This window comes from Dyadobacter sp. BE31 (assembly GCF_031457695.1).
Taxonomy (GTDB): Bacteria; Bacteroidota; Bacteroidia; order Cytophagales; family Spirosomataceae; genus Dyadobacter.
The window spans coordinates 1,268,771-1,326,441 of record NZ_JAVDXA010000002.1 but is presented as its reverse complement, the minus strand read 5'-3'; the positions used below and the strand labels follow the sequence as shown (position 1 = coordinate 1,326,441).

Genomic DNA, 57,671 nt, shown 5'->3' with positions numbered 1-57,671 from the left:
CCGACTACGAAGAGGCGCTCAACCAGCTCGCCACCGTAGCCATGCAACTCCGCGCCTACCCACAGGCAATCCCGGCATTGAAAACGCTTTTGAGAAAGAAGCCGAAATCGAAAGAGATCAACAATATGCTGGGTTATGCCTATGAAAAAAGCGGCGAGCTCGATGTGGCAAAAACCTATTACGAAACGGCATTGACCATCGCGCCGGGTGACCAGGATGCGCGCTACGGCATGTACCGTATCCGGAAAATCGAGTCGGAAGGGCTGTACCCCTCCTACTATCCTGAGGAAAATACCACCCCGGGCTACAAATTACTCGATACAGCGCGGGTTAAAATTAATATTATCCAACCCCGTGGTACTACAAATATCCGCGTGGACTCATCACGCAAAGCTAAAATTGAATAGCTTTGTGTTTTGCGGCCTGCCGCATTGCCATTGAACCATAGTCACAGAATTATTTTTTTGAATGAAAGACGAGTCTCAAGTAAAAATTACCCTGCCCGATGGTAGCGAACGTTTTTACCCAAAAGGGGTAACCGCTCTCGAAATCGCGCTCAGTATCAGTGAAGGGCTTGCACGGAATGTGATAGCCGCCAAAGTCAACAATGAAGTCTGGGACCCTACGCGCCAGATCACGGAGGACTCCCTGGTAAAACTGCTGACGTGGAACGACGAGGATGGTAAAGCTACATTCTGGCATTCTTCGGCCCACTTGCTGGCCGAGGCATTGGAAGCACTCTATCCGGGCATTAAATTCGGTACGGGGCCTTCGATCGAAAAGGGCTTTTACTATGATGTGGACTTGGGCGGACAGACCATTTCGCAGGAAGATTTCCCGAAAATCGAGGCGAAAATGCTGGAACTCGCGCGCCAGAAAAACGAATATATCCGCAAGCCGATCAGCAAGGCAGAAGCCATCGACTATTTTACTAAAAAGGGCGATGAATACAAGCTGGAACTGATCGACGGGCTGGAAGACGGCTCCATTACTTTGTACGAGCAAGGCGGTTTCACCGACCTTTGCCGCGGGCCGCATATCCCGAATACCGGTTTCATCAAAGCCGCCAAACTCACCAACATTGCGGGCGCGTACTGGCGTAACAAGCAGGAAAACAAAATGTTGACCCGCATTTACGGCATTACCTTTCCAAAACAAAAGGAGCTGGAAGAATATGTAACCCTGATGGAGGAAGCTAAAAAGCGTGACCACCGCCGGTTGGGTAAGGAGTTGGAGCTTTTTGCATTCTCGGAAAAGGTAGGACAAGGTTTGCCATTGTGGTTGCCGAAAGGTGCTATGCTTCGCGAGCGCTTGCAGGCGTTCCTGAGCAAAGCGCAGGCGCGCGCGGGTTACACGCCTGTGGTGACCCCCAACATCGGTAGCAAAGAACTGTACGTTACCTCAGGGCACTGGGAAAAGTATGGTAAGGATTCGTTCCAGCCTATTAAAACCCCTAACCCGGGTGAAGAGTATCTGCTGAAACCGATGAACTGCCCGCACCACTGCGAGATATACAAAACCTCTCCCCGCTCCTACAAAGACCTGCCATTACGGTTCTCGGAGTTTGGGACAGTTTACCGGTACGAGCAAAGTGGTGAGCTGCACGGCCTGACCCGCGTACGTGGGTTTACGCAGGACGACGCCCACATTTTCTGCCGTCCCGATCAGGTGAAGGAAGAGTTCATCCGCGTGATCGACCTTGTACTATATGTATTCAAATCACTCGGTTTTGAAGATTACAGTGCACAGGTATCGCTTCGTGATCCTAACGACAAGGTGAAGTACATCGGGAAAGACGAGGATTGGGAAAAAGCGGAGAACGCCATTGTTGAAGCTGCCGCCGAACGCGGCCTGAAAACCGTAACGGAACTCGGCGAAGCCGCATTCTACGGTCCGAAGCTCGACTTTATGGTTCGTGACGCATTGGGCCGTAAATGGCAGTTGGGTACAATTCAGGTTGATTACCAGATGCCGAAGCGCTTCGGCCTGGAATACACCGGTTCCGATAACCAGAAGCACCAGCCGGTGATGATCCACCGCGCGCCTTTCGGTTCCATGGAGCGTTTTATTGCGATCCTGATCGAAAACACCGCGGGCCAGTTTCCGTTGTGGCTGTCGCCGGATCAGATTGCCATTCTGCCGATCTCCGAAAAGTTCGCTGATTATGCAGAAGATGTGTTCTTCCAGTTGCAGGATCACGATATCCGTGGCTTTGTGGACCACCGTGATGAAAAAATCGGTCGCAAGATCCGTGATGCGGAAGTTACCAAAGTACCTTTCATGCTCATTGTCGGTGAAAAGGAAGCAGCCGAAGGGAAACTCTCGGTACGCCGCAAAGGCGAGGGTGATCTGGGAAGTATGACGATCGAAGAGTTCGCAGCCTTTTTCAAAAAGGAAGCCGCTATTGCTTGATGTTTTTGTAAGATTTTAGTATTATTCCAGCAATAAGGCACTATTTTTGTGGAGCTAGTGTTAATTTTTTCGATTTCCACCAAAAACAAAAAAACACCAATACAAATTATATGGCATTACGACCCCCTAGTGGACGGATGAGGATTCCCGAAGAACCTTACAAAATTAACGAACGAATTACAGCAAAAGAAGTACGATTGGTCGGCGAAAACATTGAACCGGGCATCGTAGATATCAATACAGCCCGAGCGATGGCAAAGGCACAAGGGCTTGATCTGGTTGAGATTGCGCCAACGGCAGTTCCGCCGGTCTGCAAAGTAGTTGACTACTCGAAGTTCAAATACGAGCAGAAAAAGAAACAAAAGGAGATCAAGGCGAAAGCACAGAAAGTGGTTATCAAGGAAATCCGTTTCGGCCCGAACACGGACGACCACGACTTCGATTTCAAATTGAAACATGCGACCAACTTCCTGAAAGAGGGTTCAAAAGTAAAAGCATACGTGCATTTCGTAGGACGTACGATCGTTTTCAAAGAGCGCGGTGTGAACCTTTTGAAGAAATTTTCCGAAGCTTTGGCGGATTACGGCAAGCTGGAAATGGAACCTAAGCTGGAAGGAAAACGGATGACGATCATCCTCGCTCCTGCGCCTGCGAAAGGCAAATAATAAGCTGATTCATCGAGCATATTATATAGAAAATCGTGTTTTCGGCTCCGCGCCGGGAACACGATTTTATTTTTATGTAAAATTTCGCTAATTTCGCGCGCTGTTTTATATTTTATCAACTATTAGTTTTTTGAATCATGCCTAAAATGAAAACCAACTCTGGGGCTAAAAAGCGTTTCGCGCTAACTGGCACCGGAAAAATCAAACGCAAGCACGCTTTCCACAGCCACATCCTGACCAAAAAATCAAACAAGCGCAAGCGTGGTTTGGTGAAGACTGGTCTGATCGATGAGTCTAACGAGAAGCAAGTATTGGCAATGCTTCGGAAATAATCCGTAAAAAGCCAATTCAGAAATTAAATTCTGGTTTTTTGTTCAACCCGATAGAAGGCATTAAAGTCTCAGCAGAGCGCCGATTATCAAAAACAGTTAAATTATGCCACGTTCAGTAAATCACGTAGCGTCACGTGCAAGACGTAAAAAAGTTTTAAAACTCGCGAAAGGCTATTTCGGCCGTCGCAAAAATGTATGGACCGTTGCCAAGAACGCCGTTGAACGCGGTTTGGCTTACGCATACGAAGGCCGTAAACAGAAGAAACGTAACTTCCGCGCATTGTGGATCCAGCGTATCAACGCAGGAACCCGTCAGCACGGATTGTCTTATTCTGCTTTCATCGGCAAACTTAATGCAAAAGGCATCGAGCTGAACAGGAAAGTTCTGGCGGATCTCGCGATGAACCACCCTGACGCATTCAAAGCGATCGTTGATCAAGTAAAATAAAACAGCATCCCGCCTCTCCGGCGGGATTTTTTTTGCATAAAATTTGGATATTGCAGGCGACAAAAGATCATCGTACCTCAAAACCAAATAGAAATGCTGGAACAACTCTTCGACCTCGTACAACAAAATTCCCAACAATCGGTGGTAGACAACCCTGATGTGCCCAACGAGCACAATCAGGAAGTAATCAACACGCTCACCAGCTCGATCACCGGTGGTTTGCAGGAACAAGTACAAAGCGGCAACATCAGCGGATTGCTCGGCCTCCTCGGCGGCGAAAGCGGCACCTCCGGAGCCTCTCTTCTCAACAACCCGATCGTGGCATCGATCGCTACCAACGCCATTGGCGCGATCGTTCAAAAATTCGGGCTGAACAGCCAGGTGGCTGGTAACATTGTAAACTCGGTATTGCCGGGTGTACTGGGTGCAGTAATCGGCCAATTTAATGGTGGCGGTGCCCAGGGAGGCGGAGGCGTTCAAGGGGGAGGGTTCGACCTTGGGTCACTCATTCAAATGGGCGGCAGCCTTTTCGGCGGCGGCAACGATCAGCAGCAAGGCAAGCCGGCTTCGGGCGGTATCGATCTCGGCGGAATGCTGGGCGGCCTCTTCGGCGGAAAGTAATTGTAAAGATTCATTGCCTGATAAAACAAGGGCTTTAAAACGATAGTACATTTGCACAAAATGATGTACTATCGTAAAAGCCCTTTTTCTTTTTTATAACTCACCTTAACCATGGACTCAAGAAGAGAATTTATCCGGAAAGCCACCATGCTCACAGGAGCAGCCGGATTGTTCAGCACCCTACCCGCTTCGATTCAGAAAGCGCTGGCCATTAACCCGCCCAAGGGCACAACCTGGAAGGACGCCGAGCACGTGGTCATATTAATGCAGGAGAACCGCTCGTTCGACCATTCCTACGGAACGCTTCGCGGTGTGCGTGGTTTTAATGATCCGCGGGCCATTACATTGCCGAACAACAACCTGGTCTGGCTGCAAACCAATGCATTCGGCGAAACGTATGTGCCTTTCCGCCTGAATATCAAAGAATCCAAAGCGACCTGGATGGGTTCGCTTCCCCACTCCTGGCCGAACCAGGTGGACGCGCGCAACGAGGGCAAATATGATAAATGGCTCATTGCCAAGCAGCCCGGCAATAAGGATTATGCCAAAATGCCCCTGACGCAAGGCTTCTACAATCGCGAGGATATTCCTTTCTACTATGCGATGGCGGATGCATTCACGGTTTGCGATCAGAATTACTGCTCTTCGCTGACCGGTACCACGCCTAACCGGCTTTACCTCTGGACCGGTACCGTACGCGAGAACACCGATCCCGATAAACATTACGCGAACATTCGCAACGAGAACGTGACCGACGATCGTGAAGCGACGTGGACCACATTCCCGGAACGCCTCGAAGACAACGGTATTTCTTGGAGAATTTATCAGAACGAGCTGAGTATCAATACAGGTTTCAGCGGTGAAGAAGACGCATGGCTTGCCAATTTCACCGACAACCCGATTGAGTGGTTCAGCCAGTATAACATCCGTTATCACACGGGTTATCAGCGCTACCTGAAAGAACGTCAGCAAATGCTCCCCGGCGAGATTGAAGCGGCGCAGACGAAACTGGGATCGCTCTCGGGCAAAGAAGCGGCCGATCTTGAAAAAGTACTGAAAGAAAAGCGCGCGTTACTGAAACTTGCGAACGAAGAATTGATTCGTTGGAGTCCTGAAAAGTTCGAGAAACTCTCGCAGCGCCAGAAAAATATTCATAATAAGGCATTCACAATCAACAAGAATGACCCTGATTACCGGAAGATCACCACGGTAAAATACCAGGACGGCGATATCGAAAACGAGGCCAAAGCGCCGATGGGAGACGTGCTCCATCAGTTCCGTTCGGATGTAAAAACCGGTTCATTGCCAACCGTCTCATGGCTGGTTGCGCCTGAGAACTTTTCCGACCACCCCGGCGCGCCCTGGTATGGCGCATGGTATGTGTCCGAAGTGATCGATATCCTGACGGCTGATCCGGAGGTTTGGAAAAAGACCATTTTTATTCTCTGCTACGACGAAAACGACGGCTATTTCGACCACGTGCCGCCGTATGTTGTGCCGAATCCATATCAAGAAGACACCGGTGCCGTTTCCGCAGGAATCGATTGCAAGACGGAATTTGTGACGATGGAGCAGGATATGCAGAAGAAAAAGAAAGAAGAATGCCGCGAAAGCCCGATCGGGCTGGGTTACCGGGTGCCGTTGATCGTCGCTTCGCCATGGAACCGCGGCGGTAATGTGTGCTCCGAAGTGTTCGACCACACCTCCATTCTGCAATTCCTCGAAAAATTTGTGAGCCTTAAATCCGGCAAGCAAGTAAAGGAAACGAATATTACTGAATGGCGACGGACCATTTGCGGTGACCTTACTTCCACTTTCACGCCGTACGACGGCCAGGAAATAAAGCTTCCAACGTTCGTCGAAAGAGAGGAATTCATGGGGAGCATTTTCAATGCCAAGTTCAAAAAACTACCGAACGGTTATAAGGCACTGTCCAAAAGCGAGATCGACGAGGTAAATAACAACCCGCTTACCTCTCCTATATTGCCCAACCAGGAAAAAGGAACGCGCCCGGCCTGCGCCATCCCGTATGAGTTATATGCCGACGGTGCATTCAACTCTGCCAAAAATGCATTTGAAATTAAGCTGGAAGCCAGAAATGGCATATTTCACGACAAATCTGCCGGTTCGCCATTTATCGTATACGCCCCGGGAAAATACAAAAATGAAAATGTCAAAGTCTGGAATTACGCGGTGAAAGCCGGCGACGCCCTTACCGGCTCGTTCCAACTCGCCAATTTCGAAAATCAGCATTATCATTTACGGGTGTACGGCCCGAACGGCTTCTTTCGTGAATACGCCGGCAACAAGGAAAACAGCTTTTTGAAGGTGGAATGCGCCTATCAACTCGACCGCAGCAAAAAACCGACCGGCCATATCGAATTGAAAATCAGCAACCTCCATCCGGGTCAAAAGGCAGTGCTGAAAGTTACCGATAATGCATATGGTGCTGCTGTTCAAACCATTACACTTGAAAAAGCTTCCGTAGGCGCAAAATCACGCAAAAGCATTGTCCTGAACCTTGCCAAGAGCTTCAACTGGTACGATTTCACCGTTGCGATCGAAGGTGTCGAAAATGCATTCTCACGGTTTGCAGGGCACGTCGAAACCGGTGCCGCCAGCCAGAGCGACCCTTATATGGGCCAGACGCTCAGCTAATAGTTATTCCATCGTCAGGCCATTTTTTTGGCCTGACACTTTGTCATTTCGGTTTTATAAGAAAGTTGCTGGTACGGGGTTTTTAATAAAACTCCCAGTGACCGGCTGAAAAGGAGCCCAAGGGTTCCCCGGCAGGTCAGAGGTCCAGAATCAAATCATACTTAACTTATAAAATAGAACAATGGGAAAAATTATTGGCATAGACTTAGGAACAACGAACTCCTGCGTGGCTGTCATGGAGGGTAACGAGCCGGTTGTAATAGCCAACAGCGAAGGTGCCCGCACTACCCCTTCCGTAGTTGCTTTCATGGATAATGGTGAACGCAAAATCGGAGCACCGGCCAAACGTCAGGCGATTACCAATCCCAAGCATACTATTAGCTCCATCAAGCGTTTCATGGGTAAAAAATACGATGACACAACATCTGAAATGAAGACTGTTGCGTACAGCGTAGAAAAAGGCCCTAACAATACTCCGCGCATTCCTATCGGTGACCGCCTTTACACACCACAGGAAGTTTCTGCATTCATTCTTCAAAAAATGAGACAAACTGCGGAAGACTATCTGGGTCAGGAAGTTACCGAAGCGGTGATCACCGTTCCTGCATACTTTAACGATGCAGAACGCCAGGCTACAAAAGAAGCTGGTCAGATCGCCGGTCTGGATGTAAAACGTATCATCAACGAACCTACTGCTGCTGCTTTGGCTTACGGCCTTGACAAACAGCACAAGGATATGAAAATTGCCGTGTTCGACTTGGGTGGTGGTACTTTCGACGTATCTATCCTCGAATTGGGCGACGGTGTATTCGAAGTAAAATCTACCGACGGTGATACCCACCTGGGTGGTGATGACTTCGACCAGGTGATTATCAACTGGTTGGCCGACGAGTTCGTGAAAGACGAGGGCGTTGACCTGAGAAAAGATCCTATGGCATTGCAGCGTTTGAAAGAAGCTGCTGAAAAAGCAAAAGTTGAATTGTCGAGCTCGGCTCAGACTGAAATCAACCTGCCGTACATCTTCCCTGTTGATGGTATTCCAAAGCACTTGGTTCGCACTTTGACTCGTGCAAAATTCGAACAATTGGCTGATTCTCTGTTCCAACGCATGATGGAACCTTGCAAGAGAGCGATGAAAAACGCAGGATATTCAAACAGCGACATCGACGAAGTAATCCTCGTAGGTGGTTCGACCCGTATCCCTCGCGTACAGGAAGAAGTAGAGAAATTCTTCGGCAAAAAGCCTTCGAAAAACGTTAACCCTGACGAGGCTGTGGCCGTTGGTGCCGCAATCCAGGGTGGTGTATTGACTGGTGAAGTGAAAGACGTACTTCTTTTGGACGTTATTCCTTTGTCACTCGGTATCGAAACATTGGGTGGTGTGTTCACCAAGCTGATCGAAGCGAACACAACTATTCCTTCGAAGAAAACTGAAACGTTCTCGACTGCCGCTGATAATCAGCCATCTGTGGAAATCCACGTATTGCAGGGCGAGCGTCCGCAGGCAGCCAACAACCGTACACTCGGTCGTTTCCACCTGTCTGATATCCCACCAGCACAACGCGGTGTACCTCAAATCGAAGTAACTTTCGATGTAGATGCGAACGGTATCCTTCACGTTTCTGCGAAAGATAAAGGAACCGGCAAAGAGCAGAAGATTCGTATCGAAGCTTCCAGCGGTTTGACCGACGCCGAAATCACCAGAATGCGTGAAGAAGCGAAAGCTAACGAAGCCGCCGACAAAGCGGAACGTGAAAAAATCGAAAAAATCAACGGAGCTGACAGCCTGATCTTCTCAACTGAGAAACAGTTGAAAGAATATGGTGACAAACTTTCTGACAGCAACAAATCGAGCATCGAAGCTGCGCTGGCAGAATTGAAAACCGCTCACCAGTCTCAGGACCTTACAGCGATCGACGCTGCATCTGAGAAACTGAATGCCGCATGGCAAGCTTCCGCTCAGGAAATGTACGCGCAGGGTGGCGAAGGTCAGCCAGGTGCAGGTGGCCCAACCGGAAACCCAGGTGCCGGTGCCGCCAACAACGGTTCGACTGACGACGTGACGGACGTCAATTTCGAAGAAGTAAAATAAGAATGAGATTAGAAAAAGTCCCCGTCCGTTAAACAGATGGGGATTTTTTTTACACGCTGTGTTACATTTTGGGGTGACAATGCGTATATAATAATAGAAAATCAACGCAAAAACGAGTGGCATTGATTTTTTCAAACCAAAACAAATCTTCATCAATCAATCAAACCACTAAAAAAATTCAGACTCCTATGGACGCAAGAATCGCATTGCCAGAATTGATGTACCTTTCTCCCACTACCCGCGAAAAAGCGGTGGCCGTCGCCCAGGAACTATTAAGATCTACCAACATCTCCCCTCGCGAGGCTGTTTCCAAAGCAATTCTGATTGCGAAAAACTGGGCGGTTAAAAACGTGAACCGCCGCGTTTGGAAAAAACTGAAAGCTGTCGAAAAAGAAATGATATGATCGAACTGAAATTCAAAGATCAGGTCGTCATCGTTACAGGGTCCAGCTCCGGGATCGGTAGAGCTTGTGCGTTGCATTTCGGTAATAACGGTGCGCATGTGGTGGTGAATTACAGCTCCAACGCCGCCGCGGGTCAGGAAGTGGTCGACGAAATCCGGGCCAACGGAGGAAGCGCGGTTCTGGTAAAAGCCGATGTGAGCAAGGAGGACGAAGTGAAGTTCTTGTTTGCGGAAACTGTCAACCAATTTGGGCGCGTAGATGTGCTGGTCAGCAATGCAGGCTTGCAAAAAGATGCACCATTCCTGGAAATGACTTTGGAGCAGTGGCAGAAGGTAATTGACGTCAACCTGACAGGCCAATTCCTCACCTGCCGCGAAGCTGCCAAACAGTTTATCGCTCAGCAACAGCCGGTTACCGAAACAAACCATAGCGAACTGGCGATCGGAAAAATCGTATTGATGAGCTCCGTACATGATGTGATCCCTTGGGCGGGACATGTCAACTACGCTGCTTCGAAGGGCGGGGTAATGATGTTCATGAAATCAATATCGCAGGAGCTTGCGCCATACAAAATTCGCGTGAACTCGGTAAGCCCTGGCGCAATCAAAACCCCTATTAATCAAGAGGTGTGGTCGGATCCCGATAAATACCAAAGCCTGCTCCACCTGATTCCTTACAAAAGAATAGGTACCGCACAGGATGTGGCCAAAGCAGTTGCCTGGCTCGCATCCGATGACTCGGATTACGTGAATGGCGAAACGTTGTATATCGATGGCGGGATGACGCTATATCCCGAGTTTGCCGACAATGGATAAAGGGCTTTAAGCTATAAGCCATAGGCTATCAGCTATACGGAAACGGCTGCATATGAAGTGATTACATATTCACTTTATATGCAGCCGTTTTTCGCTTACAGCTTACAGCCTATTGCTTACAGCCTCTTCCCTACTGCTCCACAAACTCCCCGCGCTCCACCGACCAGTCGTTTCCGAAGAAGCCGGACATCTTCACTTCCTTAATTCCGTTCTTCAACATATCGGCCGAGAATATCATTACATCCGGGAAGCCGCTGCCGCCGCTGAAATACTGATTAGCGTTAGCTGCCTGAAAACCTGCCTTACCGGTTCCTGAAATGACGGTAACAGACGCGGTCTTGCTATCGGATCTTGGATAAATGAAGTATGCCGCAAGATCGTTGCCCGCAAATTGCTTCCCACCTACATCGATCTTACCGCTTGTTACGGTCACCGGACAGTTTTTCAGTATTTTATCCCATGCCAGGTTGGTATTTTTGTTACCGTAAAGAATCACACCTCTGTCCTTAAATTGCTGTGGATCAAAGTCTTTATCCGCAACAATGTCCACCGCACCATTACCGCGGTAGTACCACGACTCCGCGTCGAATGTCGCTTTCTCAAATGCCCAGGCCCTCTCTTCCGCATTACCGCCCGTCGCGTACACATATACCATCCGGTTTCTGAATGCATCCTTCAAGGTGCCGCTCCGCTCCGGGTTCTTCTCAGTAGGTGCTGGCGCGGCTGCTTCTTTCCATCCCCCGTCATTTTTCAGGTAAATGGTTTCATTTCCTTTCACGACATACTCAACCGGCGCTTTTCCATCCAGCACAATCTTCAATTTAGAACCGGGCATGAATGCGCCAAGATCCAGTGAAAGCAAAGCCACATTCTCGGTAGTACCTTCAATCTGCGAATCCTTTTTGCTGCTAGTAAGTTTTATATGACTGTACTTCAATGCATTAATCTGCTGAACTACACCGGCCCAGCGCATGCGCGAAGAAATACCCGGGTTAGCAGTTTTGAAGTCGATAGAAGTTACAGTGGTGTCCTTCGGAATGGAATGCCAGCTAAAAAAGTTAAAGATCGGCGGCCAGTCTACGCTGATATCGCCATACCAGTGCTCGCCTCCGATGTGTTCATAATAGCTGAAATCGCGATGGAATTTTCCGAGAATGTCACGCATTTGGCGCGCATACGTAACGGGCACAGTACGGTCCGCATCCCCGTGCGCGATGTACACGCCCAGGCTTTTATAGTTTGAAGTCAATGCTAAAACATTACTTGGATTGCTGGCTCTCAGCAACATAGCCTCAATCGGCGACCCAGCGCTATCGGGAATCACTCCATCGTGCGAACCATAAGCCGCCAGAGTCGGGTAACCTGCCGACGGAGCAATCGCGGCCCATTTTTCGGGATACGTCGCACCCAGAAACCAGGTACCATGCCCACCCATCGAGTGACCGGTGAGATATATACGAGAAGGGTCCGGGTTGAATTGTTTCTTTGCGATACCCAGCACCTCCAATGCATCCATCCTTCCCCAATCTTCCCAGTTGAATCCGCGGGGGCGGCGGTTGGTGGGTGCTACGAGCACTCCCCAATCTTTGGGTTTATATGCACGAGCCTGGCTAATCGCCTGAACCTCCGCGCCATGCACAGAGAAAAACAATGCGGGACGGCTATCCGACCCACTTTTGATTTGCGGAGAAACGGCGTAGTATTGTACGCTACCATCCAGCTCACTCACGAAGGTGCGGCTATATTGCTTACCCGCCTCTACCGACTGGATCGCAATTTTCGACTGGTCTGTAACTTTGCCGTTTTGCAGCAAGCTGAGCGAAACTTCATTCTTGCCAACACCCGTTACCCCGCTACCGTCGATTAGTACACCCACTTTTCGTAGTGTCATAGCCGGTACCGACGGTAGTTTGGTCACAATGTGTTTTCCGGCTACGGTCGTCTTCACTTCCAGACCGGCCAATGCCTTTTTAGTCATATTCGAAATGACGACGCCCATCCAAAGTGAATCATTTTTGAAGCCAGGAACCACATCGGAAATTGTAAGATCCTCTGTATTAATGGAAACTGCTTTGCCTGGAAAAGTAAGGTTGGCAGTAATCCCGCCGAAGCGACCGAAGCGGGCTACCCGCGCGTAGATCTCATTCTTGCCTTTTTTCAGAAGAACCGGCAAATGCATCCAACCGTAGCGGTACATGTCGCCTCCGCGCGGCACGCCGTTCAGGAAAATCATATCCTGACCAGTAATGGTGAGAATCGCAGTTTGTTCCTTTTTGGATTCGTAGGTCAGATACACATAACCGTTAGAAAACGAGTCGCCTCGAAAACGGTGTGTCGAGTCGGCCTGCACTTTCTTCCATTTCACCTCCCCCGCTTTGGAATCGGTTAATAAAATACTTCCTTCTTGCGGTTTGAGCGTACCTTTGTAAAGTTGGTAGGCCAGTTGATCGGTGTACAACGCTTCCCGTCCATATTGATGGCATGGCCCGACGGCCAGCCCTTCCTCAAAATGGTAAACCGATTGTGCTTGGTTTTGGGAGAAAACAAATAGTAATGAGAGTGTCGCAAAAATCCTTTTCATGAAAAGAGGTTTAGTAATCAGAGAAAACTAAACTTAATAAAAAATATTAATAACAATACCCCCTATTTTTAATTAACTAAAAATTTAATAAAAATACGGCCAAAACTGGCGCAAATAGCCCTTTTTACGGCATCTTACTACCAAAATTCAAAAAATGAAACGTAACTTTCGGTGTACAATTTCACAACTATGACCTCAAAATTTTCACAATCGACAATTCGATTCATCGCTCAACGTCAATGGCTTATCTGGTTTTGGAGTTTCCTAATCTTAGTTGCGTGCACATGGCCGGGCAAGGATCTGCCTGCTGCACCCGTCTTAGGTTTTGATAAAATTGTCCACTCGGGACTCTTTACGGTATGGGCGATTCTCGCGCTGACTATTTACCCTGAAAAAAGCCGCTTGGTGATAGGATTGGGAATGGCTTACGGGCTGGGGCTGGAATTTTACCAGCAGCTTCTGCCATTCGACCGCACTTTTGACTGGTGGGATGCCGTGGCAGATGCTGCTGGTGTCTTAATCGGTTATATTTTCACAAAACTGGTGCTCAAAAACTAGCGCCAACGTTTGTACTGATTGATCAAACCGTTTGTCGAACTGTCGTGGTTGGTAACCGGCCAGTCGTTTTGTAGCTCGGGGTAAATTTTGTTGGCCAACTGTTTGCCCAGCTCAACACCCCATTGGTCGAAGCTATAAATGTTCCAGATGATACCTTGTACAAAAATCTTGTGCTCGTACATCGCGATCAGACTTCCCAATACTTTCGGGGTGATCTTCTTCACAAGGATCGAGTTGGTAGGACGGTTACCCGAGAAAACTTTGAACGGTGCGATCTGCTCGATCTCCGCATCGCTCTTTCCGGCAGCTTTCAGTTCAGCGCGCACTTCCTCGTCGGTCTTGCCGTTCATTAATGCTTCTGTTTGCGCGAAGAAGTTGGATAGCAACATTTTGTGGTGCTCGCCCAGTGGGTTGTGGCTGACAGCCGGTGCAATGAAATCGCAAGGGATCAGCTTGGTACCCTGGTGGATCAGCTGATAAAACGCGTGCTGCCCGTTTGTACCTGGTTCGCCCCAGATCACCGGACCAGTTTGGTAACCTACCGGTTTGCCATCACGCCCGGTGCTCTTTCCATTACTTTCCATATCACCTTGCTGGAAGTAGGCAGCGAAGCGGTGCATGTACTGATCATAAGGAAGAATCGCCTGTGTTTGCGCATCGAAGAAATCGTTGTACCAGATTCCGATCAATGCGAGGATCACGGGGATGTTGCGCTCCAACTTGGTGGTACGGAAATGCTTGTCCATATCGTGTGCGCCCGCAAGCAGTTGCTCGAAATTCTGGAAGCCCACGTAACAGGCGATCGACAAGCCAATCGCCGACCACAGCGAGTAGCGACCTCCTACCCAATCCCAGAATCCGAACATATTCTCAGGATCGATACCGAATTTCTCCACTTCCGAACGGTTGGTCGAAATTGCGACGAAATGCTTTTTCACATGTTCTTCATCCGAAGCCTTTTCCAGGAACCAGCTCCGCGCGCTGTGCGCATTCGCCATCGTTTCCTGCGTGGTAAAAGTTTTGGACGCGATCATGAACAATGTCGTCTCGGGGTTCAGCGACTTCACGGTTTCTGCAATGTGCGTACCGTCCACGTTGGATACGAAATGCACATTCAAGCCATTTTTCGCATAAGCTTTCAGTGCCTCGGTCACCATTACCGGGCCCAGGTCGCTGCCGCCGATACCGATGTTCACGATGTCGGTGATTTCCTTTCCGGTATAACCTTTCCAGGCACCCGATCTTACCCGCGTCGAAAAGTCCTTCATTTTCGCAAGCACCTCATTCACATCCGGCATTACATCCTGGCCATCCACGAGCACAGGCTCATTGGAGCGGTTGCGCAATGCGGTGTGCAATACGGCACGTCCTTCGGTCACATTGATTTTCGCGCCGGTGAACATCGCCTCGATCGCCTCAGCCAAACCGGCTTCTTCTGCCAATTGAACCAGGTAAGAACGCGTACGCGAGGTAATGCGGTTTTTGGAATAATCCAGTAATATGTCCCCGAAGCGGATGGAGAACTTTTTATGACGGTCGGCGTCTTCCTCGAAAAGAGTTTTTAAATGCTTTTGCGAAATGGTTTTGTGATGCGTTTTCAGCTTTTTATAAGCCGCCAACTGATCAAAGGGGACGTTTGATAGCATTAGTTTTGGCGTTATGGTAAAAAATCAAACCTTGGTCATGCAAAAATAGGGTTTTACAGCACTAAATGCGTGTTTTTTGGATTAACTCGCCTGGCAAACTCCCCGGAAATACCCTACCGATTCGGCGATCCCGGCTAGCGGTTCCTTCATATCTTTCTCATATTCAAGGCTGCACGACCCCGCATATTTCACTTTGCGCAGCATTTTCACAAATGCAGGAATATCAATAATTCCTCTCCCCAGTTCGCAGGTTTTGCCATCCTTGGTGGCCGCCGTCACATTTTTGAGGTGAATGTCGAAAATGCGCTTGCTGTACTTGCCGAGGTCGGCCACCGAATCCTGGTTGTCGCGGCGGTTATGGCCCATGTCGAAACACAACCCCACGCGAGGATCGAGGTCTTTCACGAAATTGTATACCGAAGTGGCATTAGGATACAGCTTATCTTCCGGCCCATGGTTGTGGATCGCGTAACGGATATTGTACTCCTTCACTTTCTGCTCCACATATTTCAGGTCGTCGTGATTAGGGATGCCTACGATCAGGTCCACGCCTACTCTTTTGGCATAATCAAATGCATTGTCGATTTCCTGATGGGTTTTCGTGTAAATCGGACCTACCGCGTAACCGGTCACATCGGCGTCTTTCAGCTTCTGGTGAAATGCGGTGATCTGCTCTGCGGTACTGTTATAGGGTAAATGGAAATCCTTGATACACAAATAATGAACATCTGTCTTCTTCATCATTTCCAGCGCTTCGTCGAGTTTGAAATGCACAAAACTGTAACCGGCCATACCGAGTTTGAAAGTATCCTCTTTTTTAGCCCGAGCCGCATTGCTTTTCTCCGGAAGCGAAATGATACTACCGGCCATTAGTCCGGCGATGCCTTTTTTGACAAATGTTCTTCTCGAATTCATTCTGTTTAAATTAAAAGTAATTGCTGTATAGGTAAAAGACGAAGAGTAGCGGATTTACCACCTATCGGCTCAAATCTTAAGTTTTATACCCACCCTGTTGATGGCCCCGGTCAGCAAAATGACCAGCAACGAAAAGCAGGCGGATTTCACCAGGCCGACCAGTCCGGTGCGAAGGTACATCGGCAAACTGATTCCCGCGAGTGTAACCACGGCATACCATATATAAGGAATAAGGTAGCAGGTCAACGTAGCGGTTCCGGCGGGTTGGATAATATTCGCCCAGTTTTTGATCTTTTTCAGATCAACCAGCCAAAACAGGAACGCGAACGCCAAAAAGCTGATGCCCGAGCAAATGCCCACCCAAGCCGGTGTAGCCCTGATTTTCGAAATACCCCAGAATGGCCGCGTGCCAAAACCATAGGCTAATGCGATGAGTCCCAGCACAACCAACACGATCAGGTAAGTGCTCCCAACCGCGTTCCGGTCGACACCGTTCCGGTAAATTACCGACGCCACAACACCTCCCATTACAAAAGCAGGCATCGAACCACTGCCGACGATCCAGACATATTCTTTCAACGGATCGAGAAAACCGAGTGCCCCGGCAAAGTCGGCCAGGTTGAAAAGCACGAGAAACAACCAACCGCCGACCGCCCAGGTGAACCGATCGCGTGTGGGCAGGTACGCAAGTGCGCCGAGCAGGTAAGACCAGCCAATAAGGCCGAGGATACCGTACCAATGCGTCTCCATCCACGACGGGTTCGCGGGGTCACCGCCTTTATAAATCAATGCAAGTCCGGCAAGCAACAGATAACCGGCCACTTTCAATGCCGTGTAAAGCCCCTTCTTTTCGGGGCTCGAGGGATACACATTCCAGATCAGGAAAAAGGCAATTACCATCCCGATTTCCCAGACATACTTGCTGATTGCCATCGCCTCATCCGCAATATTTTCGTAGTTCACGATGAATATTCCCATGAGCAATAGTGCAAATGTACGCTCGAAAATATGCCTGATAATCAATACATCAGAGTCCCCTTTTTTCTTGCGATTGGCGATGGCGAAGGGGATCGAAAGACCGACAATGAACAAAAATCCCGGAAAAACAACGTCCGAAAGGCCCATAGCATCTTCGGCAGCCTTGCTGTGTTTCAGCCAGTTGGGGACGTTTTCCAGCGACCAGAGGTCGTTTACAAAAATCATTAAAAACATGGTAACCGCCCTGAATACGTCAATCGAATCCAGGCGGAGCGAGGGGGAATAAGGGGGCATCATGAAAAATTTTAGGTTTAGGAAAACCTAATATAGTGTTTTTTCACCTTCAAATCGCGGGGAAAGTACATATGCACATTTGCGGCAATTTATTCCTGGCAATGTCTATTTTTGGTTGTCGAATCAGAGAGATCACCCAATTAATGCAATATACCCGCGAACAGATTCTGCAACTCGCACCCGACGATGTTTCGGCAAAAGCCGGCCGGCAACTGGCTACGAAGACAAAGTGGGTCAACGCACATTACCATGCCACGGCGCTGTGGGGCGAATGCCAGGGCAGCGGCAAAAATCCGTACCAAACCGCCATCGACCTGACCAATATTGCGTTCAAATGCAATTGCCCGAGCCGGAAGTTTCCATGCAAGCACGGTTTGGGATTGTTTTTGCTTTACGCCGAAGACCGGGCCGCATTTACCGCCAGCGAGGAGCTGCCTGCTTACGTCGCAGAGTGGCTTTCCAAACGACAGGTTCGGGAGACGGCCCGGGAAACCAGGCAGGAAAAACCGGCAGACGAGTCCGCGCGCGCCAAACGTGCGGAGTCCCGGGAAAAGAAAGTGAGTGGTGGAATGGAAGAGCTACGTGCCTGGCTGGGCGACGTCATGCGTGCGGGCATTGCGCACGTCCCGCAACAGGCATATCAGTTTCATAACAACATTACTGCCCGGATGGTCGATGCCCAGGCAGGCGGGCTGGCAAACCAGCTGCGGCAAATCAATCAGATCAACTTCTTTGAGGAGGGTTGGCAAAAACAGCTATTAAAAAGACTATCAGGCATTTATATGATATCCGAGGGCTACCGTAACCGAGACAATCTGCCCGCATCGACCGCCCAGGACATCTCCACATTGATTGGCTGGACAATTCCGAAAGAGGAAGTGTTACGGACCGAAGCCGTTACAGACCATTGGATTGTGCTGTCAGTGACGATGTCCGAGGAAAGCAATGTAACTACGGAGCGGATATGGTTGTATGGCCTGGGAACCAGCCGGTTTGCATTACTATTGAATTTTTACGCAGGCAATCAGCCGTACCAGACCATGCTCGTTCCAGGAATACAGATAGACGCCGATATCGTGTACTACCCCGCGTCCGTACCTATGCGTGCGCTGATACGCGAGCAGCGCCCCGTCGCCAGTCGCGTGACACAAGCAACTATACCGAACTCATTTTCAGAAATATACGACAACACTTCAAGTGTATTAAGCCAAAACCCTTTTACAGAGCAGATACCGTTTATGATCGAAGATGTAAAAGCCACTTTCAACAACGGCCGGTGGTTTGTAACCGACCGGGAAGGATTGAGTGTTCCCCTCTCGAATCCCGAAGACGAGTGCTGGAATATGCTCGCATTTTCCGGCGGGCGCCGGTTTTCAGCATTTGGTGTTTGCGAGCAGGGGCTATTCGATTTACATTTCATCTCGGCAGCCCGGCAGGGGATTTTTCTTAAATCATGAACACAGAAATACTAAAAGCGGCATTGCTCGGTACCGACAGGCATATGCCGGAAATACCGAAAGGAGCGCCGGAGGTGTATGCCAAAATACATGCTTTGCCGACAAGCAAAGAAGATCGCTTTCTGAAAATGGCATTTGCGTCCCTGCTTTATGAAGAAGCCGGTGCCAAGCCATTGGTGATAGACTCCCACCTACCCGAATGCCCGCCCGAACCACAGGCGGTCGTTACCGGCCAACTCGCCGGATGGGTGCAATCGGCGCTTGCCGACCAGAACGATGTACTGCTTTCATTTCTGATATTCAGGATCTTGCAGCGAAACGAAGTAATTCAGCCGCAACTTGTACCGACCATGCTCGACAAGGCGCTTGAAAAAAAGTATGACAAGCAAAAGTTACTGAGCATCTGCGGAACGACGGGCCAGTGGCTTTGTAATCTGAATCCCCGGTGGAAGGTATTGCGGGACGGTACGGCAGAAGAGGAAAATGTATGGGAAACCGGGTCGATGGAGAACCGGAAGGCATTCCTCTCCGCTTTGCGCAAAACAGATCCCAATGCAGCGATTACGCTTCTGGAAACCACATTACCCCAGGAAAATGCCAACAACCGGCTCGCGTTTGTACAATTGCTGCACGACGGGTTATCGCTCGCGGACGAGCCTTTCCTCCAAAAGCTGGTAACCGATAAAAGTCAGAAAGTGAAGGAAACCGCCATTGGCATGCTCAGGCAGATTCAGGGCTCGGCCATTAACCGCCATCATCTGGATTGTCTGCTCAGCATGCTGCAAGTACGCGAAGAAAGGCATCTGCTGATTACAAAGAAAAAGAAAGTCGTCATTGCGGAGGATGTGACGCCCGATGAAAGTATTTTCAAAACGGGTATTGAGAAAGTTAGTACTGAAAAAGGCGTACAGGACCATGTGTTCATCGCAGGCCAGTTACTCTCGGCTATCGATCCTGCATTACTATCCAATCAATTGAATATCAGCGACCAGGAATTAATCATATTGCTGCTCGAACATCCTGCCGCCAAAGCATTGCTGCCGTTCTTAACGTCTGCGGCTGTGCAGTTCAAATGTAAATCCTGGGCGCTGGCGCTGCTGCATCGCGGCGATGCCCGCGACATGGGGTTACTGGATGCGCTGACGCCGTCCGAGCGGCTGCCGTTTTACCTGCAATTCCTGAACGGTAACGCCGCAAACCTGTTTGCCTACCTGCTGGAAGATACCTATTCGCTCCTGCCCGAGCGGCTGGCCGAGCAATTGCTCGACCATCTTTCAAAATTCCCTTACCACATCACCCAGGTAACTTACCAGCGCCTTGCATTGCAACTACCGGTGGGCATTATGCCCGTTCTGAAAAAATACGCCGATGATCCCCGGCAGGACTACCAGTTAAGGTATTTCAAAAACCAGGCCTCAGAAATGATGCGCATGGTGGAGTTGAGAAAAAACATTGTTTAAAAACATGGCACAAAACATTTTACGGCAGGCTGCCGAAGCGCAGTTTGCGCAGGAAATCGAAGAGATTAAAAAACAGGACAAACATACACGTCCTGAAAACTGGCTGCTATCGCCGCATGCGGTGGTAACCTACCTCATGGGCGGAAAGCTCGGCAATGGATTTGACATATCCCCCAAATACATTGGCAACCGCAGGCTCATGGAAATTGCCGTAGCTACGCTCACTACGGATCGCGCGCTGCTGCTCTACGGCCTGCCGGGCACGGCCAAATCCTGGGTTTCGGAGCACATTAGCGCAGCTATTTCGGGAGACTCCGGCCTTGTAATCCAGGGCACTGCCGGTACTGGTGAAGATTCTGTTCGCTATGGATGGAATTATGCCCAATTACTTTCGGCCGGGCCGGTACCGGAGGCCATTGTGGAGACACCGGTAATGCGCGGCATGAAAGAAGGCAAAATTGTGCGCGTGGAAGAGCTCACACGCATTGGCTCCGACGTTCAGGACAGCCTTATTACGATCCTTTCGGAGAAGATGCTGCCCATTCCGGAGCTGAATACCAAAGTAATGGCCGTTCGTGGTTTCAACATCATCGCCACAGCCAACAACCGCGACAAGGGCGTCAACGACCTTTCCAGCGCCTTGAAGCGCCGGTTCAACACCGTCATTTTGCCCGTCCCGCAAACCATCGAAGAAGAAGTAGAGATCGTGCAGCGGCGTGTCGCGAGTTTCAGCAAATCGATTGACTTGCCGGTTGAAAAGCCGATTTTGGAGGAGATTAACCGCATTGTGACGGTGTTCCGCGAGTTGCGCAACGGGGTTTCCACCGATGGTAAGACAAAACTAAAATCCCCCTCGGGCACGTTAAGCACCGCGGAAGCTATTTCTGTGATGAACAGTGGGTTATCGCTTGCCTATCACTTCGGCGACGCCAGCCTCAAAGCCGACGACCTGGCTAGCGGGCTCATCGGTGCGGTTATCAAAGATCCGGTGCAGGACAAGATTGTTTTCCAGGAATACATGGAGACCGTGCTCAAACAGCGCGACGGTTGGAAAGATATTTACAGGGCTTGCAGGGAAATAATCTGACCAGAATACTATGTCCGTTCATCTTTTGGGAATCAGGCACCATGGCCCCGGTTCTTCCCGCCACGTGCTGAATGCACTGGCGGAAATTCAGCCGGATGTCGTCCTGATCGAGGGCCCGCCGGAGGGCGAAGCAATGCTTTCATGGGCGACGCATGCGGATATGCAGCCGCCTGTCGCATTGCTGGCCTATGTTCCAGACAACCCACAACAGGCCGTATTTTACCCGTTTACCATTCATAGCCCGGAATGGAATGCGATCCTGTATGCATTGCGAAATCAGGTTCCCGTTCGTTTCATCGACATGCCTCTGGCACATGGCTTTGCAATCGAATGGCAGGAAACGGCGCCAAACAGTGAAACATCGGAACTCACGGAGCAAGTCCGCAAAAACCCCATCTCCTACCTGGCCGAAATAGCGGGATTCGATGACCCGGAAGAATGGTGGGAGCATCGGTTCGAGATCGTACAGCAGCCTTATGAGGTTTTCGAGGCAATCGCGGAAAGTATGACCGCCCTGCGGCAGGTGTTATCTGAAAGGAACGACCGCCGCGGTGGCGACCGCCGCGGTAACGACCGGCGCGGTGGCGACCGCCGCGAAGAAATCCGGGAGGCATTTATGCGCAAATCCATTCGCATTGCGCAAAAGGAAGGTTTTGAGCGGATTGCGGTCGTGTGCGGCGCGTGGCATGTGCCGGCACTCATGCATTTGCCCAAACAAAAAGAAGACGATTTGCTTCTCAAAAATCTGCCTAAAACCAAAGTCGAAAGCACCTGGATTCCCTGGACGAACGACCGGATGGCATTTGAAAGCGGTTATGGAGCAGGTGTGGAATCGCCGGGCTGGTATATGCACCATTGGCAACATCCCGACGACCACGGTACCCTTTGGCTTTCGCATACCGCGCACGTGTTCCGCGCGAACCATGTCGATATTTCCTCGGCACACATTATCGAGGCGGTTCGGTTAGCCGGTGTATTAGCAGGCCTGCGGGGGCTTTCGCGCCCCGGCCTGAAAGAGCTTAATGAAGCGACAGTGGCAGTCATGTGCATGGGCGAGCCGGTACTCATGAAAGTCATTTACCGCGAGCTCATTGTCGGCAAGGCGTTTGGCCAAATACCGGAAGGCACCCCGCAGGTACCGCTCCAACGCAACCTGGAAGCACTTGCCAAACGATTCAGGATTAAGATCGTACCGGAACAAAAGACACTCAAACTGGATTTGCGGGAGGAAAATGACCTGCAAAAAAGCATTTTGCTGCACCGGTTGCAGCTGCTTGATATTAACTGGGGCACGATGGAAACCGTTAGCGGGAAAGGCACATTCAAGGAGGAATGGACACTGCGCTGGTATCCTGAACTGACCATTAATCTCCTGGAAAAAGCGCCATGGGGCAATACCGTGGATGAAGCTGCCACAAAATACCTCGAAAACAGAGCCAGAAAATGCACGCGACTGGATGAAATTACGCCACTCGTGCAAAGCGCGATTCCGGCCGACTTACCGACGGCACTGGGCGCGGTAATGCGAAAAATGGATGAACTGGCGGCCACTACCTCCGACATTTCCATGCTCATGGATGCGTTCACACCGCTTGCACAGGTGAGTAGGTACGGCAATGTGCGCAAGACAGATCGCGAAAGCATTGACCTGATCATGACGACGATTTTCTACCGGATCATTGCGGGCTTGCCAGCGGGGTGCACCGGCATCGACGACGAGCAGGCGGCAGTGATGACCGAAAAGATCAGAGAGGTTAATCAGGCCATCCAAATGCTGGAAAAACAGGAGTTAACAGAGGCGTGGACGGCAACGCTGGGAACGATATTCCATTCCGACCGTACAGCGCCGTTTATCCAGGGGTATTCCTGCAAAGCACTGTACGACAGTCATACGCTCGATATGGACGGCACTTTTAATGCATTTTCAAAAGCGCTGTCACCTGCCAATGAGCCATCGGCCTCGGCCAACTGGCTGGAAGGCTTTCTGAACGACGCAGCCACCGTGCTGATCCTGGACGACGTGATCTGGGCCGTGGTGAATGACTGGCTGCAATCCCTGGATGATGCGGCATTCCTGCAAGTGGTACCCTTGCTGCGGCGTACTTTCGCTAATTTCAGTAATGTGGAAAAACGAAAAATCGCGGGACGTGCAAAGCAGGGCAAATCCGGCGCATTAAGCCCTCAGACAATCGACATCGACCCTCAAAGAGCCGCGCAGGTACTGCCGATTCTTGAATTGCTCATGGGTATTAAATAGAAATAAAATGGATGATAATGCTGTAAAAAGGTGGCGACTGGTACTGGGCAAAGAGACCCAGGACGAGCTGGAATACACGCTTACCAGGGAAGAAGCGGGGATCGACCGGACGTTGGAGGCCCTCTACAACTCGGAAAGGAAAGGTGGCTTGGGCGCTTCGTCTCCCAACGTGTCGCGCTGGCTGGGTGATATCCGCGAGTACTTCCCGACCTCGGTGGTGAAGGTCATGCAACAGGACGCATTGAAACGGCTGAAACTGACTTCCATGCTCACCGAACCCGAAATGCTCGAAACCATTGTGCCCGATATTCAGCTAGTGGCCAATCTGATGACATTGGGCAAGCTCATTCCCGAAAAAACCAAAGCGACCGCCCGCGAAGTGATCCGTAAAGTCGTCGACCAACTGATGCAGAAACTGGCCGCCCCGACGCAACAGGCCATTACCGGAAGCCTCAACCGCGCAGCACGAAATACCCGGCCGCGCCATAACGAGATCAACTGGCCCGAGACGATCCGTAAGAACCTCAAACATTATCAGCCAGACTACCAGACCATTATCCCCGAAGTAAGGATCGGATACGGCCGGAAGCGAAAGGCATTGAAGGACGTGGTATTATGTATCGACCAGAGCGGATCGATGGGGACATCGGTGATTTACTCCGGTATTTTTGGGTCCGTGATGGCGTCCATGCCGGCAGTAGCGACCAAAATGGTGGTATTTGATACGTCTGTGGCCGACCTTACGGAAGAGCTTAACGATCCCGTGGATCTGCTATTCGGTGTTCAGCTGGGAGGCGGAACCGATATTCACAAAGCGCTCAGTTATTGCCAGCAACTGGTTACCCGTCCGCTCGACACGGTGCTCGTGCTGATCAGCGATTTGTATGAAGGAGGTAATGAAGTTGAAATGCGTAAAAAAGTGGCACAGCTGGTGGACTCGGGCGTGCAGATTATTACTTTGCTGGCGCTTAATAATGAGGGGGCACCCTTTTACGACCACAAAAATGCCGAATTCTTTGCCAGTCTCGGCATACCTGTTTTCGCCTGCACGCCCGATCAGTTTCCCGACCTCATGGCCGCTGCACTCAGTAAACAGGATATTGCCTCATGGGCCGGCAGCAATGATATCAAACTATAATCATGAGGCATTCCCAATGCTAGTAATCCAGACGAAACCTGGAAAGATCGGCCTTGCGTTCCTTATTTCTTCCCAGCTCGTATTCATAAATCAACCGCCCCAGGTTTTTCATGAACGGATAGCACACTTCCTTGTATTCGTAGCGGTCGTCATTGTAAATACCGTCCTCATTGGACTGCACGACGGCACTTAACATAAACTCTACATTATTCTCGAAATCAACGACATAAGCATTATCAATAATAAAGCCGTACGAATCGCCATACTTGTTAAAAACCCTCACTCCGTTTTGCGGAATGGCTTCTTTATCGGCCCCGTAGAACAGGAATTTGGCGTAAAGCGGCCAGTATTCCGAGGGATCATAGCGCGGGAAATCGCTCTCGCTGGGCAGTTTACTCATATAAGTGTAAATCAACTCATAATCACTTTTGGTGAGGTGAAAGCGCTCGTTTTCAGGAAAAACCTCCGGAAAAAGCAGCTTTTTCATCACCGCCTGCTGGTCGGTCAGGCTGAATGCATTCTTGTTAGCCATGTTAAATGGCTTTTCCACCAGGCGGTCTGAGCTATCCATGTAGGCGCGGCCCATGGAAGTGTTGGTCAGATTCAGAGGATAGTTTTGGGGATCAAATTGCCCCGGCTGGCTGTAAAGTAACCTGGCTCCCTCATAAAAACTGACAGGGTTGGTGTGTCTGGACGTCTCCTCGGTATCCTTAACCGCATACCGGTTGAGAATGCGACTGGTACTCAGGCCGTTTTTTCGTAACCGTTCGTTAATTTCCGCCCGTCCGATCCATTCGTAGAGCCGGTTGTAGGCATCGTTGTCGCTCACGAGCAGTATTTTCTTAATATAATGTTCCAGGGAAGGCAGCCCGTTGGCAGCGCTGCTGTCACGCTCGACGCGCGTCTGTTTGGTAAAGTCTGCGCCCGTAATCATCGCACTCGTACGACTCAGCCCATTTATTTTCAAGTCATTGAGTTTTTCCAATGCAAAAATCACGGTCGGTAGCTTCACCGTGCTTGCCGGAAAAAAGTAATGCAGGTCGTCGAGATTGTAGCTGTAACTTTTGAAATGCGGGACATTGGCGGCATCCCGGTCAATTTGCGTGTAAAGGATCTGAACCTGGTTCTTTTGCGGATGGCTCAGAATTTTGCCAAACAGCTCCGGCCGACTTTTAAGCAGTTTTTCAACCAAAACCGTGTCGCGCTGCTGCCCAAAAACAGCCTGACTCACCAAAAGCATCAAAAGCAAAAGTCCAGGTCCAGGCATATGTATCATATCAATAAACTATTAAGCACCATTCCCCACGCCCTTTCCTCCCCTTCCTCCATTCTCCCCTTCCTCCATCCTCCCTTCTCCGATCCTCCCTTTCCTCACTCATCCCAATCGTCCACATAAGAGCCCTCCTCCGTTTTAGTCGAATGCGCCACAGCGTCATTGATTTCCTTCATTTCGGCTGCGGTGAGGTTTCGCCACTTCCCGACTGGCAGGTCGTTCAACGCCACATTCATAATCCGTACGCGTTTGAGTTTCGTCACATTGTAGCCCAGGTACTCGCACATCCTGCGGATCTGACGGTTGAGGCCTTGCGTCAGAATGATAGTGAATACAAAAGGTCCCTCCTTCCGCACGAAGCACTTTTTGGTAATAATCCCTAAAATGGGCACGCCTGAGGACATTTTCTGAATGAAATCGGGCGTGATGGGTTTATTAACGGTTACCACGTATTCCTTTTCGTGGTTATTCCCTGCACGGAGGATCTTATTTACAATATCGCCGTCGCTGGTCAGGAATATCAGCCCTTCCGAAGGCTTATCGAGCCGCCCGATCGGGAAAATGCGCTCCTTGTGACGGATATAATCGATGATATTGCCCTTAATGTGGCGCTCGGTAGTGCAGGTAATGCCCACTGGCTTGTTGAATGCAATGTAAACGCCCGCCTTTTTGGCTTTGAGCGGCTTCCCGTCGACACGCACGTCGTCGCCTTCTTTGGCCTTGTCGCCCAAAACAGCCTTCCGGCCGTTGAGCGTTACGCGGCCCTGTTCTACGAGTTTGTCGGCCTCACGCCGCGAACAAAACCCGGTTTCACTGATAAACTTATTGATCCTGACTGGCTCCAATGCTTTCTATGCTTTTTCCAATGCCGTAACCGGCATATCCAATGGCAAATTAACTCAAATCGCAAAAAAAATGCGGTTACATATAAAGATTCGGGCGTTTTTACCCTTTACCTCTTCAATGCTTATTATATCAGATCACAAAATAGAACAAATTGCCGGTCTATGAAAAATCGCCTTTTATTAAGTCAACTCTTCTTCTGGATAACCCTTCTTGCACTCCACGCGCAGCCCCCGCGCAGGCCTGTGGAAGTGATCGTCACCGCCGACCGCGATGACTGGACCTACAAACCTGGAGAGAAAGTACAATTCATCATCAGTGTGTTGCGCAATGGCAACCCGGTCAAAAATGCTCAGGTGCGGTATGAGATCGGCCTGGAAAAGCTCGACCCTACCATTAAAGAAACCAAAACTGCCGCCAATGGTACATTAACCGTGGACGGTGGCACACTCAAAACAGCCGGTTTCCTGCGCTGCATTGCCTGGGCGACCGTCGACGGCGTGGAGTTCCGCGGCCTGGCTACTGCCGGTTTCGATCCGTTGAAAATACAACCGACCGTAGCAAATCCGGAGGATTTCGACACCTACTGGGATAATGCCAAGAAAGAACTGGCGGCCGTACCGATGGATGCGAAGATGACTTTGCTACCCGACCGGTGCACCGAGAAAACGAATGTTTATCACCTAAGCCTGCAAAACAACCGACCGGGCGTGCGCGTGTATGGGATTCTGAGTGTTCCGAAAAAAGAAGGCAAATATCCTGCGCTGCTACGCGTGCCCGGCGCCGGTGTGCGCGCGTACTATGGAGATGTAGTTACTGCGGATAAAGATATTATTACACTTGAAATCGGTATCCACGGTATTCCGGTGATCATGGATCCATCCGTTTATGTTGACATGGGCCAGGGGGTACTGAATGGTTATCCCGCTTATAATCTGGATGATAAGGATAAATTTTACTACAAACGCGTGTACCTCGGCTGCATACGTGCTAACGACTTCCTCACCAGCCTGCCGCAATACGACGGCAAGAACCTGGCAGTAACCGGCGGAAGCCAGGGCGGTGCATTGTCGATCGTCACCGCAGGCCTCGACCCTCGCGTGAAATGGCTCGGCGCATTCTACCCGGCATTGAGCGATGTGACTGGCTACCTGCACGGCCGCGCAGGCGGATGGCCGCATTATTTTGATAAAAACGGTGTCAAAACCAATAACACGAAAGAGAAACTGGCCACGGTATCCTATTACGATGTAGTGAATTTCGCACGCCGGGTGAAAGCGCCGGGGCTTTACATGTGGGGTTTCAATGACGAAACCTGCCCGCCTACTTCCATGTACGCCGCATACAATGTGACCACGGCTCCGAAAGAACTCAAACTGTACCTCGATACCGGCCACTGGACCTATTCCGACGAGCGCGACGCAATGAACAACTGGCTGGTCGACAAGCTCAAAGGCAAGTAATTTCAACAAAACCGGAACATACCTTTATGGATCGCAGAACATTTATTGAAAAATCGGCGCTGGCCGGTGCGGCATTCTCCTCGCTTCCGCTGCTGACCGCGTTGAAACGCGCCTCGCCCTATCGCACGGCCCTCATCGGCGCAGGCTGGTGGGGCACGAATATCCTCCGCTGCGCCATCCAGGCAGGCGAATCGAAACTGGTGGCATTGTGCGACGTGGATCAGAACCAGCTGAAAATCTGCTCCGAAGTTTTCTCCAAACTTACCCCGGACAAGCCGAAGCTCTACAAGGATTACCGCGAAATGCTCGCCAAAGAAAAGCCCGAGATCGTGATCGTGGCTACGCCCGATCACTGGCATGCATTGTGCTGCATTGCCGCCATTGAGTCCGGTGCGCATGTGTATGTAGAAAAACCCATTTCACATACCATTAAAGAAGGCCGCGCGATGGTGAATGCCACGCGCAAGCACGGGCGCATTGTGCAGGTGGGCACGCACAGGCGGGTGTCCCCGCATAACGTGTCGGGAATGGAGTTCCTGAAATCGGGTAAGGCCGGTAAAATCGGGATGGCGCGGGCATTTGTACATTATGGCGGCGGCCCGGGCCAGAAAACGCCCGACGCAGAGCCGCCGCAAGGCCTCGATTGGGATTTCTATTGCGGACCGGCACCATTGGTACCATACAATAAGACGATCCACCCGAAGGGTTTCCGGAACTACCTCAATTTCGCCAATGGTACCCTCGGCGACTGGGGCATTCACTGGCTCGACCAGGTACTGTGGTGGTCGGAGCAGAAATATCCGAAGAAAGTGTACTCTACCGGAGGCCGCGCGATCCGCCAGGACAATACCGACGCACCCGATCACCAGGTAGCGGTTTACGATTTCGACGGTTTCACATTGGAATGGGAACACCGCAACTTCGCGGCTAACAATGCCGAAAAAACACATCCTGGTCAGGCCGTGGGCGTGTATTTCTATGGTACCGAAGGTACATTCCACATGGGCTGGCTCGATGGCTGGACCTTCTACCCCACCAATCCGAACAAACCGGTGATTCATCAGGATGCCCAGCTCAACAAGCCCGACGACCAGAATATTCAGCAGCTTTGGGCCAACTTCCTCGAATCCATTAAAAGTAACAAACCTCCGATTTGCGAAATTGAAGTGGGACAGCGCTCCACGAATGTGGCGTTGTTGGGGATGCTTTCCTACAAACTGGGAAGGAGCATTATTTGGGATGGCGAAAAAGAAATCATTCCCGGAGACCACGAAGCGAACAAACTACTGAGCCGCAACTACCGCGGAGAGTGGAAATATCCGCAGGTGTAAAGGTTGTCATTTGTGGTCAGGGATTGTCAAGTGTAGTCATTTATAGTCGGGTATTGTCATTCTATTAAATCTTTGACTATTCTTGACAACACCTGACCACACATGACTAATCTTGACTACACCTGACCATTCTTGACCCCAAACGATCGCTAGTCAATCTTCACGACTTCCGCCGGAATGTTATATTGATCAACCGCTTCGCGCGCAAAGCGGACGTGCCCGCGTGGAGCCATCAGGTACAGTTTCGCACCTTTCATTCCCGCCAATTCACTGAGCAGCTTCCATTTGGAAATATGACCACGCATCTGGTCTGTTTTAATGCAAACTTCCAGATAATGCCTGTTGAACATGTTCACGCCCGTCACGTCGGGCGTAAAACGGGTGTTGTCGGCCGCCCTTTCGTAGGATTTGGGCGTTTCATACCCTTCCATATTAGCCTGGATTTCCTTGAACCCGTGCGATTTTGCCCACTTTACCACAAGCGGGATGAATGCTTCTTTTTCCATAATGAACATGAATAGTTTTCTGCTCTAAAACCAGCAGTTTCTACAATATAAATCTTGACTGAGCAGAGGGGATATAACAGGAGCGATATTCCCGGTGGAGCAGGATCTTGATGAAAGATAGCCAATTTTCCGCAAAACTGCAAGCCTCACGCGTGGCCGGATCAGTCATCCAGTTCATCCTTGAAATTATTGTAGGCCGAAAGCAATTCGCGGTGTGTTTTGGCATTCTTCTGAGTAAGTGCCAGTTCCACTCCCTTCTGATAAATTCCCTCAGCTTTTTCCACGTTTTCCAATGCAGCAAAAAATGCGCCAGCGTGGTAATAAGTCGGCAGATAATCGGGATGTTTTTCGAGGAGCAGATCGAAAAAGCGTTCCGCTTCTTTCAGATCTGACTTGGAATATTCGATCGCCAGTGCGTAGGCATTGAACGGGTCGGCCGGGTCTTCTTCGTAAAAAGCGAGTAAATTGGCTAGTAAGGAGTTATTCATCGATATTATTATGCTTGCATACTATTTACTTTTCCCTTAATTTGCCCGGGTAAAGTTATTCTCATCAAACGTAAAGATAAGTAACCATACCATCATGAAAATACTCGTTTGTATAACTAATGTCCCCGATACAACCGCCAAGATAAGCTTCACCGACAACGACACCAAACTGAACAAAAACGGTGTGCAGTTCATCATCGGTCCTTACGACGACTACGCGCTCGCCCGCGGCGTGGAGTTGAAAGAGCAATCCGGGGGCAACCTTACGGTGCTGCACGTGGGCGAGGCCGACGCCGAGCCGCAGATCCGCAAAGCGCTCGCGATCGGTGCCGATGATGCCATCCGCGTGAATGCCGATCCGCAGGACTCTTATTTCGTAGCGGCTCAAATCGCACACATCGCCAGCCAGCACAGCTACGACCTCATTCTGATGGGTCGCGAGTCGATTGATTACAACAGCGGCGTGGTACACGGGCTGGTAGGCGAAATGCTGGGTATCCCCTCCTATTCGCCGGTCATGAAGCTCGATCTGGAAGGCAATACTGCCACCATCACCCGTGAGATCGACGGCGGCAAAGAAGTACTCAAAGCGCCGCTGCCCCTGGTTTTAGGCTGCCAGGAGCCGATCGCCGAGTGGAAAATCCCTAATATGCGGGGTATCATGACGGCCCGCACCAAACCATTGAATGTGGTAGAACCCGTTTCCGTCGACGATATGACGGTACCGCAAACGTATCAGCTGCCCGCGCCGAAAGGTGCCTGCAAAATGATCCCGGCCAGCGAAGCGGAAACGCTTATTAAACTGCTGCAAACCGAGGCAAAAGTGCTGTAATGCGCGGCTTATTTTTCACATTCAAACGAAAACGATCATGTCAGTCCTTATATATGTAGAACTCGATAACGGTTCCATTAAGAAAACATCACTGGAAGCGGTGGCTTACGGTGCTAAAGTAGCGGAAAAAACCGGCGGCCAGGCCGTGGTACTTGCGTTGGGCAAAGCCGATAATGCAGAACTTGAAAAGGCCGGGCAATATGGTGCCGCCAAGGTGCTCCATGCCGCCGATGCCAAACTGGAACACGAAAACAGCCTCGCCTACGCGGACGCGCTCGTACAGGCGGTTGCGCAGGAAGGCAGCAAAATCATTATCCTTTCCAAATCCGGCCTCGGCGATGCCATGGCAGCCCGAGCGGCCGCGAAACTGAAAGCAGGCATCGTGTCCGGCGTGACGGCATTGCCCGAAACCGATGGTGGTTTCAAAGTGACGCGGAGCATTTTCACCGGTAAAGCATTCGCCACGACGGAAATCAAGTCGGATATTAAAGTGTTGGTGATCCGCAAAAACGCCATTGAAATAGATGAAGCGAGTCTTGCCGGCGGTAATGCAGCGGTAGAAGCTTTTCAACCTGCATTGCGTGACAGTGATTTCACGGCCAGTGTCGTGAGCGTCGAAAAGGCGGACTCGGAACTATCGCTTACAGAAGCCGAGATCATCGTATCCGGCGGACGCGGTATGAAAGGCCCCGAGCATTGGCAGCCGCTGATCGACCTCGCCAAAGCATTGGGTGCGGCAACCGGCTGCTCCAAACCCGTTTCCGACCTCGACTGGCGCCCGCACCATGAGCACATCGGGCAGACCGGTATCAAAGTGGCTCCGAACCTCTACATCGCCTGTGGCATTTCCGGCGCGATCCAGCACCTGGCAGGCGTAAACGGCTCCAAATGCATTGTCGTGATCAACAAAGATCCCGAAGCGCCGTTCTTCAAAGCGGCCGACTATGGCATCGTAGGTGATGTTTTTGAAATACTGCCTAAGCTGACAGAAGCGGCAAAAAGCCTCAAATAGTGGCTTCAAGGCTCTTTTTTTCAAATTCATTGAAATAACAAGACACAAAAAAGGGGCTTAAAATCAATTGATTAACCCATTTTGGTTTTTGCCCCGCCGACAGGCGCCGAATCTTAACCCTTACAGCATTTTTTTATGCAGTAAGGGTTATTTATTTTTGCACCTTTGATCCCGCCAATGGCGCTTTTCAAACAGGAACACTTTAAAGGGTTTACTTGTTAATTCGTTGAAAATCAAGAATCAGCCCAAAGACCATTCACCACGACTGTTAACCATTTGCGCATTTAATTTAAACGTGAAAAAAATTAAGTTAGAAATTCTGGGGCTTTCACCAAGCCAATCCCAAGCCGGTTCGTTTGCATTGGTACTTGGAGAAGAACTAGGCAACCGCAGGCTGCCTATTATTATTGGCGTATTCGAAGCACAAGCCATTGCCGTCCAGATTGAAAACATAGTACCTAACCGCCCGATGACGCACGATCTCTTCAAATCGTTCGCCGACGGCATGAATTATACATTGAAAGAGATCGTCATTTCCGATCTCAAAGAGGGCATTTTCTACGCCAAAATCGTTTGTACCGATAATCTTCGTGAAGTAGAGATCGACGCCCGCCCGTCGGACGCGATCGCGATCGGCCTTCGTTTCGACATTCCTATTTATACCTACGAAACCATTCTGTCCGAAGCAGGTATCGTGTCCAGCTCTGTGACAGAGGAAGAAGATGAGGACGAGGATGCCGTTCGTGAAACTATCCGTCCTTCCGGCTCAAAGGATTCGCTCCGCGACCTTACCTACGATGAGCTGCAACGAATGCTGGACGATGCCCTTTCGAAAGAAGACTACGAGAAGGCCGCCAAGATCCGCGACGAAATGGGACGAAGGAACTAAAACCGCCTTTATAGTTAAAAATAGTTAAGGATTGTCCCCAAAAGGGCTGTTTTGAAATTTTAATCCTTATTTTTGCCCGGGTCGTATTCCAGAAAACAGAACCAACGACGAGCGAAATCCTACGCTGTTATGCCTAAAAAAAAGAAGATCGGGAGCTACCCCAACGCAATGATCGTCATGAGCCTCACGGCTGCATTGTTTCTGATCGGTTTTTGCGGACTCCTGGTGATCCAATCCAAAAAGCTGGTTTCCATTATTCGCCAGAACATCGAGGTGCGGGTGTTTATCGACAAGCAAGTCTCCAAAGCCGGACAGGATTCGATCCTCCATATTATCCAGGCAAAGCCATTTGTCTTAAAATCCGCTGAAACAAAAGCCATTACATTCGTTTCAAAAGAAGAAGCCGCCAAAGAATTCATCGAAGGCACGAAGGAAGACTTCGGCTCTTTTCTCGGTGAAAATCCATTGCGCGACAGCTACCGGGTGAAAATCCAGGAGGACTATTTTGAAGAAGCCAAGCTGCAACAGATCAAGAAAGAGCTGGACCAGGTGAAGGGTGTGTATGAGGTAGTGTACCAGGAAGATCTGGCCGACAATATCAACCGCAACGTAACGAAGATTTACATCGTACTGGCAAGCTTTGCATTAATCATGCTGATTATCATCGTATTGCTGGTCAATAACACCATCAAACTGGCTATTTACTCACAGCGCTTCCTGATCCGCAGTATGCAGCTCGTGGGCGCTACCAATGGGTTTATCCAGAGACCTTACGTAATGCGCGGCGCGATTCAGGGGCTTATCGGCGGTGTTATCGCTGCGATCCTGCTGATCGGCCTGCAACAACTGGCGATCCGTAACGTGGAAGGGCTTGCGCTGTTACAGGAATACGACAAGATCGTGATCCTCATAGCTTCTGTGCTTGGCCTCGGTGTCGCTATCGGTATAGCGAGCACCTACCAGTCGCTCGCGCGTTACCTGCGCATGGCGCTCGACGATCTTTATTGATTTGTCTCATGCAAGGCCCGCGCGGCCCGCTCATTCCTCTTTCAGACATTCTAGAACAGTAACCGATAAATAAACGTTATGAGTACTTCAAAAAATGAACTTCCATTTTCATCATCGAACTACACGATGATGCTGGTCGGTATTGCGGTGATCCTCGCAGGCTTCCTGATCATGACTTTCGATAGCGAAGAGTTTGGTTTCGGCTTCCTGGGCCTTACCCTCGGCCCCATTATTACCATTGCGGGCTTTATCATCGAGTTCTGGGCGATCCTCCGTAAACCCGCTAATTCATGAGTATCTGGCAGGCGATCATTCTAGCAATTGTTGAAGGAATTACCGAGTTTTTGCCCATCTCTTCTACCGGGCATATGATCATAGCCTCCTCGTTCATGGGGATCAGCCATCTGGAATTCACCAAAATGTTCACGGTCAATATCCAGTTCGGGGCTATACTTTCCGTACTCGTACTTTACTGGAAGCGTTTTTTCCAGACTACCGATTTCTATTTCAAACTTTTCGTGGCATTTCTGCCGGCAGCTGTCATTGGCTTCCTGCTGAACGATTTCATCGACGCATTGCTCGAAAACGTGTGGGTGGTGTCGATCTCGTTGCTCCTCGGAGGTTTTGTACTAATTTTCATCGACCGCATTGCAAACGATACGCGTGAGAAGGTGATTACCTTTCCGACCGCGTTGAAAATCGGGTTTTTCCAGTGTATAGCGATGATTCCGGGCGTTTCTCGTTCGGCTTCGACGATCATCGGTGGGATGCTCAATGGCTTGTCGAGAAAACAGGCTGCTGAATTCTCGTTCTTCCTGGCTGTTCCTACGATGGCTGCCGCAGGAGGTTACAAGCTGCTGAAAACTTACGATACCATTCAAAAAGAAGACATTCAGACGTTGCTGATCGGAAATGCAGTCGCATTTGTGGTGGCTATGCTGGCGATCAAGTTCTTCATCAGCTTCCTGACGAAATACGGTTTTAAAGTTTTTGGTTATTACCGCATTATCCTCGGCCTGATCCTGCTCGGCTTGCTGGCATCGGGTTATCAGCTGGATGTTGTTTAGAAATTGACGACCGACCACCGACTGCGTATGGTTACGGCTAGCTGTGAATCAGGCAGGCTTATCTAAAATCAAGTTTATACATAATACTGTACTCGGCGGTCGGCGGTCAATCGTCGGCCGTCAAACATTTTCCACCAAATTTGAACCAACAAGAAAACATACCCGACGAAGGCGAGGTCATTTTGATTGACAAGCCTTTGACGTGGACTTCATTTGATGTGGCCAACAAGCTTAAAAGGGCTTGCAAATTCAAGAAAATAGGCCATGCAGGTACATTAGACCCGCTGGCTACCGGGTTGCTTATCCTTTGCACCGGTAAGAAAACCAAGCAGATCGATAGCTTTCAGGCGCAGGAAAAAGAGTATACCGGCACGTTGGTGCTAGGCAAAACGACGCCTTCCATTGACCTCGAAAGCGATTTCGACGCCGAATACCCTATTGACCACATTACGCCGGAAGTACTCGAAAATGCGCGCCGGCAGCTTACCGGCCATATCGAGCAGATTCCCCCGCTTTTCTCCGCCATTAAAATCGACGGAGTGCGTGCGTACAAGCTCGCGCGGCGAGGCGAGGAGGCCGAGATCAAGAAGCGCCCGGTGGAGATCAAGCTGTTTGAAATTGACGCTACCCATTTTCCTTCCATCGATTTTAGGATCATTTGTTCAAAAGGTACTTATATTCGCAGTATGGTTCGCGATTTCGGCGAGCTGGCGGGCAGCGGCGCTTACATGAGCAAGCTCTGCCGGACCAGGATCGGGGATTTCGAACTGAAAGATGCGTGGGAGCTGACGGCTTTCATCCATCAGAAACGAGTAGCGTTGAATTTGGAAGTTGACGAATGAACATTTATCATAGCCTGGATTCCTTTCAAAAACTGGAATATGGCGTCGTAACCAGTGGCACTTTCGACGGGGTGCATCTGGGACATCAAAAAATACTAACCCGTCTGAAAGAAATTTCCGGGCAATCGGGTGGTGAATCGGTGGTATTGACTTTCTGGCCGCATCCGCGCACGGTGGTGTCGGAGGACAGCCAGGACCTGCAATTGCTTTCCACAATCGAGGAAAAAATAGAGCTGTTTGCCAAACTGGGCATTCAGCACCTGGCGATCATCCCTTTCACACGCTCTTTTTCCGAGCTCACTTCCGATGCGTTTATTAAACAGATCCTGGTGGAAAAAATCGGGACCAAAAAGCTGGTGATCGGCTACGACCACCGTTTTGGCCGCAACCGGGAAGGAAGTTTCGAGTTCTTGCAGAAAAATTGCTCCGAGTACGGTTTTGAAGTGGAAGAAATTCCCAGGGAAGATATCGAACACATGGCGATCAGCTCTTCACGCATTCGTAAGGCCTTGATTACCGGGCACATCCATGAAGCCAACGAACTACTGGGCCGCCCCTATTCGCTTTCCGGAACTGTGGTGAAAGGGAAACAGCTCGGCCGCACAATCGGCTTTCCGACGGCGAACCTGTACGTGCATGAGCCCTACAAGCTGATCCCGATGAATGGAGTCTATGTGATCCACGCGGTTTACGAAGGCCAAGTATTCAAAGGCATGCTTAATATTGGTGTGCGGCCCACCGTGGACGGTACCATCCGGACAATCGAAGCGAACCTGTTCGATTTTGACAAAGAAATTTACGGCGAGGATCTCAAATTGGAATTGCTTCATTATCTTCGTCCGGAACAGAAATTCGAGGGGCTCGATATGCTCGTCAAACAGATCGGAATAGACAAGGAAAATACCCTCACCTATTTCGGCTAATCCATCCGAACTCTTTTTCCTACTCATACAGTTTGCTTTTGCGAAAAGCGTGCCCTACCCGGCACGCTTTTATTGTGCCTATACGTAAAATCCGGGTCGGAGCTGCTTTCTGTTACAGGTTCCTACTGCCAATCCTTTCCCTTATGAGACATTACGACGCTATTGTAATCGGTGCGGGCCAGGCGGGCACGCCGCTTTGCCGCAAACTGGCCGAATCGGGTTTAAAAACGGCTTTAATTGAAAAAAGATGGGTCGGTGGGACCTGTGTGAACGACGGCTGCTCTCCCACCAAAGCCATGGTGGCATCCGCAAAGGCAGCGTGGTCGGCGCGGCATAACGAAACCCTGGGCGTGAGCGTAGGAGGCATCACGATCGATTTCGACGAGATCCTCGACCGCAAAAACAGCATTGTGCACACCATGCGCGGCAGCTCCGAAAAGCGTATCCTTAACACCGCCGGCCTCGACCTGATTTACGGTACGGCCCGGTTCACTGGTCGAAAGGAGGTTACCGTTTCGTTAAAGGATGGCGGCAGTGAAACACTCACGGCAGACAAGTTCTTCCTCAACACCGGCCTCCAACCCGTCATACCCGACATCGAGGGCATTCACAGCATCCCATATCTCACTTCCACCACCATTATGGAGCTGTCTGAGATCCCCGAGCATCTCCTCATTCTCGGCAGCGGGTACATTGCGCTGGAATTCGGCCAAATGTTTGCACGCTTCGGCAGCAAAGTGACGATCGTCGAGCGTGCCAAAAGGATCTTAAAAAAAGAGGACGAAGATATCGCCGAAGAAGTCGTGAAAATCCTAGCCCGGGAGGACATTGAAATACTCACCAATACGGAGGCTATTCAATTTGCGCAAAGCGGGCACATTATCGCCGTCGCGCTTGAAACCGAGGGGCGTAGAAGCCAGCGCTCGTACACGCACGTACTCGTAGCCGCGGGACGCAAGCCCCAGCTGCAAGAGCTTGGGTTGGAAACAGCGGGTGTTGCCCTGGACAAAAAAGGGTATATTCAGGTAAATGCGCAGCTCGAAGCCACGGCGGAAGGTGTTTACGCATTAGGCGATGTGAAAGGCGGCCCGGCTTTTACGCATGTTTCCTATGACGATTACCGGTTGATCATTCAGCATGTTGTTGAGCAAAAACAAATCAGTATTGCGGACCGGTTGGTGCCATATTGCATGTTCATGGACCCGCAACTCGGCCGTGTGGGTATTACGGAGCAGGAGGCGCGGGAAAGAGGGTTCGATATAAAAGTAGCCGTATTGAAAAACGACAGCGTCGCAAGATCGATCGAAACCGGGGACGAACGGGGCATGATGAAGGCGATTGTGGATGCTCAAACGGGCAAAATCCTTGGTGCGGCGGTACTGGCAGAGCAAGGCGGCGAGATTGTAACGATCCTGCAAATGGCGATGATCGGGGGCATCACTTACCAGCAGATCCGGAATGGCGTGTTCGCTCATCCCACGTACGCAGAATCGTTGAACAATCTTTTTATGACGCTCGATTAATGGTCGGCTTTTTCCCTTTTTTCGGTAAAAATGGATCGTTTTCCGGCTGATTTACGTACAAAAAGAATATGCAAATCCATTTTGCAAACCTGAACCACGTACCTGTTAGCAAACGTCATGATCATTGCCGACCACATCAGCAAGCATTTTAATGGTATTGAGGCAGTTAGGGATGTTTCCTTCCGGGTGGAAGAAGGCGAGACCATGGTACTGCTGGGTACCAGCGGCTGCGGGAAAACGACGACGTTGAAAATGCTCAACCGGTTGATAGAACCCACTTCCGGCCGGATCGAGATTTGGGGCAAAAACATATCCGAAGAAAAGCCGGAAATGCTGCGCAGGTCGATCGGGTATGTTTCTCAAAACAATGGGCTCTTCCCCCATTACACGGTGGCCGAAAACATCGCAGTTGTGCCGAAACTGCTCAACTGGCAGCCCGGTGACATTCAGGAGCATACTACGCGCTGGCTCGAACAGCTGAAACTTCCCGCGCATTTCAAAAACAAATATCCGGGTGAACTGAGCGGAGGACAACAGCAGCGGGTAACCATTGCCCGCGCATTGATAGCCGACCCGCCGGTACTGCTTCTCGACGAGCCCTTTGGCGCGCTCGATCCCGTGACACGCACCAGCGTGCGGAAGGATTTCGCAGAGCTGCCCGCACTGCAACGGAAGACCGTCTTCCTCGTTACCCACGACGTGCAGGAAGCGCTTCAAATGGGTGATCATATTTGTCTGATGGACAACGGCAGCATTGTACAGCAAGGCAAGCCGGGCGATCTGCTGCTCAGGCCTGTGAACGAGTTCGTACACGCTTTCCTGGGCCAGCAGCTCGACGATATTTCCCGCATTTACGAACGCATCAGAGCACAGGGATAATGGAAGAGCAACAGTCACTTTGGGATTTTATGGCGCAGCAATCGGGTAAGCTGTGGAGCCAGACTGTGGCCCACATCGGCCTCACCTGCATTTCACTGCTCATTGCGATTGCCGTGGGGCTACCGCTGGGGATCTGGATCGCGCGGCGAAAAAAAGCTGCGTGGCTGGTACTTGGCATTGCCGGCGTGCTGCAAACCATTCCTAGCATTGCATTGCTGGGTTTTATGATCCCGCTGTTGGGTATTGGGGCCCTACCCGCCATTACTGCGCTGTTTCTCTACGCATTATTGCCCATTATCCGCAATACCTACACCGGTATCACGGGTGTTGATCCGGCCATTACCGAGTCCGCCAGGGGCATGGGGATGAACCCGTGGCAGATATTGACCAGTGTGGAGCTGCCGCTCGCGATGCCCGTCATTCTAGCAGGGATCCGCACCGCCACGGTCATTAATGTAGGCGTCGCGACACTGGCTGCTTACATTGCGGCAGGCGGTTTGGGCGAATTCATTTTCGGGGGTATTGCATTGAATAATACACAAATGATCCTGGCGGGGGCCATTCCGGCCGCATTGCTGGCCGTTTTGTTCGACTTTCTGTTATCGTTACTTCAAAAGACAGGTTTGAGAGGCATGCGTAAAATGCCCGTCTTGCTGCCTGTTTTGCTGCTATTACTCTCCTCCTTTTACCTGATTCCTTACACGAAAGGCAATTTGCTCGCCGGTTTTACGCCCGAATTCATGGGTCGGGAAGATGGTTATTTAGGTTTAAAATCTAAGTACGGGCTGGATATTCCAACCGTCGTGATCAGCGACGCTGTGATGTACAAGGCCGCGTTTGAAGAAAAACTGGACGTAATCAGTGGGTACAGTACCGACGGCCGGTTGAAAGCATTCGACCTCGTAACACTGCACGACGACCAGCATATTTTCCCGCCCTACTATGCCGCACCCGTGGTACGGAGCGAGGTGCTTCGGCAATACCCGGAATTGCAGCCCGTTTTGGAGCAATTGTCCGGTTATATCAATGATTCGGTTATGACGGAGCTGAACTACCGCGTCGATTACCTCAAACAGGCCCCCGATCGCGTTGCCCATGATTTTCTGGTCTCTAAAAACCTCTACCAACCACCCGGCAAAGGCGGCAAAGGCACCGTTCGCCTCGGTTCGAAGATTTTCGCCGAGCAGTACATTCTCATCCAAATGTACAAGGAGCTGATCGAAGGCAATACCGACCTGAAAGCCATCACCAAAACCGGCCTCGGCGGCACGAAAATCTGTTTCGACGCATTGACCAACGCCGAAATCGACCTATACCCCGAATACACGGGCACGGGTTTGCTTGCCATCCTCAAACCCGGTCGCGAACAGCTGGCAAAGCTCGGCGGCGATCGCGAGCGGGTTTATGATTATGTTAAAAATGAATTTCTAAAACAATACAAGCTGCAATGGCTCCGGCCGATCGGCTTTAATAATGCTTACGCGCTGATGATGCGTCGCGCGCAGGCACAATCCTTGAATATCCAAACCATCACCGATCTGAAAAACTATGCAACTAATGGAAGCCACCGGCATTAGGGAAGCATTTCACAATGTCAGAAAGCATTCGGAACACATTTGCGCACCGCTGGAAACGGAAGACTACGTGCCGCAGCCCGTCGCGTTCGTCAGCCCGCCCAAGTGGCATCTGGCGCACTCGACGTGGTTTTTTGAAACCTTCATCCTCAAACCCCAGGTACCTGACTATCGCGTTTACGATCCCGATTTCAATTACCTGTTCAACAGCTACTACAACAACGTAGGAGAGCGTACGCTCCGCACCGACCGTGGAAATGTGACGCGCCCCACTACCCAGGCCGTCTACGCCTACCGCCGGTACGTCGACGCGCAAATGGACGCCTTCCTCGAAGACCTCACCGACCCGGAGATCCTGGCGCTGGTAGAACTTGGCTTGCACCACGAACAGCAGCATCAGGAACTTCTGATCACCGACATCAAGTACATTCTCGGGCATAACCCGCTCTTTCCGGTTTACCGCAAGGGGCAGAATATGGTCGACGGCCGCAATACCGAAACCGGCTTCCTCGCCATTCCCGAAGGCATTTACGACATCGGGCATCACGGCGAAGGTTTTTGTTTCGACAATGAACTCGGCAGGCACAAAGTGTATCTGCACGACTTTGAAATCGCGAAAGGGCTCGTTACCAACGGCGAATACATCGAATTTATGGAAGCCGGCGGTTACCAGGATTTTAACCTCTGGCTGGATGAGGGCTGGTCGTGGGTAAATCAAAACCACATTACAGCCCCGATGTACTGGCACCTGATCGACGGTGAATGGCATTATTTTACATTGGAGGGATTGCAAAAGGCGGATCCCGAAGCAATCCTCAGCCACATCAGCTTTTTCGAGGCCGCCGCATTTGCCCAATGGAAAGGAATGCGGTTACCTACCGAATTCGAATGGGAAATCGCATCGGCCAACCTCGACTGGGGCCAGCGCTGGGAATGGACCAACAGCGCCTACCTGCCCTACCCGGGCTTTTCCAAAGCACCAGGCGCCGTGGGCGAGTACAATGGCAAATTTATGGTGAACCAGATGGTGCTTCGTGGCGCATCGGTGGCTACTTCGCCCGGGCACGCCCGTAAGACGTACCGTAATTTCTTTCACACACACGAGCGCTGGCAATACACGGGCATCCGGCTGGCGCGATAAATCGATAGTTATGACAGACGTACAAACTTTTGCCAGAGACATCCACAAGGGATTGTCCGCACCACAGAAACACATTTCGAGCAAGTATTTTTACGACGATATCGGCAGTGGGATTTTCCAGGATATCATGAAAATGCCGGAGTATTACCCCACGCCATGCGAATTCGAGATCTTATCGCTGCAAGGGGACAATATTATCCAAAAACTCGCATTCAACGGACCGTTCCAGATTGTGGAATTCGGTGCGGGGGACGGTATCAAAACACGGCAGTTACTGAAAAAGCTGGTCGAGCGGCAGGTTGATTTTACCTACGTGCCTATCGACATTTCTTCCAAAGCCATTGAGGAGTTGACGGCCAATATGCACGCCCATTTGCCTGGTTTGAAGATCAGCCCGATGATCGGCAATTACTTTTCGATGATGGAAGAGCTGGCCGCATCGGGTGTGCCAAGTCTGCTGCTTTTCCTCGGCGGTAACATCGGCAATTATGAAGCGCACGAGGTCAATAGCCTGCTCGCCGATTTCCGCAAATGCATGAACCCGGGCGATTACCTGCTCACAGGCTTCGATTTGCAAAAGAACCCCGCCACTGTCCGCTGTGCTTACGACGACCCCAAAGGAATCACCAAGGCATTCAATATCAATTTATTACACCGAATCAACCGGGAATTGGGCGGCAGTTTCAAAACCAACCAGTTCGACTTCTACTCGCATTACAATCCCGTCAATGGGGAGGTAAGGAGCTACCTCGTAAGTCTGGTACCGCAAAAAGTACACGTACGGCACACTGATAAATGCTATGATTTCGACCGCAACGAGCTGATCTGGACCGAGCTTTCCAAGAAGTATACATTATCCGAAATTGAAAAGGTGGCCGCGGCCAACGGTTTCCGGGTAGTAGAGCATTTTCAGGACTGCAAGGCCTATTTTACGGATAGTCTGTGGACAATATAAAAAGGGGCCTGGACTTCTGAATGTCCCGGCCCCTTTCCATTAAATGTGAGCAACTCGATATCCGTTAGTTGCTCGATACAAACTTGTTGAAGCGGCTTTCTTTGCCATCAGCCGTTTTTTCCTGGTACAGGAATTCCAGTTTGCTTTCGTCGAATTTCTGAAAGAAATCCTCCCAGCTGATTTCCTCCAACGAATCCTCACCGCTGTATCCTGGAAAATCGATGCGCAGGATGCCGCCTCCATCTTTTTTCTTCGCGGTTCCCTTCACCATCGAAGGTACGCCGCCGCGCTGCTCCACCCACGCCCGGATCGTGTCGTGATCGCGCGTCGAAGTATTGGATCCGGAACTGCCTGACGATTTTTTCGAACCGGCAGATTTGCTATCCGACGTCTTAGCGCCGGCTGACTTCGATCCGGCCGATTTGGAGCTTGCCGATTTTGCATTCGCTGATTTCGTACTATCTGATTTGGTACTACCCGATTTAGATTCGGATTTCGCTCCGGTCGCTTTTTTACCGGCAGCACGTGCGGCGGCTGTCGTTTCGGCGGCTGTTTTTTTAGTAGCGGATGCCTTCGAAGGCGTCGATTTTGTACTGCCCTTGGTAGCCTTGGTGGCTGTACTTTTCATGGAAGCGCTTTTTTCCGAGGCGCCCGATTTCGTTTTAGAAGCGGTTTCTTTGGTATTGCCCTTTGTTGTAGTAGCCATGGTTTCAGTTGTTTGATTTGAAACCCATTAGCTTCAAAAAGCGTGCCGTACGTCGCGCACCGCACCTTCTCAATCTTCCAAAACCCGTATCGCCCCTTTCAGCCGGAAACCACATACCCGCATACCGGCCTTCTCCAAAGTGGCCTGGGAAATGCGATTGCCGATATTGCAGCGCGCGGCGGGCATGCGGCCCATCCGGTATGCGATGCGTTTCAGTTCCTGCACAATATACGTCGCGTAGCCTTTTTCGCGGTGCGTTTCGCGCGTCTGCATATAAATGTCGGCATAAGGAATGTTGTAATTGAGCATCAGGCCGCCGCTCGCAACGATTTCGCCCCCAGCCTCTACCACGTATTCGCTATCGTCGCCATTCATGGGGTCGTGCTCGGAGCGTTTGCGAAAAATGGCGCCCGGTATTTCGAAGGAAGTCTGGAAACCGTCCTCAAAAAGAATAGCTTCCGCGAAAGAATTTTCACAGAAACGGTACAGCATCGTGGTCAGGAAAATGTCGTTGCTCTGGCTTTCGATCCAGATCGCCTTGCAATGCATTTGAAATTCCTCGAAAACAACGCTGGCATGTTTGCGGTAAGGCGGCAGCAGATAAAATTCGAAGATCGTGTCGCGGTCCTGTCGGCGATCGGTGCCCCAAACGGAACCGTAACCGACACGAACATTGTCGATCCGAAACAGCCAGGTATCGGCCCAGCCGTAGTCGTGGCACTTGTTGCAGACAAACTGGAAGTTGTTTTCGTGCAGGAACATCGTGCGAAGGTCCCTGATCCCATCCAGCCCGATTTTAGAAATACTAACTCGCATAGTGTGGCACGCAAAGTGTGGGGGTAAGCGGGTAATAAGGTAGTATAATGGTATGAAAAAAACTAGCCGTATTGCAGGAAATACTATGCTTTACCGGCCTTTTTTGTACGGGCAATGCCGCCAAAAACACGTCAGCAAGGCAGCAGTAATGCTTTTTGCTAAACCGACATTTCTATTCACTATATCCAAAACCGGCATGAAGCCTCTAATTCAGACCGTTACATTACTTACATTCATCATCTTCAAATGCCATGCGCAGGGCAACAGTAACACAAAGCTTTGGTATAAACAACCTGCGAAGCAATGGGAAGAAGCGCTCCCGATCGGCAACGGCGCGTTGGCGGCCATGATCTTCGGCGGCGCGGAAACCGAGCAGATTCAGTTTAACGAAGAAACCTTATGGACCGGCGAGCCAAGAAGTTACGCACACAAGGGCGCTTCGGCGCACCTGGGCGAGATACGCCGGCTTTTGAACGAGGGTAAACAAAAAGAAGCCGAAACACTGGCCAATGCGGAATTCATGAGCCAGCCTATGCGGCAAATGGCGTATCAGGCTTTTGGGGATGTATATTTAGACTTTCCGGGCCACGGGCAACATACTGCATATGTGCGGGAGCTTGACCTCCGGGACGCCACTGTCAAAAGCAGTTACCAGTCTGGCGGCGTGCGCTATACGCGCGAGGCTTTCGCGAGTTATCCGGCCAAAGCGATTTACTACCATATTAACAGCTCGCAGAAAGGCAGGCTGGATTTTTCGGTCAGAATGGATGCCATTCATGCGAAAAAGGAAGTGAATATGGGTGAAAAACAGCTTGAACTGGAAGTGTATGTTGACAAAGGTGCGTTGTTCGGCATTGCCAAACTGAAAGTAATAACCGACGGAACAGTAAAACAAGCTGATGGAAAACTGGTGGTTTCAAATGCAACGAATGCCACGCTGGTACTCGCTGCGGCAACGAACTACATCGATTACAAAAATACAGGCGGTGATCCCGGTGCAAAAACGGCCGAAGTGCTTCGCAATGCACCCGCATTTGAGAAGGCATTTGCAGCGCATTCAGCCGACTACGAAAAACTCTACAACCGCTTTAATTTAACATTACCTCCAAGCAATACCTCGGCCCTGCCTACCGACGAGCGCCTGAGCCAGTTCAAGAAAAACCCCGACGACCCGGCGTTGCTTGCATTGTATGTCCAGTTCGCGCGGTACCTGCTCATCGCGAGCAGCCGGCCGGGAACGCATCCCGCCAATTTGCAAGGCAAATGGAACCACAAGCTCAATCCATCGTGGGATAGCAAGTACACCGTGAACATCAACACCGAAATGAACTACTGGCCAGTCGAGATGACCAACCTCAGTGAATGCCATGAACCGCTATTCCAAATGGTGAAGGAAGTTTCTCAAACAGGAGCAGAAGTAGCGAAAGAGCATTACAATGCCAGAGGCTGGGTTTTACACCATAATACCGATGTGTGGCGCGGGGCCGCGCCTATTAATGCATCCAATCACGGTATTTGGGTAACGGGTGGCGCGTGGCTCAGCCTGCATTTGTGGGAACACTATCGGTTCACGCAGGATAAGGCGTTCCTGCAAAACACGGCCTATCCGTTAATGAAAGGTGCGGCCGAGTTTTTCCTCGATTTTTTGGTTAAAGATCCTAAAACAGGTCTCTTAATAAGCTCTCCATCCAATTCTCCGGAAAACGGTGGGCTGGTGGCCGGTCCGACAATGGACCATCAGATCATCCGGGCGTTGTTCAAGGCTTGCATTGAAACGGCTGACATTCTAAAAACGGATGCCGCATTTGCCCAAAAACTGGCTGAAACCAGCCGGCAGATCGCGCCGAACCACATTGGCCGCTACGGACAGTTGCAGGAATGGATGACGGACATCGACGATACAACCAGCCATCACCGCCATGTTTCGCATCTGTGGGGCGTGTACCCCGGTGAAGAGATCACGCCAACCGCAACGCCCGAGCTGCTTAAAGCGGCCATGAAATCGCTCCATTACCGCGGCGACGATGGTACCGGATGGAGTTTGGCGTGGAAAATCAACTATTGGGCACGGTTCCTGGATGGCGAACATGCTTATACGATGATCCGCAAACTTTTCAATCCGGTGTATGATGCCGGCCAGAAAATGAGCGGCGGAGGCTCCTACCCCAACCTGTTCGACGCCCACCCGCCCTTCCAGATCGATGGCAACTTCGGCGGCGCTGCCGGTATCCTCGAAACATTGGTGCAAAGTCATTTGGGAGAGATCAATGTGCTTCCTGCGCTGCCCGGCGCATTGCCGGAAGGGCGCATCAGCGGGCTATGCACGCGGGGTGGTTTTGAAATGGATATGGAATGGAAAAATGGCAGACTTACCGCCCTCACCGTCCGCTCGAAAGCCGGCAACGCTTGCAAACTGCGCTATGGCAACAAGGTGGTATCGGTGAATACCATGAAGGGCAAAACGTACCGTTTCGGGCCGGATTTGAAGGTTTTGAAATAAAATCGACTTTTTTCGGCGGCGCGAAAATGCTGCTGACATACTGCTGTCACTCGGCGATGTTTAGTTTGTAATGTAATCAAACAATAAACTTTAAAAACCTTTGACATGGAAACTAACAACACCGCACAAGAACTGGCAGCTCCCACAACCGTTATTACTGCTGAGGCACTTCTGGAACATTGGCAGGGCCACCGTCGCGTCAGCCGGAAGGTTATCGAGGCATTTCCTGAGGATCAGTTTTATACTTTTTCGATCGGCGGCATGCGTACTTACGCCCAGCTCACCATGGAGATGATCGGTCTGGCCGCTCCCGGTATCCGTGGTATCGCATTTGGCGACTGGACATTCAGCGAGCCGGTGCTCGATCACTCGACTCCCGCTCCGGCCACCAAAGCGGAGGTGCTCAACCTGTGGGACCTGGTAACCGACTACATTAACACGCTGTGGCCGCAAATTCCCGCACAGCGCTTCAACGAGGTAGAAGCTGCCTTTGGAATGTACGAAAACACGATCTATAATACGATCCTTTACCTGATCGACAACGAGGTCCACCACCGTGCGCAAGGCTATGTGTACCTCCGCGCGCTGGGCATAGAGCCGCCATTCTTCTGGGACCGCGCCTAACAGCCGATAAATTCAGCCCCATTTCCCTCTCTTCCGGGTATGCACCAGCACCCCGCAGGAAAGGGAATGGGGCTTTGATTTTCATGGAATGGTTTTAGTACCTACCTTAGCGCCATTGAAACAATTGAATTTGAGAACTATGCCGCACATGAAATCCAAAGTACTGACGGTAGCCGCCACTGCGGGCCTGCTGTTTACCATGAACAATGTCAACGCGCAGGTTAGACAACCCGCGCCAACGGGGCAAGTCCCGAGAGCCTATTCAGGTGCCCAGTCTGCCCCTGCCGCGACTTTCAAACCCAAACCTACCGGCCAGATAGCGCCTGAGGCACCCGGACAGCTTGGTACCATCGTGCAGCCCGCTCCGGCTGTCGCACCCGTTCAGAGGGTGTCGGATGTGCAGGACCTGGGATTTGAAGTGAACTCGCGGCCCGTTACCCAGCAGGGAACGGTGCCCAAAGTGAATACCTCCCAAGACCCGCGGACAATGCCCGAACGCTACCAGCCTCAGGTGATCCAGCAGCAATCTGCCGCCACTCAGGTTCAGCAAGTGCAAATGCAGCAGGTTCCTTCGAATGGGACGCCCAGCGTGGCCACGCCCACAGGAACATACGCACCCGCAACACAAACGTCGCCCTTGCAAGGCAGTACCCAACCCGTTACCGGACAGACCGTGCCACAGCAAGGCCAGGTTAACACACAACCGGCGGCATCTCAGCCGACCCAGTACAGCGCTCCCAAAGCCGCGCACCAGCGCGTGGATCCGAAATAGCCCAAACCCCGGTCTTTCCGGGGTTTTTCATTTCTTCGGTATTTTATGCCCGGTGCCAGCACTTCCTTTGGCACAATCACACCCGTAACTTTGCCATACGATAATATCAGGTATTATCACGCATCAAAAATCAAATAAATACCTAAAAATCAATCACTTGATAGTTTTAGTGCATGTTCAGTTATAACGGGTGTATGCACAATTATCAACCTTTCATTGTGAGTTTCATTGTGATTTTCATTGTGAGTTTTTTGTGATAGATTTGTTATCACAAAGCCTCCAAATGTATGAAATTACCTACTGTAGCCATATTTTTCGACAAGCGCCGGATCAAAGAAGGACACGCGTCAGTAAAGTTATCGGTCTATTACAATGCGAAACAGAAGCAGTTTTCCACCGGACTCATTCTCACAGACGAACAGATCGAGTTTTTAAACAAGCACAAATCAGGTCTGACGGGTAAGGTGCGCGATGAGAGCCTTCGAAATCTTTGGAACAAAATCTACGGTCGTGAATATTTTGATGAGCTGACAGGAGATAAAAAGGATTCTTGGCTTCGGAGAGCTCAGATCGCAATCTCGAAAATCGAGCATAGATTTTCTTTCGAAGAATTCCAGGCACTGCTGCTGACGGAGAGGCACGATCCTGCCGTATTTCCAAATGATTTGATAGTTGCATTACGAGATCAAGAAAAATTGCTTTCTGATCAAGAAAACTATACTCGCGCCACTATCTTTCGATCTGCCGCGAACAGCATCGAAAGATTCGTCACGGACACCGGTATAACTAATAAATCGAATCCCAAAGTGCCCTTCTTCTTAGTTAATAAGGATTTTTTGAAACGGTACGAGAAATACCTACTTGACAATGGCGGGTTTCGACCATTGACAAAAACGAGGAGACCCGTAGGACAGACAACCGTTTCGTTTTACATGAGTGGAATCAAGAAAGTTGTCAACGAAGCTATAAAGGCCAAAATCCTCCCAAAAGAAGATTATCCATTTGGAGGAGAAGGATATCGCATCCCCAAAGGCAAAAATACAAAGAAGGCTCTACCGAGCGACGTTATTTCGGCGGTACTAGGGTATTCAAGCAAGTTCACCAGAAGGAACTACGCAATGGACGTATGGAAATTCTCGTACTTCTGCGGGGGAATGAATATGGCTGATTTAGCTCGACTTAAATGGAGGAACGTAGACTTAATAAACAATCAGGTCTCCTTTATCAGGCGAAAGACTCGAACCACCAAGGAAAATGCTGGGCAAGAAACGGTTATATCATTAATGCCGGAAGCGTTGGAAATCATCAGAAAATGGGGGCGGCCAAACGAAGACCAGGATGATTTTATCTTTCCTGAACTAAGTCTTGGCATGAATGAAAAGCAAATTCATTTAGCAATCTATAGTCTAACCCGCCGCGTTAACCGGATGCTAGTCGTGATACTTAAAGAACTCGGAATCCAAGCGAAAATTAGAACTTATGAGGCTAGGCATAGCTATGCTACCACCTTGGCGCGCGCGCAAGTCCCGTTGGCCTTTATTTCACAGGGGCTAGGCCATTCTAGCCTCGCAACCACCGAGAGGTATCTCGGATCGTTTGAGTACGAACAAACACAGCAGTTCCTCAGCGCGCTGATCCCTAAAAAACAAGAAAGCCAGGAGCTATAGAATCCTGGCTTTATTTATTACTCCTCTGTCTGTGAGAAGTCTCACCTGACTTAATGTAAAATTAGCAAATCCTTACTGGCAACAAAAATGCACTCCGGATACCAGAGTGCATTTGTTAGCATACCAACGAATAGTGGTGGAGTTTGTACGTTTCATGTCGATACACAATACTTATGCCAAACAAAAACGTCAGCAACTACAAGCCACTGACGTTCATACCAGACTGAACAGTGTACAAAAACATGTACCATAAGCAACGTAAAGTTACATTTTTCCACAAAACACAAAAAAAGCCAGGAGTTATAGAACCCTGGCTATCCGTAATACCCCCTCTAAAAGTGATTGTTCACTATAAGTGACCGAAGGTAGCGCTTTTATCGGCATAACCGCCAATAAATCGTAAATTGGTCAGCCTGGCTACTTTGTAGGCAGATTGATTTGCAGCACACCGGCGCATTCGTAATGGATGGGTAGTCCCACGGAATAGGTAAGATCCTCGGCCATGACCGGGGAGACGAGAATTCGACCCTCTCATGCCTCGGGTGCTGTTTCCTGTGCAACCACAACGTATATAGCACTCACCATGAACTATTATTATATGTCTCGACAAATCAAGCACTTGTATACAAATTTGTATACAGACACGTTCACAATCGACTGACGTTCAATAATTTAATATTAACTTTTTTGATATTAAAGTGAGTAAAAAATCTCACTTTTGCGTTCCTTTAAGAAAATAACTCTAAAAGAGTTTTACTTGTGACGAAAACCCCACGCATATTTTGTTGAGCGTCGGAAGTTACAACAACACTAAATCGATACATCTCCATCTAATGATGACATCTGAAATCACCGAAAGCAACAACGCGACCGCATGGATAACTGAGGCGATAGCAAGTTTGTATGTGGATCAGACAGCTCTTGAACTTGGTGTGGCTAGTGAAAATAAAAAGGCACTTTATAACCGTTTAGCTGCGGGAGACCACAGGAAAATAATCCTCGAAGCAGCAGAACAGGTTAAAACTGACCAAATTAGACCACTTTTGGGAGATTACCTATCAAACCTTAGGAATTACTCGGAACAACCTTTTAACACATTTGCTGTTGAAATTGGGTCATCAGACATATCCTTTTGGATTGAAGTAGAAGAGTATTCTAAAGAACTTGAAAGGGACCTTATTATTGCCGAAGCTAAGACTAATGCGAAGTACACCGGAATGGGCTTCCATCTGTATAGCACCATAGTTGAAGCTTGCGATAACCTACCGGTTCCCCCAAATTTTCAAATTTTGTTCTCCGCAAAAGACGTCTGAAATTGGTATCTCAGTCTGACTACGTACAACAGTCCCTACGCAATTTAAAATTTCTAGAAAACGTTAACAGCTCAATTGTTGAGTCAATGGACTGGCAAGTAACAACCTGCTTTTATGCAGCGTTGCATCTTATGAATGGTCATCTTTCATCTTTTGGAGTGTTCCATGCAACCCATGTACAGATGGACAATGCGCTAAACCCCTACATACTGACGTCTCCAACGAAACTTCCAGAAGATGCTTACGTGGCTTATAGAAGCTTATCTGATTTATCAAGAAGATCCAGATATTTAGTTCAGGTAACGGGTGGCAAGGTGATTGAATCTGACAGGCCCGCACTGATTCACTCGGTGCACTTGGCGCGCGCAATTAGGCATCTCGATACCGTTATTGGATTTTACTGCAAAGCCCATAACGCGAAATTTGATTCCATAAAAGTGCGTTGTGTAGATCTAAAATCATCTGAAAACTTCAATTACTTCGCAATACAATAAATCAGGGGCCATAAGCCCCTTTTTTACTATAAACTAAATCGAATGTCAAAAGCCTTCCCATTGGAAGTGCATCCCATCTTTTGAGGCAGGCGACCAGTCGGCACCGCAGATCCAGCCGTTATCCCGCCATACTTGCAGGAATTCTTTGGACCAGGTAACCGAGCCTCGGAACGGGTTCCACTTCGCATTCAGGTCAACGGCAATGCCCCATGCATGCGTTGAAATGCCAGAGCTCCCGCGCTTCGGTCTGATGTTGAAACATCCGTCCCAAGATTTGATTTCCGTGTGTAAGCCGAGAGCAATTAGTTTCCTCAGTGCTTTCTCCAACGGAGCCAGGATTAACCGGTTCAAATAGATTTTTGCAGGCATACATGGAATTTCTGTCCGGATATCCGCCGGCACGATCCAAACCTTCATCCATTTATTTTCGAATGGCAAGCGGTTAATCTCCGGGTTGCCAAATTTGGCAATTAGTTGCGCTTGCGTTTTCATGGCGTCACCTCCTTCTCCTCATCCTGAAAACTCAGTAAATCCTTAAAATCGCCGGTTTTACGGTATTTGCGAAACGGTGCGCTAAATGCTTTCGGCAGGAGACCTGGCATTATCTGGTCCACCAAATCACAGGACTTTATAAAATAGTATGTGAACATGATGGCGTATCCTGCGAACATGAAGTATAGAGCGACTCCGGGCACTTCCATTGCTCCGGGCACCGCCTCGGTAACCACCTTAAATATTACTGTTATGACTAGCGATGCGGCGTAACCCAAAAAGATCACAGAAAACATTACTATGAATTGGACGACAGTTTTTTGAAGAAAAATATCGGCCTTTGCCTCCCCATCTTTTACGTGTTTCGCGAGACCACACACGGTCATAACGAAAAAGCCCGCCCCGACGGCAGCAGCAAGCATACCTGTCAAATCAGAGCGGTAAGAAAAAACCTGAATTATGCCGACAGTTGACGAAGACAGGATTAACAGCGCGGGGCTTGTGACCATCGATTTGATGATCAACCAGACAGAAGCGAAAAGGCTACCGATTATATTTAATTGTTCTTGAAATTTCATGTAAATGCTATTTACGGGCCCGGAGCCCTGTTAATAATCCTGTTCCGTAGCCGGTGCCGAATCCCCACTTGAATCCTCGCCAAAATCCATTTTCTTGTTTCGCTTTGCGGACCTGGGCTTCAAAACTTTGTTTCTGCACCGCAGTTTGCAGGTTTTGCAGGCGCACGGCTGCTCGTAACTCTTCAATTTCTTTTCCTTGGGACTCATAGGCCGTTTTCAATGGGATAAATACCAGTTTCAACTTTTCGAAGCGGTACACACTATCGAGGAGTGCGCTTTCGAATGCTGTCCGCTTTGGCAGCTGATTCGATTCTTGCGCCCAGCTGGTCACGCTCACGGCCGTCAGGATCCACGGAATCAGGAATAGCACTTTTACGATACCCTTCAAGCTTGTTTTCATAATCTGGATGATGTTTTTTGACCGTATCGGCGTACTGATCAGCCCGGCGTTGGTTCTCCCGGATCGTGTCGGCGAAATCCGGCGCATCCGGGTTTGGCGTAGGCTGCCGGAATCCCTGATACCAAAGGATGCATGCGAGAGCCAGGATCACCGCCAGTAGCCCGGCGATAATCTTCCAATGAATGAGCTTCATTTCAGTAGGATTTTGACAACCTTGTTGACACCTCCGCCGCGACCTGAATAGATTTCCCGATATTCCTGCAAGCCTGCATACCTGGTAATTGGGAAAGTGAAGCCTTCACCCTGGGCGATGCCCGTCATGCCGCTATCTCCGTCGATGAACTCTTGGCGGATCCTGTAAAGCGCGGGCCCCAGCTGTACATTGATTTTTGGCGCATAGTATGACATAGCCAAACTCAGATCGTCACCGCCTCGTTTGAAGAATGATGATGCCCAATAGTAAAGGATGTCTCCGTTTAAGTCTTCCTCTGGACTCGTCTGCCAGTCCTGATCTACCGATAAATCGTTAGGATCAAATTCGATTGCCCTGGCTGCGCCCGGAAATGTGGCTCCATTTAAGTCGGTTGCCATTAATTTACTGCTCTGGCTACCGGCGTCACCCTCCGAGCTGTAAATCATATCCGGCTGATCACTGGTACCAGCGCTAAAAATCTCATTCAGCTTATAAAGGCCGGTCCAGGTTCCCGACGGAGCGCCACAACCGGCATACATTCCCATCGATCGCACTTTCCCTTTGCCGCCTTCACGAACTCCGCGCACGAATGCCGCATGAAAGTCTTTGAGTCCCTTCGTTCTGAACTCATACCATTTCCTTCCCGCTTCGGAGTTGTTGAACAGATAGGCTAAATGTTCCTCATCGTTCTTTTGCGGATAGGGTACAGCCATTCCTCCCGAGTATTCACGCCAGGCATTCAAATCAGCCTGACCGTAGCCAGTTAGAAGGATCTGGTTATTTGAGGCACGTTGAATATTGGTCTCGTATTCCTCGCCAGGGCTGGTTGCCGTAGCGATATAATCGACGTATTCCGGATACTTGGCCATGAACTCAGCCAAATGACGCGCGGCATTCTTGAACTTCTCCTGACCGATTTTGCTGTGCAGGCTCGGCATGTAGGTTTTTTCGATGGAAGGCAGACGCCCCTCCGCGTGCCAGACGAGATCCTGCGTAGGCTCCTCGTCGGAGGGTTTCCAGAACGGATCCGGTAACTGTTCCAGCCATTCGGAACGGTCGAGCATTCCATCACCAATTACGCGCCAAGGTATCAGGGCGACACTCAACTTAATCCCGTTGCGCTTGCAATAATTGATAACATCGAGAAGCTTATCATCCCGGAATACTCCCTCCTTCGGTTCGTAGCTGTACCACTTCATATTGACCCGGATAGCGTCGATGCCGCGGAACTTTTTGCCGTTATGCGTGAGGTTCAGGAACGCCTCAATGCGTTCAAGCCATTCTTTGCTAATACCGGTCTTCGCATCGACGTCAAAGCCGTAGCCGGTCAGGTTCATTGTTATGCCCCGCTCGCCTTTGTTTACCGGAGGCGGGCCATTATTTCCCCCATCCCCGCCGTTTCCGTTGTCGCCTGTGGGCTTTGGAACGATGAACGTACGCGTGTATACTTTGCTCAAACAGGTGTTACCCTTTAAAGCCAACACGTACTCACCTGGTGCAAGTGCATAAGAAATAGGAACGGTATTCTTTTGCAGCCTCTCGCTTCCAGAATTGCCGGTAACCTTCACAATGCCGTCTTGGGAAATCGAGAAATCCCACCCGAATACGCCTTCACCGTCAAATAGAACGGTTGCGCCGGATTGGGTGATATTGTAAACGTCGTTCGGCACCGGTCCGCGTGCGCAACTGTCGCCCTTCGGGACTTCCGGTTTCGGATCGACTCCGCCGTTGCCCTTTCTGAAAAGACTATCGGCATAGGCCTTTTGTCGGGCTTCCGACGCTTTGATTTTGTTGTCGATAACCTGATCGATCGATTGTGCGGTAACAACCTGGCAAAACGCCAGGAGTACCGCCAAAAGCAAATTTTTCATGAAATGGTTTTTAGTTGATGATGAAATGAGGTTTGTACTATTGAAGCAATGCGCCGAGCGCTTGTTTCAACTGCTTCGCCTTTTCGTTCTCCGAATCGTACGACTGCAAAGCTCTCCGCACGAGGGCGGGAACCACTTCAAGCAAAAAGCCCTTGTCGTTCAATGTTCGGTTCAGCTCATTCTCATCATTGAAATTCAGACTGGCCGAATCATTGAATGAAAATGCTTTGGGCTCGCCAGTGCTGACCTCGCGGCCAGTTACTGAAAAGTTGATGCTCGCATAGTCGAATTGGAACTGCGGAGCAGTGGCCGGCGCTGGTGTTTCTGTTTCAACCAGCGCCGCGATGTTGTTATTTTTCATCGGTTGTATTGTTTGTTGTTGGTAAAGAATTCAATAGCTTTTTGGCAGGCGTTGGCTCTTCCTCGACCGGTTCGATAACAAAGCCTATAAGCCACTTGCGGACGTGCTTCGGGACACTTGCGGGAATCGACTCCTCATCGACATACTCGGGGTCAAATTCTACGCTGGTTTCATGGTTGAAAAGCTCTTCAATTTTCTCCTCCATTGCTTCTTCCTGGTCCTTTTTGTACCGATAGTTGCCGCGCTCATCTCGGAGAATGCAACCGAATTTGTCCTCGGCCGCATGCTTACGCTGGATCTTCACAAGCTTTTTTCCGTAGCCTTCGCGCTGTTCGTCGATCTGCTCAATAACAGTGTTCAGCGCGGCAATGAATTTTGTGTCCTTTTCGTCCGATTCTTTGATCAGAATTTGCGCGACGTCCACGAATCTGAAAGCACTTTTGTAGCTGGTCTCCATTGTTTCTTTTGATTTAGTTTATTGATGAAAAAATTGATTATCCTACGTAAACCCAAGTATACCCCCCTGAACCATTGTCTTTGGTAACCCACAGCCCCTCTGTCCCGTCGGTCTGGTAAACTATGGCGCCAATAAATCCGGGGGAATAGCTAGCCCGTTCAGAGGCCGACATTTGCTTGGGTACAAGAGACCCTTGAATTATCAAATCACGACGCGTTCCCGCCGATCCGACAATAATCCAGTTGCCCGACTCGAACATTTCCACACCGGTAACCGAACTGGAACCTGACCATTTGGTGAATTGGCTCGTTGAGCCGCTTCCGGTAATGCCGCCGCCACCGCTTGGCAGGCTATACCAGCCTTTGCCGCCCGAGCCGTCAGTGCCATAGTACTTATTTGCACCTGGGTTATCTTGGTCCCCATATAAGTTGAAAGTTCTATTAACCCCGAGGTTTCCGCCGCCCTGAATGCTTCCAGCGCCTAACACCTGTCTGCTATCCGGCACGTACCCAGCAACCATTGAATTAACCGCAGCCTTGTCATAGTAGTTGGTTGATAGGTAGCTCAATGTCACATATCCAGCTGCTGCATGGTTTCCCCATGTGTAAGCCTGAGTCCATTGCGCACTGGTATTCGCGCCAACTGCAAAGCTTCCTGCTGACACTGTTCCGGTGAACGTTACATTGCCAGTAGCTCGGGAAACACGGAACGGCTCACGGACAAATGTGCCGGCGTCATTATAGGACCACAGCACAAAGTCAGATCCTGAGTCTGAACCGGACTCCGTTCCGGCTTTACCAAACACCCACCTGTTCAATCCAGAGGCCCAAAGCGAATAGCCGCGGACATTACTATTGTGAGCAACATCGGAAACGAATACGCCGCCGTTGGCAATGATACCGATACCGGACTCACTCAAAAGGCTATCCGTTAACGTTGTGCCAGTCGCCATTTTAGGCAACCTTCCCGTTGTGGCACTACCTCCAATGCCTGCCGCAATCGTCCAAGTTCGGTTCGCGGATAGGTCGAAAGTCGTTCCGTTTATTGTGATGGTACGACC

At 50.1% G+C, this 57,671-nt stretch carries 55 protein-coding genes (2 of these 55 running past the window's edge); 37 read left to right on the top strand and 18 right to left on the bottom strand.

The annotated features are described in order from the left end of the window. From J2Y43_RS14170 to J2Y43_RS14125, 10 genes are all read left to right on the top strand, one after another. A protein-coding gene (locus J2Y43_RS14170; protein WP_309983643.1) for a tetratricopeptide repeat protein crosses the window boundary here: on the top strand, nucleotides 1–407 show its 3' portion. 793 nt of this gene lie to the left of the window's left edge; 407 of the gene's 1,200 nt are visible here — the last part of the coding sequence; the start codon falls outside the window, past its left edge; the stop codon is at nucleotides 405–407. 61 nt (nucleotides 408–468) lie between these two features. Beyond that, the gene (thrS, locus tag J2Y43_RS14165) at nucleotides 469–2,412 is read left to right on the top strand and encodes a threonine--tRNA ligase (RefSeq protein WP_309983641.1); all 1,944 of its coding nucleotides are present in this window, start codon (nucleotides 469–471) and stop codon (nucleotides 2,410–2,412) included. Nucleotides 2,413–2,522: 110 nt separating this feature from the next. Beyond that, entirely contained in the window at nucleotides 2,523–3,077 is a 555-nt protein-coding gene (gene infC / locus J2Y43_RS14160) for a translation initiation factor IF-3 (RefSeq protein ID WP_223410042.1), read from the top strand. Between the two features lie 137 nt (nucleotides 3,078–3,214). Further along, entirely contained in the window at nucleotides 3,215–3,409 is a 195-nt protein-coding gene (rpmI, locus tag J2Y43_RS14155; protein ID WP_015810726.1) for a 50S ribosomal protein L35, read from the top strand. A 103-nt stretch (nucleotides 3,410–3,512) separates the two neighbouring features. Beyond that, complete coding sequence (rplT, locus tag J2Y43_RS14150) at nucleotides 3,513–3,857, top strand: 50S ribosomal protein L20 (RefSeq protein ID WP_015810727.1); 345 nt, start codon at nucleotides 3,513–3,515, stop codon at nucleotides 3,855–3,857. A 93-nt stretch (nucleotides 3,858–3,950) separates the two neighbouring features. Continuing rightward, complete coding sequence (locus tag J2Y43_RS14145; RefSeq protein WP_309983638.1) at nucleotides 3,951–4,478, top strand: hypothetical protein; 528 nt, start codon at nucleotides 3,951–3,953, stop codon at nucleotides 4,476–4,478. A 111-nt stretch (nucleotides 4,479–4,589) separates the two neighbouring features. Continuing rightward, a complete protein-coding gene (locus J2Y43_RS14140) occupies nucleotides 4,590–7,136 on the top strand; it encodes a phosphocholine-specific phospholipase C (RefSeq protein WP_309983637.1) in 2,547 nt (848 codons plus the stop codon). 181 nt (nucleotides 7,137–7,317) lie between these two features. Beyond that, nucleotides 7,318–9,228, top strand: a complete 1,911-nt coding sequence (dnaK, locus tag J2Y43_RS14135; RefSeq protein WP_309983636.1) for a molecular chaperone DnaK — start codon at nucleotides 7,318–7,320, stop codon at nucleotides 9,226–9,228. 188 nt (nucleotides 9,229–9,416) lie between these two features. Then, a complete protein-coding gene (locus tag J2Y43_RS14130) occupies nucleotides 9,417–9,632 on the top strand; it encodes a hypothetical protein (protein WP_106598341.1) in 216 nt (71 codons plus the stop codon). Beyond that, nucleotides 9,629–10,447: a glucose 1-dehydrogenase gene (locus tag J2Y43_RS14125; RefSeq protein ID WP_309983634.1), complete on the top strand. Its 819-nt coding sequence runs from the start codon at nucleotides 9,629–9,631 to the stop codon at nucleotides 10,445–10,447. The genes J2Y43_RS14130 and J2Y43_RS14125 overlap by 4 nt, the downstream gene beginning before the upstream one ends. Nucleotides 10,448–10,577: 130 nt before the next feature. Here J2Y43_RS14125 and J2Y43_RS14120 read toward each other — a convergent pair whose 3' ends face one another. Next, nucleotides 10,578–13,028 carry an alpha/beta hydrolase-fold protein gene (locus J2Y43_RS14120; RefSeq protein WP_309983631.1) on the bottom strand — a complete coding sequence of 817 codons (2,451 nt, stop codon included), beginning with the start codon at nucleotides 13,026–13,028 and terminating at the stop codon, nucleotides 10,578–10,580. A gap of 189 nt (nucleotides 13,029–13,217) precedes the next feature. Here J2Y43_RS14120 and J2Y43_RS14115 point away from each other — a divergent pair, with 189 nt between their 5' ends. Continuing rightward, on the top strand, nucleotides 13,218–13,586 hold the full coding sequence (locus tag J2Y43_RS14115) for a VanZ family protein (RefSeq protein WP_309983629.1): 369 nt from the start codon (nucleotides 13,218–13,220) through the stop codon (nucleotides 13,584–13,586). Here the strand turns inward: J2Y43_RS14115 and pgi are convergent. The 3 genes from pgi to J2Y43_RS14100 form a co-directional block, all read right to left on the bottom strand. Further along, on the bottom strand, nucleotides 13,583–15,232 hold the full coding sequence (gene pgi / locus J2Y43_RS14110; protein ID WP_309983628.1) for a glucose-6-phosphate isomerase: 1,650 nt from the start codon (nucleotides 15,230–15,232) through the stop codon (nucleotides 13,583–13,585). The two genes, J2Y43_RS14115 and pgi, sit on opposite strands and share 4 nt — an antisense overlap. A gap of 81 nt (nucleotides 15,233–15,313) precedes the next feature. After that, the gene (locus J2Y43_RS14105; protein ID WP_309983625.1) at nucleotides 15,314–16,147 is read right to left on the bottom strand and encodes a sugar phosphate isomerase/epimerase family protein; all 834 of its coding nucleotides are present in this window, start codon (nucleotides 16,145–16,147) and stop codon (nucleotides 15,314–15,316) included. A 69-nt stretch (nucleotides 16,148–16,216) separates the two neighbouring features. Further along, nucleotides 16,217–17,422 carry a heparan-alpha-glucosaminide N-acetyltransferase domain-containing protein gene (locus J2Y43_RS14100; RefSeq protein WP_309983623.1) on the bottom strand — a complete coding sequence of 402 codons (1,206 nt, stop codon included), beginning with the start codon at nucleotides 17,420–17,422 and terminating at the stop codon, nucleotides 16,217–16,219. Between the two features lie 140 nt (nucleotides 17,423–17,562). On the opposite strand from J2Y43_RS14100, the gene J2Y43_RS14095 reads away from it, so the two are divergent. From J2Y43_RS14095 to J2Y43_RS14075, 5 genes are read left to right on the top strand one after another with little or no spacing between them, the layout of a single operon-like run. Continuing rightward, a complete protein-coding gene (locus tag J2Y43_RS14095) occupies nucleotides 17,563–18,876 on the top strand; it encodes a hypothetical protein (RefSeq protein WP_309983621.1) in 1,314 nt (437 codons plus the stop codon). Next, a complete protein-coding gene (locus tag J2Y43_RS14090) occupies nucleotides 18,873–20,336 on the top strand; it encodes a DUF5691 domain-containing protein (RefSeq protein WP_309983619.1) in 1,464 nt (487 codons plus the stop codon). Before J2Y43_RS14095 ends, J2Y43_RS14090 begins: the two co-directional genes overlap by 4 nt. 4 nt (nucleotides 20,337–20,340) lie before the next feature. After that, nucleotides 20,341–21,423 (top strand): AAA family ATPase, encoded by a 1,083-nt coding sequence (locus tag J2Y43_RS14085; RefSeq protein ID WP_309983617.1) that lies wholly within the window; start codon nucleotides 20,341–20,343, stop codon nucleotides 21,421–21,423. 10 nt (nucleotides 21,424–21,433) lie between these two features. Then, on the top strand, nucleotides 21,434–23,680 hold the full coding sequence (locus J2Y43_RS14080) for a DUF5682 family protein (RefSeq protein WP_309983615.1): 2,247 nt from the start codon (nucleotides 21,434–21,436) through the stop codon (nucleotides 23,678–23,680). A 7-nt stretch (nucleotides 23,681–23,687) separates the two neighbouring features. Beyond that, a complete protein-coding gene (locus J2Y43_RS14075) occupies nucleotides 23,688–24,818 on the top strand; it encodes a VWA domain-containing protein (RefSeq protein ID WP_309983613.1) in 1,131 nt (376 codons plus the stop codon). A 19-nt stretch (nucleotides 24,819–24,837) separates the two neighbouring features. On the opposite strand, the gene J2Y43_RS14070 is transcribed toward J2Y43_RS14075, so the two are convergent. Together J2Y43_RS14070 and rluF are read right to left on the bottom strand one after the other, a co-directional pair. Beyond that, nucleotides 24,838–26,085, bottom strand: coding sequence for a serine hydrolase (locus J2Y43_RS14070; RefSeq protein ID WP_309983611.1), 1,248 nt, complete (start codon nucleotides 26,083–26,085; stop codon nucleotides 24,838–24,840). Nucleotides 26,086–26,189: 104 nt separating this feature from the next. Further along, nucleotides 26,190–26,936, bottom strand: a complete 747-nt coding sequence (gene rluF / locus J2Y43_RS14065) for a 23S rRNA pseudouridine(2604) synthase RluF (RefSeq protein ID WP_309983609.1) — start codon at nucleotides 26,934–26,936, stop codon at nucleotides 26,190–26,192. Between the two features lie 162 nt (nucleotides 26,937–27,098). Between rluF and J2Y43_RS14060 the strand changes: the two genes are divergently transcribed. Both J2Y43_RS14060 and J2Y43_RS14055 read left to right on the top strand, forming a co-directional pair. Next, a complete protein-coding gene (locus J2Y43_RS14060) occupies nucleotides 27,099–28,397 on the top strand; it encodes an acetylxylan esterase (protein WP_309983607.1) in 1,299 nt (432 codons plus the stop codon). A 26-nt stretch (nucleotides 28,398–28,423) separates the two neighbouring features. Further along, the gene (locus J2Y43_RS14055; RefSeq protein ID WP_309983605.1) at nucleotides 28,424–29,728 is read left to right on the top strand and encodes a Gfo/Idh/MocA family oxidoreductase; all 1,305 of its coding nucleotides are present in this window, start codon (nucleotides 28,424–28,426) and stop codon (nucleotides 29,726–29,728) included. 149 nt (nucleotides 29,729–29,877) lie between these two features. Here the strand turns inward: J2Y43_RS14055 and J2Y43_RS14050 are convergent, their stop codons facing one another. Next, entirely contained in the window at nucleotides 29,878–30,234 is a 357-nt protein-coding gene (locus J2Y43_RS14050; RefSeq protein ID WP_106598356.1) for a hypothetical protein, read from the bottom strand. A 161-nt stretch (nucleotides 30,235–30,395) separates the two neighbouring features. Continuing rightward, on the bottom strand, nucleotides 30,396–30,722 hold the full coding sequence (locus J2Y43_RS14045) for a tetratricopeptide repeat protein (RefSeq protein ID WP_309983602.1): 327 nt from the start codon (nucleotides 30,720–30,722) through the stop codon (nucleotides 30,396–30,398). A gap of 94 nt (nucleotides 30,723–30,816) precedes the next feature. Between J2Y43_RS14045 and J2Y43_RS14040 the strand changes: the two genes are divergently transcribed. The 13 genes from J2Y43_RS14040 (at nucleotide 30,817) to J2Y43_RS13980 (ending at nucleotide 43,367) form a co-directional block, all read left to right on the top strand. After that, complete coding sequence (locus J2Y43_RS14040; RefSeq protein ID WP_309983600.1) at nucleotides 30,817–31,554, top strand: electron transfer flavoprotein subunit beta/FixA family protein; 738 nt, start codon at nucleotides 30,817–30,819, stop codon at nucleotides 31,552–31,554. A 37-nt stretch (nucleotides 31,555–31,591) separates the two neighbouring features. After that, a complete protein-coding gene (locus tag J2Y43_RS14035) occupies nucleotides 31,592–32,566 on the top strand; it encodes an electron transfer flavoprotein subunit alpha/FixB family protein (protein WP_309983598.1) in 975 nt (324 codons plus the stop codon). A 295-nt stretch (nucleotides 32,567–32,861) separates the two neighbouring features. Then, entirely contained in the window at nucleotides 32,862–33,455 is a 594-nt protein-coding gene (locus tag J2Y43_RS14030; protein WP_106598360.1) for a bifunctional nuclease family protein, read from the top strand. Between the two features lie 129 nt (nucleotides 33,456–33,584). Beyond that, entirely contained in the window at nucleotides 33,585–34,463 is an 879-nt protein-coding gene (locus J2Y43_RS14025; RefSeq protein ID WP_309983594.1) for a permease-like cell division protein FtsX, read from the top strand. Nucleotides 34,464–34,541: 78 nt separating this feature from the next. Then, entirely contained in the window at nucleotides 34,542–34,757 is a 216-nt protein-coding gene (locus J2Y43_RS14020) for a DUF3098 domain-containing protein (protein ID WP_309983592.1), read from the top strand. Further along, the gene (locus tag J2Y43_RS14015) at nucleotides 34,754–35,530 is read left to right on the top strand and encodes an undecaprenyl-diphosphate phosphatase (protein WP_106598363.1); all 777 of its coding nucleotides are present in this window, start codon (nucleotides 34,754–34,756) and stop codon (nucleotides 35,528–35,530) included. The genes J2Y43_RS14020 and J2Y43_RS14015 overlap by 4 nt, the downstream gene beginning before the upstream one ends. A 140-nt stretch (nucleotides 35,531–35,670) precedes the next feature. Then, nucleotides 35,671–36,372, top strand: coding sequence for a tRNA pseudouridine(55) synthase TruB (gene truB, locus J2Y43_RS14010; protein ID WP_223400320.1), 702 nt, complete (start codon nucleotides 35,671–35,673; stop codon nucleotides 36,370–36,372). Further along, nucleotides 36,369–37,295 carry a bifunctional riboflavin kinase/FAD synthetase gene (locus tag J2Y43_RS14005; protein WP_309983588.1) on the top strand — a complete coding sequence of 309 codons (927 nt, stop codon included), beginning with the start codon at nucleotides 36,369–36,371 and terminating at the stop codon, nucleotides 37,293–37,295. Before truB ends, J2Y43_RS14005 begins: the two co-directional genes overlap by 4 nt. A 143-nt stretch (nucleotides 37,296–37,438) precedes the next feature. Then, entirely contained in the window at nucleotides 37,439–38,818 is a 1,380-nt protein-coding gene (locus tag J2Y43_RS14000; protein WP_309983586.1) for a mercuric reductase, read from the top strand. A gap of 117 nt (nucleotides 38,819–38,935) precedes the next feature. Next, nucleotides 38,936–39,697, top strand: coding sequence for an ABC transporter ATP-binding protein (locus tag J2Y43_RS13995; protein WP_309983584.1), 762 nt, complete (start codon nucleotides 38,936–38,938; stop codon nucleotides 39,695–39,697). Continuing rightward, nucleotides 39,697–41,274, top strand: a complete 1,578-nt coding sequence (locus tag J2Y43_RS13990) for an ABC transporter permease/substrate-binding protein (RefSeq protein WP_309983582.1) — start codon at nucleotides 39,697–39,699, stop codon at nucleotides 41,272–41,274. The genes J2Y43_RS13995 and J2Y43_RS13990 overlap by 1 nt, the downstream gene beginning before the upstream one ends. Beyond that, nucleotides 41,255–42,412 (top strand): ergothioneine biosynthesis protein EgtB, encoded by a 1,158-nt coding sequence (gene egtB, locus J2Y43_RS13985; RefSeq protein WP_309984270.1) that lies wholly within the window; start codon nucleotides 41,255–41,257, stop codon nucleotides 42,410–42,412. The genes J2Y43_RS13990 and egtB overlap by 20 nt, the downstream gene beginning before the upstream one ends. Nucleotides 42,413–42,422: 10 nt before the next feature. Then, complete coding sequence (locus tag J2Y43_RS13980; RefSeq protein WP_309983579.1) at nucleotides 42,423–43,367, top strand: L-histidine N(alpha)-methyltransferase; 945 nt, start codon at nucleotides 42,423–42,425, stop codon at nucleotides 43,365–43,367. Between the two features lie 64 nt (nucleotides 43,368–43,431). Here J2Y43_RS13980 and J2Y43_RS13975 read toward each other — a convergent pair whose 3' ends face one another. Together J2Y43_RS13975 and J2Y43_RS13970 are read right to left on the bottom strand one after the other, a co-directional pair. Next, entirely contained in the window at nucleotides 43,432–44,073 is a 642-nt protein-coding gene (locus tag J2Y43_RS13975; RefSeq protein WP_309983577.1) for a hypothetical protein, read from the bottom strand. A 69-nt stretch (nucleotides 44,074–44,142) separates the two neighbouring features. Next, on the bottom strand, nucleotides 44,143–44,889 hold the full coding sequence (locus tag J2Y43_RS13970; protein WP_309983573.1) for a GNAT family N-acetyltransferase: 747 nt from the start codon (nucleotides 44,887–44,889) through the stop codon (nucleotides 44,143–44,145). Nucleotides 44,890–45,085: 196 nt separating this feature from the next. Between J2Y43_RS13970 and J2Y43_RS13965 the strand changes: the two genes are divergently transcribed. From J2Y43_RS13965 to J2Y43_RS13940, 6 genes are all read left to right on the top strand, one after another. Beyond that, nucleotides 45,086–47,389 (top strand): glycoside hydrolase family 95 protein, encoded by a 2,304-nt coding sequence (locus J2Y43_RS13965; protein ID WP_309983571.1) that lies wholly within the window; start codon nucleotides 45,086–45,088, stop codon nucleotides 47,387–47,389. A 105-nt stretch (nucleotides 47,390–47,494) separates the two neighbouring features. Next, entirely contained in the window at nucleotides 47,495–48,013 is a 519-nt protein-coding gene (locus J2Y43_RS13960; protein WP_309983570.1) for a DinB family protein, read from the top strand. A 148-nt stretch (nucleotides 48,014–48,161) separates the two neighbouring features. Continuing rightward, complete coding sequence (locus tag J2Y43_RS13955; RefSeq protein WP_309983568.1) at nucleotides 48,162–48,785, top strand: hypothetical protein; 624 nt, start codon at nucleotides 48,162–48,164, stop codon at nucleotides 48,783–48,785. A gap of 287 nt (nucleotides 48,786–49,072) precedes the next feature. After that, nucleotides 49,073–50,452, top strand: coding sequence for a site-specific integrase (locus tag J2Y43_RS13950; protein WP_309983565.1), 1,380 nt, complete (start codon nucleotides 49,073–49,075; stop codon nucleotides 50,450–50,452). 833 nt (nucleotides 50,453–51,285) lie between these two features. Beyond that, nucleotides 51,286–51,765 carry a hypothetical protein gene (locus tag J2Y43_RS13945; RefSeq protein WP_309983563.1) on the top strand — a complete coding sequence of 160 codons (480 nt, stop codon included), beginning with the start codon at nucleotides 51,286–51,288 and terminating at the stop codon, nucleotides 51,763–51,765. Nucleotides 51,766–51,851: 86 nt separating this feature from the next. Then, nucleotides 51,852–52,259: a hypothetical protein gene (locus J2Y43_RS13940; RefSeq protein WP_309983561.1), complete on the top strand. Its 408-nt coding sequence runs from the start codon at nucleotides 51,852–51,854 to the stop codon at nucleotides 52,257–52,259. A 45-nt stretch (nucleotides 52,260–52,304) separates the two neighbouring features. On the opposite strand, the gene J2Y43_RS13935 is transcribed toward J2Y43_RS13940, so the two are convergent. The 8 genes in view from J2Y43_RS13935 to J2Y43_RS13900 are tightly spaced (at most 40 nt apart) and all read right to left on the bottom strand, a layout consistent with a single transcriptional unit that may run on beyond the window. After that, nucleotides 52,305–52,751, bottom strand: a complete 447-nt coding sequence (locus J2Y43_RS13935; protein ID WP_309983559.1) for a M15 family metallopeptidase — start codon at nucleotides 52,749–52,751, stop codon at nucleotides 52,305–52,307. Next, nucleotides 52,748–53,329, bottom strand: a complete 582-nt coding sequence (locus J2Y43_RS13930; RefSeq protein WP_309983557.1) for a hypothetical protein — start codon at nucleotides 53,327–53,329, stop codon at nucleotides 52,748–52,750. Before J2Y43_RS13930 ends, J2Y43_RS13935 begins: the two co-directional genes overlap by 4 nt. A 7-nt stretch (nucleotides 53,330–53,336) precedes the next feature. Further along, the gene (locus J2Y43_RS13925) at nucleotides 53,337–53,549 is read right to left on the bottom strand and encodes a hypothetical protein (RefSeq protein ID WP_310226527.1); all 213 of its coding nucleotides are present in this window, start codon (nucleotides 53,547–53,549) and stop codon (nucleotides 53,337–53,339) included. Nucleotides 53,550–53,589: 40 nt separating this feature from the next. Continuing rightward, entirely contained in the window at nucleotides 53,590–53,922 is a 333-nt protein-coding gene (locus J2Y43_RS13920; protein ID WP_309983553.1) for a hypothetical protein, read from the bottom strand. Further along, complete coding sequence (locus J2Y43_RS13915) at nucleotides 53,919–55,793, bottom strand: hypothetical protein (RefSeq protein WP_309983551.1); 1,875 nt, start codon at nucleotides 55,791–55,793, stop codon at nucleotides 53,919–53,921. The genes J2Y43_RS13920 and J2Y43_RS13915 overlap by 4 nt, the downstream gene beginning before the upstream one ends. Nucleotides 55,794–55,830: 37 nt before the next feature. Then, nucleotides 55,831–56,154 carry a hypothetical protein gene (locus J2Y43_RS13910; protein WP_309983549.1) on the bottom strand — a complete coding sequence of 108 codons (324 nt, stop codon included), beginning with the start codon at nucleotides 56,152–56,154 and terminating at the stop codon, nucleotides 55,831–55,833. Beyond that, on the bottom strand, nucleotides 56,144–56,611 hold the full coding sequence (locus J2Y43_RS13905; RefSeq protein WP_309983547.1) for a hypothetical protein: 468 nt from the start codon (nucleotides 56,609–56,611) through the stop codon (nucleotides 56,144–56,146). The genes J2Y43_RS13910 and J2Y43_RS13905 overlap by 11 nt, the downstream gene beginning before the upstream one ends. Before the next feature lie 37 nt (nucleotides 56,612–56,648). Beyond that, a protein-coding gene (locus J2Y43_RS13900) for a hypothetical protein (protein WP_309983545.1) crosses the window boundary here: on the bottom strand, nucleotides 56,649–57,671 show its 3' portion. The gene runs 1,842 nt beyond the window's last position; 1,023 of the gene's 2,865 nt are visible here — the last part of the coding sequence; its start codon lies beyond the right edge, outside the window — the gene reads right to left on this strand; its stop codon occupies nucleotides 56,649–56,651.

Bases quoted from the DNA above. Each gene is read 5' to 3' on its own strand.
- thrS (WP_309983641.1), top strand. From the start codon at position 469: ATGAAAGACGAGTCTCAAGTAAAAATTACCCTGCCCGATGGTAGCGAA.
- infC (WP_223410042.1), top strand. From the start codon at position 2,523: ATGGCATTACGACCCCCTAGTGGACGGATGAGGATTCCCGAAGAACCT.
- rpmI (WP_015810726.1), top strand. From the start codon at position 3,215: ATGCCTAAAATGAAAACCAACTCTGGGGCTAAAAAGCGTTTCGCGCTA.
- rplT (WP_015810727.1), top strand. From the start codon at position 3,513: ATGCCACGTTCAGTAAATCACGTAGCGTCACGTGCAAGACGTAAAAAA.
- J2Y43_RS14145 (WP_309983638.1), top strand. From the start codon at position 3,951: ATGCTGGAACAACTCTTCGACCTCGTACAACAAAATTCCCAACAATCG.
- J2Y43_RS14140 (WP_309983637.1), top strand. From the start codon at position 4,590: ATGGACTCAAGAAGAGAATTTATCCGGAAAGCCACCATGCTCACAGGA.
- dnaK (WP_309983636.1), top strand. From the start codon at position 7,318: ATGGGAAAAATTATTGGCATAGACTTAGGAACAACGAACTCCTGCGTG.
- J2Y43_RS14130 (WP_106598341.1), top strand. From the start codon at position 9,417: ATGGACGCAAGAATCGCATTGCCAGAATTGATGTACCTTTCTCCCACT.
- J2Y43_RS14125 (WP_309983634.1), top strand. From the start codon at position 9,629: ATGATCGAACTGAAATTCAAAGATCAGGTCGTCATCGTTACAGGGTCC.
- J2Y43_RS14120 (WP_309983631.1), bottom strand. From the start codon at position 13,028: ATGAAAAGGATTTTTGCGACACTCTCATTACTATTTGTTTTCTCCCAA.
- J2Y43_RS14115 (WP_309983629.1), top strand. From the start codon at position 13,218: ATGACCTCAAAATTTTCACAATCGACAATTCGATTCATCGCTCAACGT.
- pgi (WP_309983628.1), bottom strand. From the start codon at position 15,232: ATGCTATCAAACGTCCCCTTTGATCAGTTGGCGGCTTATAAAAAGCTG.
- J2Y43_RS14105 (WP_309983625.1), bottom strand. From the start codon at position 16,147: ATGAATTCGAGAAGAACATTTGTCAAAAAAGGCATCGCCGGACTAATG.
- J2Y43_RS14100 (WP_309983623.1), bottom strand. From the start codon at position 17,422: ATGATGCCCCCTTATTCCCCCTCGCTCCGCCTGGATTCGATTGACGTA.
- J2Y43_RS14095 (WP_309983621.1), top strand. From the start codon at position 17,563: ATGCAATATACCCGCGAACAGATTCTGCAACTCGCACCCGACGATGTT.
- J2Y43_RS14090 (WP_309983619.1), top strand. From the start codon at position 18,873: ATGAACACAGAAATACTAAAAGCGGCATTGCTCGGTACCGACAGGCAT.
- J2Y43_RS14085 (WP_309983617.1), top strand. From the start codon at position 20,341: ATGGCACAAAACATTTTACGGCAGGCTGCCGAAGCGCAGTTTGCGCAG.
- J2Y43_RS14080 (WP_309983615.1), top strand. From the start codon at position 21,434: ATGTCCGTTCATCTTTTGGGAATCAGGCACCATGGCCCCGGTTCTTCC.
- J2Y43_RS14075 (WP_309983613.1), top strand. From the start codon at position 23,688: ATGGATGATAATGCTGTAAAAAGGTGGCGACTGGTACTGGGCAAAGAG.
- J2Y43_RS14070 (WP_309983611.1), bottom strand. From the start codon at position 26,085: ATGCCTGGACCTGGACTTTTGCTTTTGATGCTTTTGGTGAGTCAGGCT.
- J2Y43_RS14060 (WP_309983607.1), top strand. From the start codon at position 27,099: ATGAAAAATCGCCTTTTATTAAGTCAACTCTTCTTCTGGATAACCCTT.
- J2Y43_RS14055 (WP_309983605.1), top strand. From the start codon at position 28,424: ATGGATCGCAGAACATTTATTGAAAAATCGGCGCTGGCCGGTGCGGCA.
- J2Y43_RS14050 (WP_106598356.1), bottom strand. From the start codon at position 30,234: ATGGAAAAAGAAGCATTCATCCCGCTTGTGGTAAAGTGGGCAAAATCG.
- J2Y43_RS14045 (WP_309983602.1), bottom strand. From the start codon at position 30,722: ATGAATAACTCCTTACTAGCCAATTTACTCGCTTTTTACGAAGAAGAC.
- J2Y43_RS14040 (WP_309983600.1), top strand. From the start codon at position 30,817: ATGAAAATACTCGTTTGTATAACTAATGTCCCCGATACAACCGCCAAG.
- J2Y43_RS14035 (WP_309983598.1), top strand. From the start codon at position 31,592: ATGTCAGTCCTTATATATGTAGAACTCGATAACGGTTCCATTAAGAAA.
- J2Y43_RS14025 (WP_309983594.1), top strand. From the start codon at position 33,585: ATGCCTAAAAAAAAGAAGATCGGGAGCTACCCCAACGCAATGATCGTC.
- J2Y43_RS14020 (WP_309983592.1), top strand. From the start codon at position 34,542: ATGAGTACTTCAAAAAATGAACTTCCATTTTCATCATCGAACTACACG.
- J2Y43_RS14015 (WP_106598363.1), top strand. From the start codon at position 34,754: ATGAGTATCTGGCAGGCGATCATTCTAGCAATTGTTGAAGGAATTACC.
- J2Y43_RS14005 (WP_309983588.1), top strand. From the start codon at position 36,369: ATGAACATTTATCATAGCCTGGATTCCTTTCAAAAACTGGAATATGGC.
- J2Y43_RS14000 (WP_309983586.1), top strand. From the start codon at position 37,439: ATGAGACATTACGACGCTATTGTAATCGGTGCGGGCCAGGCGGGCACG.
- J2Y43_RS13995 (WP_309983584.1), top strand. From the start codon at position 38,936: ATGATCATTGCCGACCACATCAGCAAGCATTTTAATGGTATTGAGGCA.
- J2Y43_RS13990 (WP_309983582.1), top strand. From the start codon at position 39,697: ATGGAAGAGCAACAGTCACTTTGGGATTTTATGGCGCAGCAATCGGGT.
- egtB (WP_309984270.1), top strand. From the start codon at position 41,255: ATGGAAGCCACCGGCATTAGGGAAGCATTTCACAATGTCAGAAAGCAT.
- J2Y43_RS13980 (WP_309983579.1), top strand. From the start codon at position 42,423: ATGACAGACGTACAAACTTTTGCCAGAGACATCCACAAGGGATTGTCC.
- J2Y43_RS13975 (WP_309983577.1), bottom strand. From the start codon at position 44,073: ATGGCTACTACAACAAAGGGCAATACCAAAGAAACCGCTTCTAAAACG.
- J2Y43_RS13970 (WP_309983573.1), bottom strand. From the start codon at position 44,889: ATGCGAGTTAGTATTTCTAAAATCGGGCTGGATGGGATCAGGGACCTT.
- J2Y43_RS13965 (WP_309983571.1), top strand. From the start codon at position 45,086: ATGAAGCCTCTAATTCAGACCGTTACATTACTTACATTCATCATCTTC.
- J2Y43_RS13960 (WP_309983570.1), top strand. From the start codon at position 47,495: ATGGAAACTAACAACACCGCACAAGAACTGGCAGCTCCCACAACCGTT.
- J2Y43_RS13955 (WP_309983568.1), top strand. From the start codon at position 48,162: ATGAAATCCAAAGTACTGACGGTAGCCGCCACTGCGGGCCTGCTGTTT.
- J2Y43_RS13950 (WP_309983565.1), top strand. From the start codon at position 49,073: ATGAAATTACCTACTGTAGCCATATTTTTCGACAAGCGCCGGATCAAA.
- J2Y43_RS13945 (WP_309983563.1), top strand. From the start codon at position 51,286: ATGATGACATCTGAAATCACCGAAAGCAACAACGCGACCGCATGGATA.
- J2Y43_RS13940 (WP_309983561.1), top strand. From the start codon at position 51,852: ATGGACTGGCAAGTAACAACCTGCTTTTATGCAGCGTTGCATCTTATG.
- J2Y43_RS13935 (WP_309983559.1), bottom strand. From the start codon at position 52,751: ATGAAAACGCAAGCGCAACTAATTGCCAAATTTGGCAACCCGGAGATT.
- J2Y43_RS13930 (WP_309983557.1), bottom strand. From the start codon at position 53,329: ATGAAATTTCAAGAACAATTAAATATAATCGGTAGCCTTTTCGCTTCT.
- J2Y43_RS13920 (WP_309983553.1), bottom strand. From the start codon at position 53,922: ATGAAGCTCATTCATTGGAAGATTATCGCCGGGCTACTGGCGGTGATC.
- J2Y43_RS13915 (WP_309983551.1), bottom strand. From the start codon at position 55,793: ATGAAAAATTTGCTTTTGGCGGTACTCCTGGCGTTTTGCCAGGTTGTT.
- J2Y43_RS13910 (WP_309983549.1), bottom strand. From the start codon at position 56,154: ATGAAAAATAACAACATCGCGGCGCTGGTTGAAACAGAAACACCAGCG.
- J2Y43_RS13905 (WP_309983547.1), bottom strand. From the start codon at position 56,611: ATGGAGACCAGCTACAAAAGTGCTTTCAGATTCGTGGACGTCGCGCAA.